The 50,751-nt window shown below is 62.4% G+C and carries 51 protein-coding genes and 1 pseudogene; 32 read left to right on the top strand and 20 right to left on the bottom strand.

What is annotated here, in order from left to right:
- Positions 1–249: cytochrome c biogenesis protein CcsA (gene ccsA, locus C7411_RS34910; protein ID WP_165822962.1), on the top strand; the 249-nt coding region annotated here is incomplete at its 5' end.
- Between the two features lie 135 nt (positions 250–384).
- Complete coding sequence (locus tag C7411_RS34905; RefSeq protein ID WP_110388733.1) at positions 385–894, top strand: DUF1269 domain-containing protein; 510 nt, start codon at positions 385–387, stop codon at positions 892–894.
- Positions 895–1,100: 206 nt separating this feature from the next.
- On the opposite strand, the gene C7411_RS37230 is transcribed toward C7411_RS34905, so the two are convergent.
- Together C7411_RS37230 and C7411_RS34900 are read right to left on the bottom strand one after the other, a co-directional pair.
- Positions 1,101–1,286 (bottom strand): hypothetical protein, encoded by a 186-nt coding sequence (locus C7411_RS37230; RefSeq protein ID WP_133253754.1) that lies wholly within the window; start codon positions 1,284–1,286, stop codon positions 1,101–1,103.
- A gap of 71 nt (positions 1,287–1,357) precedes the next feature.
- On the bottom strand, positions 1,358–1,990 hold the full coding sequence (locus C7411_RS34900) for a lytic transglycosylase domain-containing protein (protein ID WP_110388732.1): 633 nt from the start codon (positions 1,988–1,990) through the stop codon (positions 1,358–1,360).
- Between the two features lie 553 nt (positions 1,991–2,543).
- Here C7411_RS34900 and C7411_RS34895 point away from each other — a divergent pair.
- A complete protein-coding gene (locus tag C7411_RS34895; protein ID WP_243413450.1) occupies positions 2,544–3,323 on the top strand; it encodes a response regulator in 780 nt (259 codons plus the stop codon).
- A gap of 74 nt (positions 3,324–3,397) precedes the next feature.
- Here C7411_RS34895 and C7411_RS34890 read toward each other — a convergent pair whose 3' ends face one another.
- A complete protein-coding gene (locus tag C7411_RS34890; RefSeq protein WP_110388731.1) occupies positions 3,398–4,528 on the bottom strand; it encodes an ATP-binding protein in 1,131 nt (376 codons plus the stop codon).
- 290 nt (positions 4,529–4,818) lie between these two features.
- Here C7411_RS34890 and C7411_RS34885 point away from each other — a divergent pair, with 290 nt between their 5' ends.
- From C7411_RS34885 to C7411_RS34825, 13 genes are all read left to right on the top strand, one after another.
- The gene (locus tag C7411_RS34885) at positions 4,819–5,454 is read left to right on the top strand and encodes an SCO family protein (RefSeq protein ID WP_181431413.1); all 636 of its coding nucleotides are present in this window, start codon (positions 4,819–4,821) and stop codon (positions 5,452–5,454) included.
- 48 nt (positions 5,455–5,502) lie between these two features.
- A complete protein-coding gene (locus C7411_RS34880) occupies positions 5,503–6,153 on the top strand; it encodes a response regulator (protein ID WP_110388729.1) in 651 nt (216 codons plus the stop codon).
- 185 nt (positions 6,154–6,338) lie between these two features.
- Entirely contained in the window at positions 6,339–6,818 is a 480-nt protein-coding gene (gspG, locus tag C7411_RS34875) for a type II secretion system major pseudopilin GspG (protein ID WP_243413449.1), read from the top strand.
- Positions 6,819–6,872: 54 nt separating this feature from the next.
- A complete protein-coding gene (locus C7411_RS34870; RefSeq protein ID WP_110388728.1) occupies positions 6,873–8,075 on the top strand; it encodes a type II secretion system F family protein in 1,203 nt (400 codons plus the stop codon).
- 149 nt (positions 8,076–8,224) lie between these two features.
- Complete coding sequence (locus C7411_RS34865) at positions 8,225–9,835, top strand: GspE/PulE family protein (RefSeq protein WP_243413451.1); 1,611 nt, start codon at positions 8,225–8,227, stop codon at positions 9,833–9,835.
- Positions 9,816–10,733, top strand: a complete 918-nt coding sequence (locus tag C7411_RS34860) for a hypothetical protein (RefSeq protein WP_110388727.1) — start codon at positions 9,816–9,818, stop codon at positions 10,731–10,733. Before C7411_RS34865 ends, C7411_RS34860 begins: the two co-directional genes overlap by 20 nt.
- Positions 10,730–11,260: a hypothetical protein gene (locus C7411_RS34855; protein WP_110388726.1), complete on the top strand. Its 531-nt coding sequence runs from the start codon at positions 10,730–10,732 to the stop codon at positions 11,258–11,260. Before C7411_RS34860 ends, C7411_RS34855 begins: the two co-directional genes overlap by 4 nt.
- Positions 11,257–11,823 carry a hypothetical protein gene (locus C7411_RS34850; RefSeq protein ID WP_110388725.1) on the top strand — a complete coding sequence of 189 codons (567 nt, stop codon included), beginning with the start codon at positions 11,257–11,259 and terminating at the stop codon, positions 11,821–11,823. The genes C7411_RS34855 and C7411_RS34850 overlap by 4 nt, the downstream gene beginning before the upstream one ends.
- The gene (locus C7411_RS34845) at positions 11,820–12,422 is read left to right on the top strand and encodes a hypothetical protein (RefSeq protein WP_110388724.1); all 603 of its coding nucleotides are present in this window, start codon (positions 11,820–11,822) and stop codon (positions 12,420–12,422) included. Before C7411_RS34850 ends, C7411_RS34845 begins: the two co-directional genes overlap by 4 nt.
- Complete coding sequence (locus C7411_RS34840; protein WP_110388723.1) at positions 12,423–14,678, top strand: type IV pilus secretin PilQ; 2,256 nt, start codon at positions 12,423–12,425, stop codon at positions 14,676–14,678. It abuts the gene before it with no gap.
- 24 nt (positions 14,679–14,702) lie between these two features.
- Positions 14,703–15,239 carry a type II secretion system protein gene (locus C7411_RS34835; RefSeq protein WP_181431414.1) on the top strand — a complete coding sequence of 179 codons (537 nt, stop codon included), beginning with the start codon at positions 14,703–14,705 and terminating at the stop codon, positions 15,237–15,239.
- A gap of 9 nt (positions 15,240–15,248) precedes the next feature.
- Positions 15,249–15,638 (top strand): type II secretion system protein, encoded by a 390-nt coding sequence (locus C7411_RS34830; protein ID WP_110388721.1) that lies wholly within the window; start codon positions 15,249–15,251, stop codon positions 15,636–15,638.
- Positions 15,635–16,252, top strand: a complete 618-nt coding sequence (locus tag C7411_RS34825) for a type II secretion system protein (RefSeq protein ID WP_110388720.1) — start codon at positions 15,635–15,637, stop codon at positions 16,250–16,252. The genes C7411_RS34830 and C7411_RS34825 overlap by 4 nt, the downstream gene beginning before the upstream one ends.
- Before the next feature lie 105 nt (positions 16,253–16,357).
- Here the strand turns inward: C7411_RS34825 and groL are convergent, their stop codons facing one another.
- On the bottom strand, positions 16,358–17,998 hold the full coding sequence (gene groL, locus C7411_RS34820; protein WP_110388719.1) for a chaperonin GroEL: 1,641 nt from the start codon (positions 17,996–17,998) through the stop codon (positions 16,358–16,360).
- Between the two features lie 13 nt (positions 17,999–18,011).
- Positions 18,012–18,302 (bottom strand): co-chaperone GroES, encoded by a 291-nt coding sequence (groES, locus tag C7411_RS34815; RefSeq protein WP_110388718.1) that lies wholly within the window; start codon positions 18,300–18,302, stop codon positions 18,012–18,014.
- 281 nt (positions 18,303–18,583) lie between these two features.
- Between groES and C7411_RS34810 the strand changes: the two genes are divergently transcribed.
- A complete protein-coding gene (locus C7411_RS34810) occupies positions 18,584–19,867 on the top strand; it encodes an acyl-CoA dehydrogenase family protein (protein ID WP_110388717.1) in 1,284 nt (427 codons plus the stop codon).
- A 65-nt stretch (positions 19,868–19,932) separates the two neighbouring features.
- Here C7411_RS34810 and C7411_RS34805 read toward each other — a convergent pair whose 3' ends face one another.
- Positions 19,933–20,529, bottom strand: coding sequence for a nitroreductase family protein (locus C7411_RS34805; protein ID WP_110388735.1), 597 nt, complete (start codon positions 20,527–20,529; stop codon positions 19,933–19,935).
- Between the two features lie 241 nt (positions 20,530–20,770).
- Here C7411_RS34805 and C7411_RS34800 point away from each other — a divergent pair, with 241 nt between their 5' ends.
- Positions 20,771–20,998 carry a hypothetical protein gene (locus C7411_RS34800; protein WP_110388716.1) on the top strand — a complete coding sequence of 76 codons (228 nt, stop codon included), beginning with the start codon at positions 20,771–20,773 and terminating at the stop codon, positions 20,996–20,998.
- A 151-nt stretch (positions 20,999–21,149) separates the two neighbouring features.
- Here C7411_RS34800 and C7411_RS34795 read toward each other — a convergent pair whose 3' ends face one another.
- The 6 genes and pseudogenes from C7411_RS34795 to C7411_RS38515 form a co-directional block, all read right to left on the bottom strand.
- Positions 21,150–22,028, bottom strand: coding sequence for an ABC transporter permease (locus C7411_RS34795; protein WP_110388715.1), 879 nt, complete (start codon positions 22,026–22,028; stop codon positions 21,150–21,152).
- Positions 22,025–23,017 carry an ABC transporter permease gene (locus tag C7411_RS34790; protein ID WP_110388714.1) on the bottom strand — a complete coding sequence of 331 codons (993 nt, stop codon included), beginning with the start codon at positions 23,015–23,017 and terminating at the stop codon, positions 22,025–22,027. The genes C7411_RS34795 and C7411_RS34790 overlap by 4 nt, the downstream gene beginning before the upstream one ends.
- Positions 23,018–23,022: 5 nt before the next feature.
- Positions 23,023–24,738 carry an ABC transporter substrate-binding protein gene (locus C7411_RS34785; protein WP_110388713.1) on the bottom strand — a complete coding sequence of 572 codons (1,716 nt, stop codon included), beginning with the start codon at positions 24,736–24,738 and terminating at the stop codon, positions 23,023–23,025.
- Entirely contained in the window at positions 24,680–26,380 is a 1,701-nt protein-coding gene (locus C7411_RS34780; RefSeq protein ID WP_110388712.1) for an ABC transporter ATP-binding protein, read from the bottom strand. Before C7411_RS34780 ends, C7411_RS34785 begins: the two co-directional genes overlap by 59 nt.
- A complete protein-coding gene (locus C7411_RS34775; RefSeq protein ID WP_110388711.1) occupies positions 26,377–27,786 on the bottom strand; it encodes an LLM class flavin-dependent oxidoreductase in 1,410 nt (469 codons plus the stop codon). The genes C7411_RS34780 and C7411_RS34775 overlap by 4 nt, the downstream gene beginning before the upstream one ends.
- A gap of 275 nt (positions 27,787–28,061) precedes the next feature.
- A pseudogene (locus tag C7411_RS38515) lies at positions 28,062–28,193 on the bottom strand (GntR family transcriptional regulator); the annotation flags it as partial.
- A gap of 211 nt (positions 28,194–28,404) precedes the next feature.
- Between C7411_RS38515 and C7411_RS34770 the strand changes: the two are divergent.
- From C7411_RS34770 to dhaK, 9 genes are all read left to right on the top strand, one after another.
- Positions 28,405–29,424 (top strand): LacI family DNA-binding transcriptional regulator, encoded by a 1,020-nt coding sequence (locus tag C7411_RS34770; protein WP_181431412.1) that lies wholly within the window; start codon positions 28,405–28,407, stop codon positions 29,422–29,424.
- Between the two features lie 114 nt (positions 29,425–29,538).
- Positions 29,539–30,870, top strand: a complete 1,332-nt coding sequence (locus C7411_RS34765; RefSeq protein ID WP_110388709.1) for an ABC transporter substrate-binding protein — start codon at positions 29,539–29,541, stop codon at positions 30,868–30,870.
- Positions 30,871–30,940: 70 nt separating this feature from the next.
- Entirely contained in the window at positions 30,941–31,897 is a 957-nt protein-coding gene (locus C7411_RS34760; RefSeq protein WP_110388708.1) for a carbohydrate ABC transporter permease, read from the top strand.
- Complete coding sequence (locus C7411_RS34755) at positions 31,894–32,847, top strand: carbohydrate ABC transporter permease (protein ID WP_110388707.1); 954 nt, start codon at positions 31,894–31,896, stop codon at positions 32,845–32,847. The genes C7411_RS34760 and C7411_RS34755 overlap by 4 nt, the downstream gene beginning before the upstream one ends.
- Positions 32,844–33,038, top strand: coding sequence for a hypothetical protein (locus C7411_RS34750; protein ID WP_110388706.1), 195 nt, complete (start codon positions 32,844–32,846; stop codon positions 33,036–33,038). The genes C7411_RS34755 and C7411_RS34750 overlap by 4 nt, the downstream gene beginning before the upstream one ends.
- Positions 33,039–33,041: 3 nt before the next feature.
- Positions 33,042–34,157, top strand: a complete 1,116-nt coding sequence (locus C7411_RS34745; RefSeq protein ID WP_110388705.1) for an ABC transporter ATP-binding protein — start codon at positions 33,042–33,044, stop codon at positions 34,155–34,157.
- Positions 34,150–35,169 (top strand): ABC transporter ATP-binding protein, encoded by a 1,020-nt coding sequence (locus tag C7411_RS34740; RefSeq protein WP_110388704.1) that lies wholly within the window; start codon positions 34,150–34,152, stop codon positions 35,167–35,169. Before C7411_RS34745 ends, C7411_RS34740 begins: the two co-directional genes overlap by 8 nt.
- Positions 35,166–35,804: a dihydroxyacetone kinase subunit DhaL gene (gene dhaL, locus C7411_RS34735; RefSeq protein WP_110388703.1), complete on the top strand. Its 639-nt coding sequence runs from the start codon at positions 35,166–35,168 to the stop codon at positions 35,802–35,804. The genes C7411_RS34740 and dhaL overlap by 4 nt, the downstream gene beginning before the upstream one ends.
- Before the next feature lie 14 nt (positions 35,805–35,818).
- Positions 35,819–36,808, top strand: coding sequence for a dihydroxyacetone kinase subunit DhaK (dhaK, locus tag C7411_RS34730; RefSeq protein WP_110388702.1), 990 nt, complete (start codon positions 35,819–35,821; stop codon positions 36,806–36,808).
- Between the two features lie 610 nt (positions 36,809–37,418).
- On the opposite strand, the gene C7411_RS34725 is transcribed toward dhaK, so the two are convergent.
- The gene (locus tag C7411_RS34725; protein WP_110388701.1) at positions 37,419–37,760 is read right to left on the bottom strand and encodes a BON domain-containing protein; all 342 of its coding nucleotides are present in this window, start codon (positions 37,758–37,760) and stop codon (positions 37,419–37,421) included.
- Between the two features lie 492 nt (positions 37,761–38,252).
- Here C7411_RS34725 and C7411_RS34720 point away from each other — a divergent pair, with 492 nt between their 5' ends.
- Together C7411_RS34720 and C7411_RS34715 are read left to right on the top strand one after the other, a co-directional pair.
- Entirely contained in the window at positions 38,253–39,719 is a 1,467-nt protein-coding gene (locus tag C7411_RS34720) for a metal-dependent hydrolase family protein (protein ID WP_243413446.1), read from the top strand.
- 523 nt (positions 39,720–40,242) lie between these two features.
- The gene (locus C7411_RS34715) at positions 40,243–40,554 is read left to right on the top strand and encodes a hypothetical protein (RefSeq protein ID WP_110388700.1); all 312 of its coding nucleotides are present in this window, start codon (positions 40,243–40,245) and stop codon (positions 40,552–40,554) included.
- A 2-nt stretch (positions 40,555–40,556) separates the two neighbouring features.
- Here C7411_RS34715 and C7411_RS34710 read toward each other — a convergent pair whose 3' ends face one another.
- The 6 genes from C7411_RS34710 to hyfB are packed head-to-tail and all read right to left on the bottom strand — an operon-like array spanning position 40,557 to position 47,698.
- A complete protein-coding gene (locus tag C7411_RS34710; RefSeq protein WP_110388699.1) occupies positions 40,557–41,066 on the bottom strand; it encodes an NADH-quinone oxidoreductase subunit B family protein in 510 nt (169 codons plus the stop codon).
- Positions 41,066–42,628, bottom strand: coding sequence for a hydrogenase large subunit (locus C7411_RS34705; protein WP_110388698.1), 1,563 nt, complete (start codon positions 42,626–42,628; stop codon positions 41,066–41,068). The genes C7411_RS34710 and C7411_RS34705 overlap by 1 nt, the downstream gene beginning before the upstream one ends.
- A 3-nt stretch (positions 42,629–42,631) precedes the next feature.
- Positions 42,632–44,095 (bottom strand): hydrogenase 4 subunit F, encoded by a 1,464-nt coding sequence (locus tag C7411_RS34700; RefSeq protein WP_110388697.1) that lies wholly within the window; start codon positions 44,093–44,095, stop codon positions 42,632–42,634.
- The gene (locus C7411_RS34695) at positions 44,088–44,747 is read right to left on the bottom strand and encodes a formate hydrogenlyase (RefSeq protein WP_110388696.1); all 660 of its coding nucleotides are present in this window, start codon (positions 44,745–44,747) and stop codon (positions 44,088–44,090) included. The genes C7411_RS34700 and C7411_RS34695 overlap by 8 nt, the downstream gene beginning before the upstream one ends.
- Positions 44,748–45,698, bottom strand: a complete 951-nt coding sequence (locus tag C7411_RS34690) for a respiratory chain complex I subunit 1 family protein (RefSeq protein WP_110388695.1) — start codon at positions 45,696–45,698, stop codon at positions 44,748–44,750.
- Positions 45,692–47,698, bottom strand: a complete 2,007-nt coding sequence (gene hyfB, locus C7411_RS34685) for a hydrogenase 4 subunit B (RefSeq protein WP_110388694.1) — start codon at positions 47,696–47,698, stop codon at positions 45,692–45,694. Before hyfB ends, C7411_RS34690 begins: the two co-directional genes overlap by 7 nt.
- Before the next feature lie 319 nt (positions 47,699–48,017).
- On the opposite strand from hyfB, the gene C7411_RS34680 reads away from it, so the two are divergent.
- Entirely contained in the window at positions 48,018–48,215 is a 198-nt protein-coding gene (locus C7411_RS34680) for a ribbon-helix-helix protein, CopG family (RefSeq protein ID WP_042263483.1), read from the top strand.
- Positions 48,216–48,249: 34 nt separating this feature from the next.
- Here the strand turns inward: C7411_RS34680 and C7411_RS34675 are convergent, their stop codons facing one another.
- Positions 48,250–49,086 (bottom strand): spermine/spermidine synthase domain-containing protein, encoded by an 837-nt coding sequence (locus C7411_RS34675; protein WP_110388693.1) that lies wholly within the window; start codon positions 49,084–49,086, stop codon positions 48,250–48,252.
- Positions 49,087–49,407: 321 nt separating this feature from the next.
- Between C7411_RS34675 and C7411_RS34670 the strand changes: the two genes are divergently transcribed.
- Both C7411_RS34670 and C7411_RS34665 read left to right on the top strand, forming a co-directional pair.
- Positions 49,408–49,854, top strand: coding sequence for a hypothetical protein (locus tag C7411_RS34670; protein ID WP_110388692.1), 447 nt, complete (start codon positions 49,408–49,410; stop codon positions 49,852–49,854).
- A gap of 161 nt (positions 49,855–50,015) precedes the next feature.
- A complete protein-coding gene (locus tag C7411_RS34665) occupies positions 50,016–50,237 on the top strand; it encodes a hypothetical protein (RefSeq protein WP_110388691.1) in 222 nt (73 codons plus the stop codon).
- Positions 50,238–50,751: the final 514 nt, after the last annotated feature.

Raw genomic sequence — 50,751 nt, 5'->3', positions numbered from 1 at the left:
ATCGCGACCATTCTCGGCGCGCTGTGGGCGGCGCAGGCCTGGGGCGGCTACTGGAGCTGGGACCCGAAGGAAACCTGGGCGCTGATCGTGTGGCTGAACTACGCGGGCTGGCTGCACATGCGCCTGATGAAAGGCCTGCGTGGCGGCATGGCGGCGTGGTGGGCGCTTACGGGCCTGCTCGTCACGACATTTGCATTCCTTGGCGTAAACCTGTTTCTCTCGGGGCTGCACAGTTACGGCAGACTGTGAGGAAAACGAAAGCCTGACTGCGGGTCTCTACCCACGCATTTCGGCGAGGAATACTACTTAAATCCGGCTTCGACGCGGACAAGAATGTCACCAGGGGTTTCGGTGCGTGCCCGGCGTAAAGTTGGAGTGCCTGAAATGAGACGCGTGTACTTTCTGTTGCCCACCCCACAGTGTGCGCGGGCAATTGTTGGCGAGCTGCTTGTACGGCGAATCGAATGGCGGCACATGCACGTCATCGCCAACGCGAATGTGCCGATCGAAGGCTTGCCGCAGGCATCGGTCGTCCAACGCAGTGACCTGCTCGCTTCGCTCGCGCGAGGCATGGCAATAGGCTGTGCGACCGGATTGGCGGTGGCGTTGATAGTCTTTGTCGTTCCGCCCGAAGACCTCCGGATCGCCAGCGGCATAGTGGCGATCCTCGCGTTTGCAGGCGCGGGATATGGTGCGTGGGTAGCAGCGATGATCGGCGTCGACATGCCAAATTCGCGGTTGAAGCGTTTCGAAGGAGGGATCCTCAGGGGCGAGCTTCTGATAATGATTGATGTTCCGAAGGAGCGCGTGGCGGAGATCGAGCAGATGATCAAACTCCACAATGCGCAGGCGCGCATCGGGGGAGCCGGCCCGGGCATGCCCGCAATTCCGTAACGCGCGCCAGCACGCAGACAAGCAGACAAGCGGACGCAATGCTGTTGCACAGAGCCAGAGTGAGGCACCGAGACACCCGCACGGGTCGGCACAGAGACAGGCAGAACAGGAGGGAGAGCGTAGGGCGCGGCACCCCTGCGAATGCTCGCGTCGTACGTGGTAGAGGGCGTTCGGCCGACTGAACTGGTCCGCAGTCGGCCGGTTCGCTATTCAATCTTTTCACGCACGTTGCCGATCGCCGCGCCTTCATGACGACCGGCAAATCGGCTGCGCGCCCGGTATCCGCCGTACATCGCCACGCATCGCCGCAGATGTCCGAAGGCTGTTCCGCCGTACGGCCGTACGGACATGATTCGTGCGGTAACGACACCGCACAGCTTCATTGCCGCCATGTGTGCTGCGATTGCCGGGCGCGCACCCTGGCATCGCTCGACGCTGCAGGGAAGGGCGCGGTGTCAGGCGATCAACTGGCCGCGAGAAGCTGCTTGTAGCGCGCCAGCACGCGCGGAACATAGAGACGCGTTTCCGGCAGCGACGGTACGCGATAGCCCGCGCGAATCACGGCATTCTCTCCGGCGTTGTACGCGGCCAGCGTGAGCTCTACGTCGTCCTTGAAGAGATCGAGAAGAAATCGCAGGTAGTGCGCGCCGGCCAGCACGTTGTCGCGTGGATTGAACATGTCGCCTTCCGAGAATCGCTTCGCGGTTTCCGGCATCAACTGCATGAGTCCAAGCGCGCCTTTATCAGAAACTGCCCTCGGGTTGTATCCCGACTCGACGTCGATCACTGCGCGCAGCAGTTCGGGTTTAACGCGAAATGAACGACTGGCTTCGTCGATCACATCTGCGTACAAGGGGAAATCGGCTCTGCCGGTTGACTTGCGGGACCGGCCGCTCGCACTTCGCTCGCCAGGCGGCTCCGCTGCCACGATCACCTTCAATCCTGGCTTGCCCGGCACGTTCGTGAGAACGACCGCTCCATTGCCATCGACCGTGCCGAATATCTGGGCGTATGCAAATTCCGGCAACACCACGCCGAGTATCTCGAAGGCGAGAATGATTGCGTTTCGCAAACTGGATAACGGGTGGCAATGCATCGTTGTTTTCTCCTGCAACTGAATTTTGGTCGCAGAAAAAACGGAACAACAATGGGTCACCTCCCTACACTTCGAGACGTGATTTGGACGCCGCAAAGCACAGTGCAAAAACTTAACATTTGAAACAAATGGTAAGAGACGGTAATCGGCGAAAACAAATCAGACGTGATGCAGGGCGCCTATATTCTTCTCATTCGGCGCAACTGTCATGGGGTAATTTGCACCCGGTGGCAACACTGAACGGGTTTGCCGCCATCCCTCTAGAAAGCGAATCCTCTGCGGAATGCAAAAGGGTTCGAATTTGAAACATTTTTGATGTCCGCCACGCTCCCGGCGATTCCCGAAAAGTGGAGATGCGCGCCGTTGCTCGCTCGCCGGGAAGTGGCGTGAACCTTGCAAATGGCACGCGCGTGAAAGGTGTGTGAGAAAGAAGTGTAAAGCAAATACTTAGGAATTCGAATGTAAGTGGTGAAAGCTTAACGGAAGGTGGCGGCATAGTCAACTCGTTAAGCAGATCACGACGACCGAGGGCGTTGGAACCGGGAGACAAGACGTGAATACCAAATGTCGCGTTGTAATCGCAGAGGATCACGATCTGCTGAGAAATGGCCTACGTTCGATGCTGTGCGCGCAAGGCGACTACGACGTTGTCGGCGAAGCGAGGGACGGCAAGGAAGCGTGCCAGCAGGCGATGACGCTCGCCCCGCATTTGATCCTGATGGATCTGTCGATGCGGGGGATGAACGGCATCGACGCCAGCGCGACGATCAAACGGCGATCGCCGGAGGTGCGGATCATTGCGCTCACCGTGCATCAGAGCGAGGAGTACGTGCGGGAGGCGCTGCGTGCCGGCGTTGACGGTTACGTGCTGAAGGACGTGTCGTTCGACGAGTTGCTGGTCGCGATGCGCTCGGTCATGCAGGGAAAGAAACATCTGAGCGCCGACGTGTACGGGTACATGGTCGAGTCGTTCGTGAGCGGTCGCGAAGCGCCCGCACCAAAGCATGCCTGGGACGTGCTGACGGCGCGCGAGCGCAGCGTGCTGAAGCTGATCGCGGAAGGGCGCACCAACCGGCAGGTAGGGCAATATCTGAACCTGAGTCCGAAGACGATCGAAAAGTATCGCGCGAGCATGATGCACAAACTTCACATCGTCAATCTGACCGAACTGGTTCTCGTTGCGATGAGCATGGGTTTGCTGACCTCGCTCGCGGCCAAGTGCGCCGAGCCGAACGTGGACGACGAGCACTTGCCGGAACGCTCCGAGCCCTCGGCGGGTTCGGGCCCTGGGGGCGCGCTGCCCGAATACAGGCTTGGCGAAACGGGTACGTAGTAGGGGCAACCGACGGGCAACCGACGGGCAACCGAGGGGCAACCGAGGGGCAACTGCGCGCGACGAAGACCGCGCTAGCGCATCCAGGTTGCGCAGACGCGGGTACCCGCCGCGGCGGAAGATTCGATAGAGAACGCGCCGCCGTGCATCTCGACACGGTGCTGCATGCCGACCAGGCCCAATCCGCTCGAATAGGCATCTTCCGTGGCGAGAGGATGGCTCTCATAGCCATTGCCGTTGTCCTGAATCGTCATGAGCCAGCCAAGTGCGTCGCCCCGCAGGCTGAGGGAGATTCGCGTCGCCTCGGCATGCTTGACGGCATTGTTCAGCGCCTCCTGAGCGACTCTGAACATGTCCGCTTTCAGATGCTCAGGCAGTTCCTGATCCGCGACGTCGCAGTCGAATGAGACCGACAGTGCCGGTGTGCCGTGTTCGATGCGCCGGCACAGCGAACCCAAAGCCGCGGGCAACCCCAGCTTGTCCAGCATGAGCGGCCTCAGCTCACCGCATATCTGCCGCACGTCGCCGATCGTTTCGCGAACCCTGAACACGGTCGAATCCAGCAGGTCCGTCGCGTCGTCGATCTGCCCGCGGCGGATGCGCATCAGTGCGTCCTCCGTCATCAGCTTGATGAGAGTTAATGCCTGGCCGAGGCCATCGTGCAACTCGGCGGCAAGACGCTGGCGTTCTTTTTGCTGGCCCAGCATCAGATACATCTGGCACAACCGCTCGCTCGCGTCGAACAGTCCGGCCGGGGCGGCGGGACCGGGCTCGAAGCTCAGCGGCTCTTCGAACAGCGTCAGCAAGACGGCCGATCCCGGCTGTCTTGTGGGCAACAGTTGTTGATGCAGCGCGAGCCGCGTTGGATGACCTGTCCGGCTGCAGAGCACGGCACTGAACGAATGAAACTCGCGAGCCGCGCTCGCCGATAGTTCGTTTGCCAGTTCGGCGTGAAAGTCGTCGGGCGAGAGGTCGGCCAGGCCCTTGCCGGCAAGCTCGGCGCTCGAATAGCCGAGCAGCGCGGCGGCGCTGCGGTTTGCCGAGACGAAGGTGCCATCGGGCGTGAGAATCGCGAGCGCGGCTCCACGTGCATCGGTCACGACGCCGGCGTCGGGTTGGCTGGTGGCCGTACTACGAAGCTTACGCATGGCTTCGATCAGGTCGAGCAATCTTACCTGCGGTCCCCCTGGCTGGCTTTCATCCATTGGAGCTCCCCGATGCGTCGGTGTCGGTATAAGCAAATCGTAAGATTACCCGGATTGTAGGCCGTGATCGATTCAGCCCGCAACGGGGAATTTGTGGGGTCGTAGTGTGGGGACACCCCCACTGCTATGTGCGGGTTTTCCATCAAGCGGGCATACCCTACCGCCGTTTGGGGTCTCTCATCCAATGACGCTCATGGGCAAATTCACGACACTGAACTTGCGAGGGAGTGAGAGCGCCGCGGCCCGCGCGTCGCGAGAAGCGACCCTTCTCCTCATTTTAGGAGGCCGATATGAGCAGGACTGCGAAGTTATCGACAAGGGCATGCGTTCTGACGGGCATGGCGCTCGCGGCAACGGCGGTGTGGTGCGCCCCTGGCGGGGACAGCGAAGCCGTTGCCGATCCTCACATGCATCATCACATGATGGCGGGCATGACGACTCGCACGACGGCACAGTACACGCTGCCTCCGGTCGATCTCGTGCGCGATGACGGCAAGACCGTTTCGCTCGCCGGCGAGCTGAACGACGGCAGGCCCGTGATCCTGACGTTCATCTACACCACCTGCACGACGATCTGCCCGATGACCAGCCAGACGCTCGAAACCCTGCAAAGCGATCTGGGCGCCGAGCGCGACAAGGTCCACATCGTGTCGATCTCGATCGATCCTGAAGAGGACACCCCTGCGCGGCTCAGGGCCTACGCGGCCAGGTTCGATGCGGGCCCCGAGTGGCAGCACTATACCGGCACGGTCGAGGCGAGCGTTGCGACGCAGCGCGCGTTCAACGTCTATCGCGGCGACAAGATGAACCACACGCCGGTTGCATTCCTGCGCGCTGCGCCCGGCAAGCCCTGGCTTCGCATCGACGGCTTTGCTACACCGTCGGAACTGCTCGCCGCGTATCACGACGTGGTCGCTTCGAACTAGGCGCGCAGCGTCCAGCAAGGAGCGACGAAATTGGAAAAACGACATCGTGTGCTGATTGCCGAAGACCAGCATTTACTGCGCAGCGGCCTTTGCCGCATGGTTTGCGAACTGGACGACTACTGCATCGTCGGCGAGGCAAGCGGCGGGATCGAAGCCCATCGCCTCGCGAGGGAGACGCTGCCCGACCTGATCCTCATGGATCTGACGATGCCCGGCGGCAGCGGCTTCGAAGCAATCACGGCCATCAAGCGCGAGTGCCCGCGCATCCGGATCATCGTCCTGACCGTTCACTGGAGTGAAGACCATGTGCGGGAGGCGTTCGCCGCCGGCGCGGACGGCTACGTGGTCAAGGACGCATCGTTCGATCAACTGGTCCGGGAGATGCGCTTCGTCATGCAGGGCCATTCCACGGCCGGCGCCGGCCGGATCAGTGGCGGCACGCACGGATCGCAGGAGGACATCGCTTACCGCGCGCAACTCTGGAACGCGTTGACCGGCCGCGAACGCACCGTGTTGCGGCTGGTGGTCGAGGGGCGCACCAACCGCCAGGTTGGCGAGTGCCTGAGCCTCAGCCCCAAGACCATAGAAAAGCATCGCGCGAACCTGATGCGCAAGCTCGGCATCAGGAACCTGAACGGCCTCGTGCGCCTCGCGATCGACATGGGCGTGCTGACGCTGCCCGGCGACGAGCGTGTGTGAAATCCCTCCAGACAAGGGCAATGCAACTGGAGGGTCTTTACCCATGTCTTTGGACGGCACTCCCTACTTCTTGGCCGTATCGACCTGAACAAGAATGCATTCAACGGCTTTGGCGACGCTGAAGCGGTGAGTCGATACAGGGGAGGTGAGCCGTGCATAGCGAATCGACCTCTATCCAATGCGGCATGCGGGAGCCAGCGGCGCCACGGCATTGCGCGGGTCTTGCGGCATGCGCACGGCAAAGCGCACGGGCAGGCGCGCGTGCGAGCCGCGGCTTCACGCTGCTGGAACTGCTCGTCGTGATGGTCATCATTGGATTGCTGGCGGGACTCGTCGCCCCCCGGTATTTCGAACAGGTCGGCAAATCGAACGTCAAGATCGCGCGCGCGCAGATCGTGTCGCTCGGTCAGGCGCTCGATCAATACCGGCTGGACGTCGGCGTCTATCCAACGACCGAAGAGGGCCTGGATGCCCTCGTGGTCAAGCCGCAGAACGCGACCCGCTGGAGCGGCCCCTATTTGCAGAAGGCGGTGCCGGTGGATCCGTGGGATCGCCCGTATCAGTATCGCTCGCCGGGCGACCACGGCGACTACGACCTGTTTTCGCTAGGCAAGAACGGACGCGGTGACGGCACGGGCGAGAACGTCACGATCTCGTCGTGGTAGCGATGCGCGGCGGGACTGTCGCGCCGGTAATGGATTGTTGAAAGGAGAGGCGACGTGAAGTACGTGCTGCGTGTCTTCGATACGAACGGCTCGGTGCAGACGCTTCGCATCGACAGCGATTCGTCGACGGCAGCCACGGCGCTTGCGCGTTCTCGCGGCCTGCGCGTCGTGTCGGTTCGCGCCGACGGCGGCCGGCGGCGCCAGCGCGCGAACCGCCTGGGGATACCCGGTGCCCGCTTCAATGTCGAACTCTTTGCCCGCGAGCTTGCCGCACTGCTCGACGCGGGCGTGGGCGTCGTCGATGCATTGCGCACGCTTGGCGGCAATGAACGCCGGGAGGCGTCGGCGCAAGTGTATCGGGACCTCCTGCGACAGCTCGAAGAGGGCCAATCGCTGTCCGCGGCGCTCGAGCACGCAAGTCATATCTTCCCGCTCGTCCTGGTCGCGTGCGTGAAGGCGAGCGAGCAGACCGGCGGTCTCGCCGATAGCCTCACACGTTACTCGCGCAACAGCGCGACGCTCCATGAGCTACGCGCGCGCGTGGTGTCGGCGGCGATCTATCCGACGGTCCTGCTGTTCGTCGGCGCGGCGGTCGTGCTGTTCCTGCTCGGTTTCGTGGTGCCGCGCTTCGCGAGCCTGCTTGAACACAGCGGACGCGAGCTGCCGTTGCTGTCGCGCATGCTGATGGCCTGGGGCGGCATGGTGCACGCGCACGGGTCCGGGCTGTCTGTGGGCGTTGCCGCGCTGGCGGTGGCGACAGGCTTCGCCTTGCGCCGCCCGTTCGTGCGCAACTGGATCGCCGACCGCATGTTGGCGCTGCCGGGCATCGGGCAACACTTTCGCGTATTTCGCCAGTCGCAGTTCTATCGCACGACTGCCATGCTGGTTGACGGCGGCATTCCCGCCGTGAAGGCCTTCGACCTTGCACAAGGTCTGGTGGGACGCGCGGACCAGGCTGCGCTCGCCAGCGCGCTGCAGCGCGTGCGCAACGGCGCGAAGGTCTCGGATGCGTTTCAGGAGGCCGGGCTCGCGAACGCGATCGCGTACCGCCTGCTGACGGTCGCGGAGAAGACGGGCGGCCTCGGCCCCGTGCTCGACCGCATTGCAGCGTTCCAGGAAGCCCAGGTGTCGCGCACGATCGATCTGATTTCGCGACTGATCGAACCGGCGATGATGATCTTCATTGGCGTGGTGATCGGCGGCATCGTCGTGCTGATGTACATGCCGATCTTCGAGATCGCGTCGAGTATTCAGTAGATAGTCGGCAGTCCGTATTGGGGAAGCGCGTGGATACCGTCATCGCCTTGCAGGAAGGCCCACAAGCCGAAGCGCGCGCCGATCTGCGCGACGCGCTGAGAGCGCTCGGCGAGCGGCATGGTTCCGGCATCCGCGCGCTCGAGGAGCTGATGACGCAGACCTCGCTCAGCGCGGACGAGCTGCGCGTGCAGCTGGCAGCGCAATTCCGCATGAAGTCGATCGGTATGCGCGAGCTGAATCAGCTCGAACCGGATTTCGAAGTCGTTTCGTTCGTCGATGCGGCGACGCGCCTCTGCGTGTGCTTCCGCGATCCGCACGATGGCCGCGGTCACGGGCTGCTGTTCGTGATCGTCGATCCGCTCGATGCCCGCACGCGCGGCTGGGTCGAGCACCGGATGCGCTCGCAGCCGGGCGTCCCGTACAGCTGGGCGCTCGCCAGCGCAGGAGACGTCAATGCGTATCTGACCGTGCGCGAAAAGGACGTTCGCGCGATGGACACCCTCGCGTTCGACGATCCGATCCAGAACACGGTCGATCCAGCCTCGCTGGCGTTGACGCTGCAGGGCATCAGCAGCGACGACAGTCCGGTCGTCAGGCTGCTCAATTCGACGATCTACGACGCGCTCAAGATGATGGCGAGCGACATTCACCTCGAATGCCGCGCGAACGGGCTGATGATCAAGTGCCGGGTGGACGGTGTGCTCACCGTGGTCGGCCGCGCGGAGGGCCGTGACGTCGCGGACCAGGTGCTTTCGCGCGTGAAGGTGATCTCCGAACTCGATATCGCGGAGCGGCGCGTGCCCCAGGACGGCCGTTTCAAGGCGCAGTACGCGGGGCGTGAAATCGACTTTCGCGTGTCGATCATGCCGAACCAGTTTGGCGAGGATGCGGTGCTGCGCATTCTGGACCGCTACCAGCTTTCGCAATCCGCAGGCGGTCTGACGCTCGAGGCGCTCGGTTTTCAGGGGGGCGACACGCGCTTCATGCGCACGATCGCGTCGATGCCGTACGGGATGTTGCTCGTCACCGGGCCGACCGGCAGCGGCAAGACCACGACGCTCTACGCGATTCTCACGGAAATCAACAACGGCCTCGAGAAGATCGTGACGATCGAGGACCCGGTCGAATACCAGCTCGGCGAGATCCTGCAGATCCCCGTCAACGAAGCCAAGGGACTCACGTTCGCACGCGGGCTGCGCTCGATTCTCCGGCACGACCCGGACAAGATCATGGTCGGCGAAATCCGCGATCCGGAAACGGCGCAGATCGCCGTGCAGGCCGCGCTGACCGGGCACCAGGTGTTCACGACCGTTCACGCGAACAATGTGTTCGACGTGATCGGCCGCTTCACCAACATGGAGGTCGATCCGTACTCCTTCGTTTCCGCCCTCAATGGCGTGATCGCGCAGCGCCTGCTGCGGCAGTGCTGTCCGGACTGCGTGACCGAAGACACGGTTGACAAGGAGACGCTTGTCCGCTCTGGCATCGACCCGGACGCAGCGGGCAGCTACCTGTTTCGCCGCGGCGCAGGCTGTGCCGCATGCCGTGGCAGCGGGTATCGCGGACGGCGTGCGATCGCCGAGGCGCTGCGCATGAACGACGAACTCAGGCAACTGTTATCGGAGCGCGCGCCGCTTGGACACATCAAGGCCGCGGCGATGCGCTATGGCATGCAGACGCTGCGCGTCGCCGCGATCGAGATCGTGAAGCGCGGCGAAACGACACTCGAGGAGATCAACCGTGTCACGATGGTTGAATAGTCCGGTTGCGATCGGAATCGGCACACGCGAGATCGTCGTCGGGGTCCGCGCGCCCGGACTGTGGCACCCGCGCAAACACCTGCCGCCCGCGGAGCCCGCCAGCTTCACGATTCCGGATGACGGGTACGGTACCGAGTCGGGACTGCTCGATGCGCTGCGCGCGGCGCTCGTCGCCCCGCCCGCCGCCGATGCGGCCGATGCTGTTGACGCGGTTGATGCCGCGGATGCAGCCGAGAGCGCGCCGCGTCAGGCGAAATCGCCGACGCGCAACGCACACGTGGTGCTGGACGACTTCTGGGGCAACCACGCGATATTGCGCGGCGACTTCCGCACGCTGAGCGCGCGCGAACTCGAAGAAGTCGCGCTAGCCCATTTCACCGACACCTATGGCATTGACGGCGCATCGCTGCTGGTGCGCTTTTGCGTGCAGCAAGGCGGCCGTGCACTGTTTGCGAGCGCGATGTCCCGCGCGCTTCATGACGGCATTCATGAAGTGGGCGCTGCCGGAAATGTGCGGATTTCCCGCATGAAACTCGGTCTTCCGGAAATGCTCAACTGCACCGATGTCGTGGCGGGCGGCGATGCGCTGCTGATCTTCGTCTCCGAAGAGTTGATGCAGGCCGTGATGATCGAGCGGCGCGGCTGGGCCGCCTACGATGCGCAGCGCCTCTTTCCCGGCGATGCGGGCAACGCGTCGAGGCTTGCCGAACTGGCCGAGCAACTGTTCGAACGCTCGGCCACGCGAGCGGGCTTCAGGCGGGAAGACTGCACCGTCTATCTGTTCGGGAACGACACCGACCCGGCGCCATTCGAAGCGCGTTTTGCGGCTGCGATCCGGCCCGCGCAGCCCGCGTCGGACAGCACGCCCGCACGCCGGCTGATGGAGCACGCGCAATGATCCAGATCCTCGACATCGACTTCGCCAGGCGGCGCGTGCGCATCGGGACGAGCGGCTCGATCCTGCTGTGCGTCGCCGTTGTGCTGCTGCTCGCGTGCGGTGCGCGTCTTTGGCATGCCTACGCCGAGAACGATCGCGTGCAGGCGGATCTCGACGCCGTGCGGCATCGGACGTTCGCGCAACAGCACGCGGTGAAGCCGCCGCCGACCCCGGCCGCGAAGCTCGCGGAGAAGCAGAGCCTGTCGGTACTGCGCGAACTGACCGTGCCGTGGCAGGACCTTTTTTCGATCGTCGAAGATTATCCGGACCATGATGTCGCGCTGATCGGCATCGATCAGAACCCTGCACAGAGCCAGATTCGCATCACGGCGGAAGCGAAGAATTTCGACGCGATGATCGCGTACCTGAAGTATCTGCAAACGAGCGTGCTGCTGCGCGAAGCGGTGCTCAACGATCATCTGGTCGAGACCAATGTGCCGGGCAAGCCGGTTCGTTTCCAGATCACCGCCGTCTGGAGGAAGTCATGAACGCGGAGCGACTGAGGGACATGCTGCTGACACTGCGCTTCGAGTTGCGGCGCTCGTACGGCCTGCCTGGACTCGTCGGCATGCTGATGATTGGTGCAGCGGCCCTCATGTGCGCCGAAATCGCCAGCGTGGATGCCGATACGAAGGACATGCAGGATTCTGGCCGGCTCACGCGGGCAGCCAAGGCGCACCGCCCAGGCGACACGCACAGCGCCGGGACGGACGCGGTGGCGCTCGACGCCTTGCCGGATCTGTTCCCGCGCTTTTCGCAAAGCGCGGACGATATCGCGTCGATATTCGAGCAGGCGCGTGGCAGCAATCTGACGCTCGGGTCCGCCGAGTACCAGGTCAACACGGATGCGGGCGCGCGTTTCACGCGCTATCAGGTGATGTTGCCGGTCAAGGATCAGTACAGCGCTATCCGGCATTTTCTTGCGCTCGTGCTCAACAACGTGCCGAATGCTGCGCTACGCGAAATCCATGTCGAGCGTCCCGCAGTGGACGGCAATATGCTCGACGCGCGGGTGCGCTTCGAGTTGATTTACCGGAGCGCGCAGCCATGAAATCCGCTCTGCCCATGCGTGTGCTGCTGGTGATTTGCGCAATCGCGGCTGCGGGGGCAGGGTATCGCGTGCTGGTCGCGGCGCGCCAGATGCCGGCGCAAGTCGTCGTGTCCGACAGCCAGCATCGCAACGACATACACATACGGCCGGATGCCAGGCATCGCAAGCACCCCTCGGAGGCAGCCGGGAAGGCTGCGGCATCCGCTGCGCCGGACGCGCTCGCCAGCGATGCGGCAGCGGCGGCCCACGCGAAGCTCCTCTCGCTGCGCGCGCCGCTTTCCCTCGAATCGAACCACGATCCATTCACGGTCTCTTCGTGGCTTCCGCCGCCGCCTCCCGTCGAAGTGCCCGCCGCGCCGGTGCGGCCCGCTCCCCCCACCGCACCCCCCGTGCCTTTCATGTATGTGGGGCAACTCGATGCAAAAGCAGCGAAGCCGCAAATCTTTCTCAGCAATGGAGATCAGTTGTTGATCGTGTCGCCGGGCGACGTGATCGACAACCAGTACCGCATCGAGTCGGTGTCGGAGTCGGACGTCGTGCTGACCTATTTGCCGCTGCACGAAAGGCAGGTGGTCGCTATTCCACGAGAGGACAAGTAAATGAACTCCTCATGCACACGGGGTGCGAGCCGCAATGGGGACAGCGGCCCGTCAACACGCCTCTCGCCAGTCGTTGGGTTTCCTGTCGGGTTCCCAGGCGCGATGCGGGCCGCGAGAATGCGAGCGCTTGCGATTGCCGTGTCCATGCTCGCCTTTGGCGGCTGCATGCACGTGCCGAACATTCATGACGATCCGACCGACGCCCAGGCGAAAGTCGATTATCAGAACCAGCGCAACGCTCAGGTCAACACGCTGCTCGATCAGGCCGACCAGTTCCGCAAGAACTACCAGTTCGACGACGCGATCCGCAACCTCTTCCAGGCGTATGCCATCGACCCGACCAATGAGCGCATCCGCAAGATCGGCATGCAGATCGATCAGGACCGCAAGGATCTGGCCATCCTGCAGGAGGCCGAGCGCATGATGAAGCGCGGCGCCTACGCGCAGGCGGCTGAACGGGTGCACCGCGTGCTGGTGGCGAACCCGACCAATACCCTCGCGCAGCAAATGCAGACGGAACTCAACGCGAAGCTCAGCCAGCAACGCGCGGATCGCGACGACCAGCTTGCCGCGTCGTCGATCATGAAGAAGCCGGTGACGCTGCAGTTTCGCGAAGCGAACGTGCGCATGGTGTTCGAAGCGCTATCCCGCACCACGGGGCTGAACGTGATCTTCGACCGCGACGTCCGCGCCGATCTGAAGACGACGATCTTCGTGACGAACGCCTCGGTACAGGACACGGTGGACATGATCCTGATGCAGAACCAGCTCGACAAGAAGCAACTCAACGCGAATACGCTTTTCATTTATCCCGCCACGCCCGCCAAGCAACTCGAGTATCAGGAACTCAAGGTGCGCACGTTCCAGTTGTCGAACGTCGAGGCCAAGCAGATCCAGCAGTTGCTCAAGAGCATTCTCAAGATCAAGGAGGTCGTGATCGACGAGCGTGCCAATACCGTGACGGTTCGCGGCACGCCGGACACGATCAAGGTCGCCGAGGAGATGGTCGCCGCGCAGGATCTGCCGGACCCCGAGGTGATGATGGAAGTCGAGGTGCTGGAAGTCTCGCACGAGCGGCTCACGGATCTTGGCATCGACTGGCCGAACTCGTTCACGATGTCCACCCCGAGCACCGCGACGACGTGGGGCATCCTGCATCATCTGACGATCAATGAGCTGAATGTCAGCAGCCTCTCCGCCACGGCGAACTTCAAGCTCACCGACACCGATGCGGATCTGCTTGCGAGCCCGCGCATCAGGACGCGCAACAATGAGAAGGCCCGCATCATGATTGGCGACAAGGTGCCGGTGATTTCGAGTTCGAGCACGCCGAGCACGAGCGGCCCGTCTTATACGCAGATGATTCAGTACCTCGATGTCGGCATCAAGCTCGAAGTGCAGCCAAAGGTCTATCGCGACGGCGACGTCGGCATCCAGTTGAATCTCGAAGTCAGCAACATCACGAACACGATTTCGAGCAGCAATTCGAATGGCCTGAATTCGCTCGCCTATCAGATCGGCACGCGCAGCGCATCGACGAGTCTGCGCCTGCGCGATGGCGAAACCCAGATTCTGGGCGGCCTCATTTCGGATGAAGACCGCAGGAACGCCAACAAGGTGCCCGGTCTTGGCCAGTTGCCGGTACTGGGCAGGCTGTTCTCCAACCACCAGGGCGACCACGTCAAGACCGAGATCGTGTTGCAGATCACCCCGCACATCGTCCGGCCGATGGTTGCCCCCGATGCGGACACGCAGGAACTGTGGTCGGGCACCGACGTCAATGTGCACGCCGATCAGCTTCGGCTGGATCCGGTCGTGGCGAACGCGGCAACGCCCGTGGAACCGGCGGGGAAGCCGATGCCCGGCATGGTCGGCGGCGGCTCGGTTGGCGGCGCGTCGTCGCGAGGGGGCGCCGAGGCGTATCCCGCACTACCGTCGCCTGCGAACGGCGCGTTCGGGCAAATGGCGCCCGCGCCGCGCACGACGCCCCCGCCTGAACCGTACGGTGGACGCTTCTCGCGAACGCCTGCGCCGCAAACGGCGCCTGCCGGGCAGTCTGCCCAGAGCGCAGCGCCGGCGCCGTCCGCGCCGGCGGCAGCGGATCAGGCGGCCGCCGAACCCGAGGCCCCCGCGGCCGCGCCGCCGCCGCCACCGCCGCAGCCCGCAGCGCCCCCGTCGCCGCCACCGATGCTGCAGATGCCGCCTGGCACCATGCCGAGCGATAACCCTCTGCGCCCGGTCGAGGGCGGGTACTGAACCGTGGCTACCGGAATGCGCGCGATGCGCTTGCGCGGCAAGCGCCCGCTCGATCAGCTCGATCAGCGCGGATTTACGCTGATCGAGCTGGTGATCACGCTCGCGCTCGTGGGCATTCTCGCGCTGGCGATCATGCCGTTTTCGGAACTGTTGGCGCAGCGTCAAAAGGAGCAGCAGCTCAGCGAGGCACTGCGCGAGATCCGTACCGCGCTCGACGCCTACAAGGAGGCGAGCGATACCGGCCTGATCGACAAGGACGCGGAAGCGTCTGGCTATCCGCCGACGCTGACCGTGCTCGTGACCGGCGTGAAGAACGCCCGCGATCCGAAAGGCGGCCTGCTGATGTTCCTGCGTCACGTGCCGCGCGATCCCTTCTTTACCGGCGACCCGGACACGCTTGCCGAGGACACGTGGAACGTGCGGTCTTATGGGGTGCCGCCGGATCAGGCGGCGGGCGGCGACCCAGCGATGATGAACGAACAGGCTGGCAAGGATGTGTTCGACGTGGCGTCGAAATCCGATCGCGTCGGCATTAACGGTATTCCGTACAAACAATGGTGACGGCGCATCATGAAACCCGCTCACACGCACAAGACCCGCGGCTTCACGCTGATCGAACTCGTTGTCGTGATGGCCATCATCGGCCTGCTGCTGACGATAGCGGTGCCGCGCTATATGCACAGCATCGAAGTCGGCAAGGAGCAGGTCCGGCGGCAGAACGTGGCGGTCATGCGCAATGCGATCGATCAGTTCTACGGGGACAACGGGCAGTATCCCGAGACGCTCGACGAACTGGTGGCGAAGCATTACTTGCGCGCCGTTCCCGTCGATCCAGTCAATGGCGATGACAAGTGGGCGGTGATCGCGTCGCCGGACGAAACCAAACCGGGCGTCTATGACGTGGCGCCGGCCAGCAGTCCGCAGGGGGCGCCGCCGCGCGCGGAAGGGAGCGCGAAATGAACCCCGCCCGGCCTGCGAAAGCGCGGGCCAGGCGGCGCTTGCGGCCGCGTACCGCACGTGAGGGCGGGCTGGTGCTGCTAGCGCTTTTGATCGCGTTGATGCTGATGTCGATCGCATTGGCGGGCGCGCTCGACGTGTGGTCGCTGCAACGCCGCCGAGAGGAGGAAAAGCAATTGCTGTTCGCTGGCAACCAGTACCGGTTGGCCATTCTGCGGTACTACCGCGTCGGCCGGGCTTACCCCGCAACGGTCGATGAACTGCTCGACGACACACGCTTTCCCAAGCCTTTGCATCATCTGCGTTTTGCCTATCCGGATCCGCTCACCGGCAAGAACGACTGGGTGCCGATGTTGCAGGGCGACCGTTTCTACGGTGTCTTCAGCAGATCGACGGAGACCACGATCAAACGCACGGGATTTCCCCGGCAATACGAGGACTTCGAGGGCGCCGAGACCTATGACGGGTGGAAGTTTCTTTTTCTGGCGCCGGGCCTGCGAACCACGCAAAGCAACGCCGGAGGCCTTGCCGCGCCTGGCAAATCAACCAGCTTTCCTGCGCTGTCTGGCTTCGATGGCGGGTTCCTGCCGGGGCAGCGGATGCCCGGGTCGCGGTAACGCGTGACGCGCGTTCAGTCGAAGAACCGAGGGTTCACCCTGGTGCCCCGCAAATCATCTGTGAGAGTCCGGAGTACCTGACCAGCGGACCCTCCCAAACGTGCCTTAGAAATCGAACCCAGGACCACCCGCGCCCGGGCCACCCGGCACTGCAGCGGGCGCTGCATCCTTGGGCGCTTCATGCACGGTGGCGTCCGTCGTCAGCAGCAGGCTGGCCACGGATGCCGCGTTTTGCAGCGCAGTACGCGTGACCTTGGTCGGATCGACGACACCTGTTTCGACGAGATCGCCGTACTGACCCGTGGCGGCGTTGTAGCCATAGTTGCCCGAACCCTCGGCAACCTTGGCGACGATCACGCTCGCTTCCTCGCCCGCATTCGCGACGATCTGGCGCAACGGTTCTTCGAGCGCACGGCGCACGATGTTGATGCCGGCATCCTGATCGGCGTTCGCGCCCTTCAGTTCGGCGATCGCCTGCCTGACGCGGATCAGCGCCACGCCGCCGCCCGGCACGATGCCTTCTTCGACAGCCGCGCGCGTCGCGTGCAGCGCATCGTCGACGCGATCCTTCTTCTCTTTCACTTCGATCTCGGTCGCACCGCCCACCTTGATGACGGCCACGCCGCCCGCGAGCTTCGCCACGCGTTCCTGCAGCTTCTCGCGATCGTAGTCCGACGTTGCCTCGGCGATCTGCGCGCGAATCTGCTTCACACGCGCCTCGATGTTGACCTTCTCGCCCGCGCCGTCGATGACCGTGGTGTTCTCCTTGCCGACCTCGATGCGCTTGGCCTGGCCGAGTTCCGCGAGCGTCGCCTTTTCGAGCGTCAGGCCGGTCTCCTCGGCGATCACCTGGCCGCCCGTCAGAATCGCGATGTCTTCGAGCAATGCCTTGCGACGGTCGCCAAAACCCGGTGCCTTCACGGCCACTGTCTTCAGGATGCCGCGAATGTTGTTCACGACCAGCGTCGCGAGCGCTTCGCCTTCCACGTCTTCCGCGATGATCAATAGCGGCCGGCCGGACTTCGCAACCTGTTCGAGCACGGGCAGCAGATCGCGGATGTTTGAGACCTTCTTGTCGTGCAGCAGGATGAACGGCTCTTCGAGCACGGCGAGCTGGCGGTCCTGATTGTTGATGAAGTACGGCGAAAGATAGCCGCGGTCGAATTGCAGACCTTCGACCACGTCGAGTTCATCGGCCAGCGACTTGCCGTCTTCGACGGTGATCACACCTTCCTTGCCGACGCGGTCGATCGCTTCCGCAATGCGCTGACCGATCGATTCTTCACCGTTGGCCGAGATGGTCGCAACCTGTGCAATCTCTTTGCTGGTGGTGGTCGGCTTGCTGATCTTTTTCAGTTCTTCGACGGCGGCGATCACTGCCTTGTCGATGCCACGCTTCAGATCGAGCGGATTGAGTCCTGCCGCCACGTACTTTTGCCCTTCGCGAACAATGGCCTGCGCGAGCACCGTGGCTGTAGTCGTGCCGTCACCCGCGGCATCGCTGGTTTTAGACGCGACTTCCTTCACGAGTTGCGCGCCGATGTTCTGCAACTTGTCCGCGAGTTCGATTTCTTTCGCGACCGACACACCGTCCTTCGTGACGATGGGACTGCCGAAACTCCGTTCGAGCACGACGTTGCGGCCTTTCGGGCCGAGCGTGACCTTCACCGCATTGGCGAGCAGGTTGACGCCTTCCACCAGTTTCGAGCGCGCGTGATCGCTGAAAGCGACTTCTTTGGCTGCCATGATTGCATTCTCCTCAGGATTGAACGACCGCGACGATATCTTCTTCGCGCAGCACGAGCAGTTCGTTGCCGTCGACCTTCACCGACTGGCCCGCATATTTGCCGAACAGCACGCGCTCACCGACCTTCAGGTCGAGTTCGATACGCTTGCCGTCGTCACCGCGACGGCCCGGACCGACGGCGACGATTTCGCCCTGATCTGGCTTTTCGGCGGCGCTATCGGGAATCACGATGCCCGATGCAGTACGGGTTTCCTGATCGAGACGCTTCACGATCACGCGATCATGTAACGGACGCAAACTCATCTGTTTCTTCCTTCAAGGCATATGGAAATGGGAATCTCGCTGGCACTCTCATGCGGCGAGTGCTGACTGAGAGCCGAGTATAAAAAGCGCCCTGTGCACGCTCCAATAATTGTTTTGCAGAAACTTAACCGGCCGCGCGAGATTAGCAATGCACGCAGCGGCCTAAAGACAGCAAGGTGCGCTACACGATCTGGCGCATATCGTTATCGGCTTTTGTTGGTTGCAGCGGCGTACTGGCGGCGCTTAGTCTGGAGGGCTGTGAACCTGTCCGGAGACTGTCGATGAGTACGATTCCCGCCACCCCTCACGACGCCGCCAGCGGCGCCGACGACGCGGAACTCGACGCGCGCTTTGCGGCCGTATTCGAGCGGATTGCTGCCGGTAGTATCGAGCGCGAGCAGAATCGGGAACTCGCCTACGATGCCGTGCGCTGGCTGAAGGAAACCGGATTTACTGCGTTGCGCGTGCCGAAGCGTTACGGCGGCAGCGGCGTGAGCCTGCCGCAGTTCTTTCGTCTGTTGACGCGCCTGGGTGAGGCCGATTCGAATCTGCCGCAGATCTTGCGGCTGAATTCGGGCTTTATCGAAAGCCGGCTCGAAAGCGACGACGAAGCATTGCGCGAGCGCTGGCTGCCGAAGATCGCCGCGGGCGAAACTGTCGGTGCGGCGATCTCCGAGCGTACGGGCAGCACGCACAACACCGTCACGCTGGTGGCCGACACAGGCGGCAACGGCTGGTGGCTGAACGGCGAGAAGTACTACAGCACGGGCACGCTCTACGCGGACTGGATCGACGTAGCCGCACACGACGGCACCGACGACGTACGCGTGATGGTGCGCGCGGACGCACCGGGTGTCGCGCGCATCGACGACTGGGACGGCTTTGGCCAGCGTCTGACGGCGAGCGGTACGACGCGCTTCCAGTCGGTGCATGTGCAAGACGATCAACTGCTGGTGCGCTACAAGGCGTCGGAGCCGCGCCGCAATACTTCATTGACGGCGTTCTATCAGACTGTCCATCTCGCGACGCTGACAGGCATTGCGCGCGCCGTGCTGCGTGACGGCGTGGCCTTTGCGCAGGCGCACACACGCACGTTCGGCGTGCCTGGCCGTTCCAGTCCGCGTGACAATCCGCTTGTGCATCGTGTAGTCGGGCGTCTCGCGAGTCTCGCGTATTCGGCGGAGAGCATTACCGCATCGGTGGCACGTTCGCTGGAAAACGCGTATCAGGCGCGACTCGCAGGACGCGCGACGAAGGAAACCTATATCGCGCTCGATATCGAAGCGTACCAGGCACAACAGATCGTGATCGAGCAGGTGCTGGAGGCGGCAACGCTGGTGTTCGAAGTGGGCGGCGCGTCAGCAACCAGCGAGACGCGAAGATTGGACCGTCACTGGCGCAATGCGCGCGTGCTGGCTTCGCACAATCCTGCGATCCAGCGTGAAGCGGCCGTGGGCAACTATCACCTGAACGGCACGCCGTCCAATGAACGCTTCAGTCTCGCGCATTCGCGCAGTGAACTGGAGCGCGTGGCAACTGATAGCGCGGTTGCCGTCAACGGATAACGGCGGATTGAACCGTGAGAAGGCGCATCTCGTCGAGATGCGCCTTGCCGCAGAGATGACGGCAATCAGAACGTGAACTGTCCTTCGGCAGCAAACGCAGCCAGCGGATTACGCGGACTCGGCGATTCGCGCTTCTGCAACCCTTCAGGCAGGGACGACTTGTCGCCCGCACGGCCAATGGCGATAGCGGCTTCGACGGCGTAATCATCGGGGATGGCCAGTTCCGCGCGGATGCGCTCGCGTTCGATACCGGCAAGGCCGTGCGCTTTCCAGCCGGACAAGCTCGCCTGCAGCGCGAAATAGCCCCATGCCGCGCCCGTATCGAACGAATGCGTGGCCAGTGCGACCGGGTCGGTTGCACCCGGCGGCGTGAACGAGCGCTTGGACAGCACGATCAGAATCGCGGCTGCATGTTGCGCCCAACCGCGATTGAATTCGTTCAGAAAGCCCAGAAAGCGGTCCCAGTGTGCCGTGCCGCGACGCGCATAGACAAAGCGCCACGGCTGCGAGTTGTACGAAGAGGGCGCCCAGCGCGCTGCTTCGAGGAAGGTCAGCAGCGAGGTTTCCGGAATCTCGTCCGGCGCGAAAGCGCGCGGAGACCAGCGCTCCAGAAATTGCCGGTCGATGGGATGTTCGGCTGTGCGTGAATTCGATGTGGTCATGGTCGTGAGCATGAAGGGTAGTCCGACCCACGACGTTAAGTGGCGACAGGCACGAATCCAAACAATGTTTGCGCATATCGTAAGCAGTGTCGCGCATATTTGCGCAGCTGGGCCACACAGCTTCGAACGGCCAGCTTATACATCGTCCGCACACTGCAAAGCAATGCACAAATGCTTGTTTGTGCATTGCCAATTTACTGACTAGGTTCAATTGATATTGCCGTGAGCAGGAGGGCGCGTCATGTCGATGAGCCTCGCATCGTTTTACCGTCTGGCCGTGCTTCATCCGTTCGAATTCGTGCGTCGGCGCGTGCAGGCGCGGCCCGTGCCGTCTGTACCGGAGCATACGTGCAAGGAAGATCCGGAGGAGCGCCTCGAACGCATCGCCCGCTACGCGCGCGCCGGCTATTTCAACATCACAGTCACATCGGATTCGTGTCAGATCATCGGCGAAATAGCGCCGGACTGAATTCGTTCACGCACAGGCATGGAGCGGAAGCAATGAGCGATGTCGTCATTGAACGCGTACAGATCGGCAGAGTTCAAGCGTGTGACCGATGAACGGGTTGCAGGCTTCTCGAAGCCGTCCGAATAAGGTGAACGGGTGAGGCGCTGCGCCTTCACGGCCGCAACGCCTCGACCGCCTCCTGACGTGACGCCGCGTCGACGCGGCGGTTTCTCGACAGGCGCGGATTGAAGGTGGCGTGCAGCGCATCGCTCAACAGGTTGAGCGCGAGAACCGTTAGCGCGATCGCGGAACCGGGCACCGCGATCATGTACCACGCGGTGCGCAGTGCTTCGCGTCCCGTACCGACCATCGAACCCCAGCTCACCACGTTCGGATCGCCAAGCCCGAGAAACGAGAGCGCCGCTTCCGACAGGATCGCATTCGCAACGAGCAGCGCGGTGGAAACGAGGATCGGCGTGAGCGCGTTGGGCAGGATCTCGATGAAGATCAGATGCGCATCGCTTGCGCCGAGCGCCACGCTGGCGCTAACGAACTCGCGCTCGCGCAACACGATGAACTCGCCGCGCGTGAGCCGCGCAATGCTCGGCCACGCGGTAATGCCGAGCGCGAACACGATGGTCGACAGCGAAGGTGTGAGGATCGCGACGAGAATGATGGCGAGCAGAAACGGCGGCACAGTCTGAAAGAACTCGGTGATCGCCATCAGCGCCTGATCGATGAGGCCGCCGAAATAACCCGCCACGCCGCCGATCAGCACGCCCAGCACGAGCGCGATCAGCGCAACGGTGATTCCCACATACAACGAGACGCGCGCGCCATGGAACAGCCCGGCGAGCAGGTCGCGGCCCATCAGGTCGGTGCCGAGCGGATAGGCATGATCGGCGCCGGGCCATTGATACGGCGCGGCGACCATGTCGAGCGGATCGCCGGGAAAGAGCCAGTTAGCGGATAGCGCGGCAAACAGCGCGAGTGCGAGCAGGATTACGCCAGCCAGCGCGGACGGCTGGCGCAGGAAGTGGAGCAGTTTCATCGACGCGACCTCGTGCGCGGATCGATCAGCCCGTAGAGCAGATCGACGACCAGATTGAGCAACACCACCAGAAACGCAGAGAGCAGCAGCACGCCAACCAGCAGATTGACGTCGCGGCTCTTGATGGCCTCGAACGACAACTGCCCGAGCCCAGGCCAGCCGAACACCGTCTCGACCACCACCGACCCGCCGATCAGCGCGCTGCCCTGCAGGCCGAGCATTGTCAGCACGGGCAGCACGGCGTGACGCAGCGCGTGATGCGTCGTCACGTACCACGGCCGTCCGCCTTTTGCGCGCGCGGTGCGGATGAAGTCTTCCTGCAAGGTCTCGATCATCGAGGCCCGCGTGAGGCGCGCAAAGATGGCCACGTAGTACAGCACGAGCGTCGCCGCGGGCAGCACGAGATGGCGCAGATGATCGAGCAGCAGCGCGAAGCCGTGATGCGCGACGTTGGTATCGGCCACGCCGCCGATCGGCAGCCATTCGAGATGCACGCCGAACACCACGATCAGCATCAGCGCGGTCCAGAACATCGGTGCCGAATAGCCGAGCGTCGCCATCGTGGACACGAGCGTATCGACGAACCCATGCGGACGGCGTGCGGCCAGCACGCCAAGCAGCAGCCCAAGGCTCACGGAAACCAGCAGGGCCGTGCCGATCAGCGCGAGCGTGGCGGGCAGGCGGCCGAAGATCAGCGTCGCCACGGGTTCGCCGAAGCGGAACGAGAAGCCCAGATCGAGCCGCAGCGCATGTTCGACATAGTGCAGCAGCTGCCACGCCATGCCCTGATTCAGGCCATAGGCTTCGCGCAGCTGCGCCACGTATTGCGGCGACACGTTGCCGCTCTCGCTGGCGATGACGTCGACGAGATCGCCGGGCATCAGCTTGAGCAGCGCGAAGTTGAGCACCGTGGTGCCGAACAGGACCAGCACGAGCTGAATCAGCCTGCGCCCTATCTTGCGCGAAGCTGGCGTGGAAGTGAGCTGCATGATGCTCAAGCCTTGTCGAACCAGACGCGCGCGAAGTTGGCGCGCGAATGGCTGGCCGTATCCGTGACGTTGCGCAGGTTCTTCGCCCACACGCCGAACCAGCGGAACTCGAACAGATTGATCAGCGACAGGTCGCGCTGCGCGATCTTCTGCAACTGCACGTACAGATCGCGCCGTTTGGCGGGATCGGTTTCCGTCTGCGCGGCTTCGATCACGCGGTCCATTTCGGGGCTCGCGTAGCCCGACGCATTGAACCACGGCGTGCCGTTGGACGCCGCCTTCGACCAGTAATGCTGCTCGATGCCGATCTGCGGATCGAGGCCGTCAGTGCCCCAGCTGCTGATCAGCTGGAAGTTGTAGTCGGTGAAGACGTTCTTGATCCAGGTCGGCAGATCCTGACCGCGCAGATTGACGTCGATGCCGACCCGCCGCAGCGACTGACGCACGAATTCGCCCGTGCGGCGATAGTCGTCGCCATACGGGATGAAATCGTGATCGAGCTTGAAGCGCCAGCCATCCGCTTTCTTCGGGAAACCGGCCTTGTCGAGCAGTTCTTCCGCGCGCTTCGGATCGTACGGATATTGCTGCGTAGCGGGCGTATAGAACGCCTTCACCAGCGACGACTCCGGCCCCGTCGCGGGTACCGCATAGCCGCCCCAGACGGTCTTGACCAGCACGTCGCGATTGATCGCGTGCGAAATGGCCTGACGCACTTCGAGCTTGCCGAGGATGGGGTCGCGCAGATTGGGTTCGAGCCACAGCCATGCCGCGTAGCCGTTATAGCCTTCGCGCGAGACCACGAGATTGGGCAGCTTCGCGAGGCGGTCGGCATCGGCGAACGTCACGGGGTTGCGCTCGCCATATTGTGCGGCGCCCGTTTCGAGAGCGGTTGCGCGGCCCGAGACGTCCGGCGTGATCTTCCACGTAATCCGGTCCAGATAAGGCTGACCGGGTGACCAGTACTTCTCGTTCCGGTCGAGCACGATGCGGTCGCCGCGCGCCCATTCCGTGAACTTGAACGGACCCGTGCCGACAGGCTTGTTGTTGTACGGATTGTTGCGGATGTCGGTGTTTTCGTAGAGATGCTTCGGCAGGATCGGCGTGCCCAGCGAATCGAGAATGCCGAAGGTCGCAGGTGTCGATTTCGACAGATGCAGCACCACGGTATGCGTATCCGGCGTGTCGATTTTCGTCAGGTATTGCAGCACGCGCCGCGAGGCCGGGCTGATCTTGAGCCACACTTCCTCGGCGGAGAACTTCACGTCGGCGGCGGTGAAGGGCTGGCCGTCGTGCCACTGCACGTTCTGACGCAGCTTGAAGGTCCACGTCAAACCGTCCGGCGAGACGTTCCAGCTTTCGGCAAGCTGCGCGCGCGGCTTCAGGTCGGGACCGTACTCGATCAGGCCGTCGAAAATCTTGCTCGCCACCGCGCCGATCATGGTCGCGGAGTTGACGAAGAAGGCGAGCGTCGGCGGCTCCGGGTGGAGCACCGCGGTGAGCGTGCCGCCGCGTTTCGCGCCGTTCAGCGTGATGGGTGTGGTCTCTGTCGTGGCCCAGGCTGCGCCTGTGAACGTGAAGGGCGTTGCCGCGCCCGCGAGCAAAGCGCCGGCGCCTTTGAGCAGTTTGCGCCGCTTCAGGTCGGCAACCGCGGCGCCCAGCGGATCATCGCGGAACAGGAGCGTCGAAGTGGAAGGGGGCTGCCGCTTGCTCTTGAAGGTCACGATCAATTTTCCTTGTGTCGGTTGAATATGAAGCCTGCGATGAGGGCACGGCGTCGATCAGCGTGCGCGTGTACGCATGTTGGGGGGAGGTCCAGATGGACGCCTGATCCCCACGTTCGACGATGCGCCCCGCCTGCATCACGAGGACGCGGTCGGCGATGTAGCGGACCACCGAAAGGTCATGCGAGATGAACAGCAGGGCGAGGCCGAGTTCATGCTTGAGATCGACGAGCAGGTCGAGCACCTGCGCCTGGATGGAAACGTCGAGCGCGGAGACGGGTTCGTCGCAGATGACGAGTTCAGGCTCCAGCACGAGCGCGCGCGCAATGCCGATGCGTTGCCGCTGCCCGCCGGAGAATTCGTGCGGATAACGCTTCAGCGCCGACGCGGGTAGACCGACTGCATCGACAATGCGGCGAATCTCCGCATCGCGTTCGCGCCGGCTGGCCACGCCGTGTATGGAGAGCGCATAGCCGAGCGTGCGTTCGACGGTATGACGCGGATTCAGCGAGCCATACGGGTCCTGGAAGATCATCTGCACGCGCCGTCGATAGGGCCGCAACGCGCGGCGCCTGCGATGCGTGACGTCCTCGCCGTCGAATACGATGCTGCCGCCCGACGGTTCGACCAGCCGTGTCAGCGCGCGCGACAGCGAAGATTTTCCGCAACCCGATTCGCCTACCAGACCCACGGTCTCGCCCGCCCGGATGTCGAGGCTCACGCCATCGACAGCGCGCAGGCCGTGATAGTCGACGCGGATATCGCGCGCTTCCAGCAACGCGCGCGCAGGCGTGCCTTCCGCGCGCTGCGGCGCCGCGCGTGGGGCGTCCGTGAGCCGCACGTCGCGATAATGCAGCCCTGCGCCGAAATGCAGCGAAGCGCCGAGCAGCGCGCGCGTGTAAGGTTGCGAAGGCTGCGCGAAAAGCTTTGCGCTCGCGGCTTCTTCGACCTTCGCGCCGTCCTTCATCACGACCACGCGATCCGCCCAGCGCCCGACCACGCCGAGATCGTGCGTGATGAGCAGCACGGCCATCGACAGTTCACGGCGCAAGCGGTCGATCAGTTCCAGAATCTGCGCCTGAATCGTGACGTCGAGCGCGGTGGTCGGTTCGTCGGCGATCAGCAGGCCGGGACGGCAGGCGACGGCAATCGCGATCATCACGCGCTGCCGCTGGCCGCCCGACAGTTGATGCGGATAATGCCCGAAGCGCCGCTGCGGCTCGGGCAGGCGCACCAGTTCGAGCAGCCCGAGCGCTTCCTTGCGCGCGGCCTGGGCCGACATCGGCCGATGCAGCGTCAAGGCTTCCGCCACCTGCTTGCCGATCGGCTGGAGCGGATTCAGCGAAGTCATCGGCTCCTGGAAGATCATGCCGATGCGATTGCCGCGCACCGCGCTCCATTCGCGCTCGCTCTGCCCGAACAGCGATTTGCCTTCGAAGCGCAGCGCGCCTTGCACATGCGCCTGGCGGGGCAGCAGACCCATCGTCGCGAGAGCGACGGTGGATTTGCCGCTGCCCGATTCGCCGACTAGCGCGACGATCTCGCCGTGTGCGATCGTCAGATCTAAAGGACGGACGGCGGCATGCGCACCGAACGACACGCCGAGCTGGTCGATCTGGAGCAGGGGCGGCGCGGCGCTCATGCCGGTTGCGACGCGGTGGAGTCCGCCTTGACGTCCGGCAGATCACGAAAGCTCGCGCCCGTATGCTGTGGCCCGAGCCGTGCGCCGTTGCCGAACAGCTTGTCGCGCAAGGTTCCCTCTGCATACGCGGTCTTGTAGAGGCCGCGCGATTGCAGCTCGGGAATCACGAGGTCGATAAAGTCTTCGTAGCTCTCCGGTGTCACCGTGCGCGTGAGATTGAAGCCATCGATATCGGCTTCGTCCACCCACGCCTGCAGGGCGTCGGCCACCTGCACGGGGTCGCCGACGATAGTCGTGTAACGGCCGCCCAGCTGCATCTGTTCGAGCAGATGGCGCACGGTCACGCCGCGCCTGCCGTCCGTCACGCGCTGCACCGACGATTCGATGCCGCGCCCTTTGTGCCCGCCGGGCGGCGCAAGCTCGTCATCGGGCGCGTAGGTCGAATAGTCGATGCCGCTGCCGGCCGAAAAGTGCGCCAGCCCGGCCTCGGGGCTCGCATACCGTGCGTATTCGGCGAATTTCTCTTCGGCTTCTTTCTGCGTGCGTCCGACCACGACGGTGATGCCCATGATGATCTTCAGATCGCGTGGATCGCGTCCGGCTTCGGCGGCTTGCGCGCGCAGCGCGTCGACCAGTTTGCGCGTGCCCGCCTTGCTCTGGCTCGATACGAACACGCATTCGGCGTGGCGCACGGCGAACGCCTGGCCGCGCCCCGACGAGCCTGCCTGAAAGAGCACCGGCGTGCGTTGCGGCGAGGGTTCGCTCAGGTGATAGCCCTCGACGTCGTAGTAGCGTCCGTGGTGTTGCACCTTGCGCACTTTCGCGGGATCGGCGAAGACGCGTTTTTCGCGGTCGCGCAGCACGGCGTCGTCCCGCCAGCTTCCTTCCCAGAGCTTGTACAGCACGTCGAGATACTCGTCGGCGCGGTCGTAGCGCTCGTCGTGCGCGATCATTTCGGTGCGGCCCATCGCGCGTGCGGCGCTGTCGAGATAGCCCGTCACGATGTTCCAGCCGATCCGGCCGTCCGTCAGATGATCGAGCGTGGAGAAGCGCCGCGCGAGCAGATAGGGCGCCTCATACGTGAGATTCACCGTGATGCCGAAGCCGAGGTGCTGCGTGGCGGCCGCCATCGCGGAGACCAGCATCATCGGATCGTTGACGGGCAACTGCACCGATTCCTTCAACGTGACGTCGGCCGATTGCCGATAGATGTCGTAGACGCCGACGATATCCGCAATGAACAGGCCGTCGAACAGGCCGCGTTCGAGCAGCTTTGCGAGATCGGTCCAGTATGAGAGCTTCCGGTAATCGGTGGAACGGTCGCGCGGATGCGTCCACAGGCCATGATTGATATGGCCGACGCAGTTCATGTTGAACGCGTTCAGAATGATTTGCTTCTTGCTCATGGGAAGGTGTTAGGCAGACGCGATGCCTGTCATGCGAGCGTGACCGGGCAGGCGCCTTCGCATCATGCGTTCAAACGTTGAAACGCATAGCGTCCCACAGTTAGAGCCGCCGGCTAACCATCAAATGCGCATTTGCATTTCAGGTGCGCCGCTGCCCGTAGATGGTGCGTGCCTGCCACTGCGCCGATGCGCGCCGTGCCGGCATCAGAAGAATATCGATGTTACGAACGTGCCGCCGCCGACCACGACGACGTCGTATTCGAGCACCTCGGTTTTCATCGTGCTTTCCTTCGGGATTTCTGGCGATCGATGCGCAGCCGGTACTGGAACGCATCACCGCGAAAGTACAGGTATTCGTAATCGATCGGTGTGCCGGACGCGTCGGCATGGCCGAGCGGCACGCCGCAGCGAAAGCCGCGCTCGAAACCAGATTGATTGAATTGCTACCTTAAATGATCCGCTGAACCTGTTTGCACCGGAATCCATACCGGAACTTATTCGATGCAACGCCTTCCTCAAGAATGACGCATTTAAGGAAACAAAAAAGCTTGCATTTCGCAAGCGGAAAACTATCTTGAGTTAACAAAATGGTTCTTGGCTCGGCACCGGAGGAGACCCATGCCGGCTACACGTATGATGATTGCGCGTCGCGCCGGCGTCAGCGTTGCCACGGTAGACCGCGTGCTGCGCGACGACCAGGGGGTTCGCCCCGAAACAGCCGAACGCGTCCATCTTGCGCTTGCGACGCTGCGTGACGAGCGCGCAAGCCGCGGCCGGCCCGCGAAAACCACTTCGTTCCGGGTCGCTTTCGTTTTGCCGCAAATCAACTCCCGCTTTCTTGATCAGGTCGAGCGCGATATCGCGCTGTCGGCCAGCTTCTTTCGCGAGCACCGAATCGTCCCGTCGTTTTATCGTTGCGACCTGTCCAGCCAGCGAGACGCTACGTTATTCGCCCAGCAGCTGATCGACTACGATGCGCTTGTGCTCGTGCCGCTCGATTATCCGTGGGTCGAGCGGATGATTCAGGACATGACGGATGCGAACGTGCCCGTCGTCACGGCGTTTTCCGACTTGCCGTCGAGTGCTCGCGCTGCGTACGTCGGCGTCGATAACCGCATCGCGGGACGAACTGCCGGCCTGCTCATGGGGCGCTTTGTCGGATCGCGCATCGGCACCGTTGCGGTGTTGTCCGCGTCGTCGCGGCTGCACGATCAGCTCGAGCGTCGCACCGGTTTCTCTCAGGTTCTTGAAGAAGACTTCCGCAACCTGCGTTGGGTCACTGAACCCGATTTCACCGAAGACGACGATAGCGCGGGCCTCGCAGTGCAAGGGCTGATTGCCGGACACCGCGATCTGGTCGGCGTGTATGTGACGGGTGGCGGCATTTCCGGCATAGCGTCCGCGTTGCAGGAGTCGGGCGACAAGGCGCGCGTCGTCCTGATCGGCCACGAATGCACCACCGACACGCGCTTGCAATTGTCCGAGCGCGCGATCGATGTGATCCTCGATCAGGACGTGCGTGGGATCGTCCATTGGGCGGGGCTCGCAGCCATCAATTTCCTGAACGACGTGCGTGGTGTGCTAACCATCCCGACACTCGAAACCCGAATCTATCTTCGTGAGAATGCGCATGCCTGACGCTCGCGACACGCGGACCGCGTTCTGAATCCGCCAGAGCCCAAATACAGCACCTGGCGCATAGGTGCTGTCCGTCATCAGGTTGGAGACCCGAAAAAGACAAGGAGAAGACAAATGTTACGTCTTACGTCAGCAAGGGTAATCACGGCGATTCTAGCGTCGATGGGGCTTTGCATCGGATCGGCGGTGCACGCGCAAGGCAAGCAATTGACACTGTGTTGGGCTGCGTGGGATCCGGCCAACGCACTCGTCGAATTGTCTAAAGACTTCACAGCCAAGACCGGCATTGCGATGAAGTTCGAATTCGTGCCATGGACGAGCTACGCGGACCGCTTCATAAACGAGCTCAATTCGCATGGCAAGTTGTGCGACCTGATCATCGGCGATAGCCAGTGGATCGGTGGTGCGGCCGTCAATGGGCACTACGTGAAGCTCAACGACTTCTTCGCGAAGAACAAGATATCGATGGACGACTTCGTGCCGGCAACGGTTGTCGGCTATGCGGAATGGCCGAAGAACACGCCGAACTACTGGGCGTTGCCAGCAATGGCGGACGCGGTGGGATGGACATATCGGAAAGACTGGTTTTCAAGACCTGAACTGCGCGCCGAGTTCAAGCAGAAATACAAACGCGAACTCGAACCGCCGACCACGATGGACGAACTCAAGCAAACCGCCGAATTCTTCCAGGGGCGCAAGATCGACGGAAAGACGGTATACGGTGTGTATATCTTCACGGAGCGCGGCTCGGAAGGTATCACGATGGGTGTGACCAACATGCTCTATAACTTTGGCTTTGAATATGAGGATCCCAAGAAGCCATATCATCTCGATGGGTTCGTGAATTCGCCGGGTGCAATCAAGGGGCTCGAGTTCTATAAGGCGCTTTACAAGTGCTGCACCGCGCCGGGCATGACGAACGCCTACATGCAGGAAGGACTCGATGCGTTCAAGTCCGGTCAGGTCGCGATGCAGATGAACTGGTTCGCTTTCTTCCCCGGACTCTACAAGGATCCGAATGTCGGCGGCGACAAGATCGGATTCTTCGTCAATCCAAAGGAGGTCCGGCAGTTCACGCAGCTTGGCGGACAAGGCATATCAGTCGTTTCCTATTCGGATCACAAAGCGGACGCGCTCGAATACATCAAGTGGTTTGCTCAAGGCGATGTGCAGAAGAAGTGGTGGCAACTCGGCGGTTATTCGGCGGCAAAGTCGGTTGTGGACGCACCGGACTTTCCAAAGAGTGCACCGTTCGCGCCCGCCTTCCTGACGTCGATGTCGATCGTGAAGGACTTCTGGGCAGAGCCAGCCTACGCCGAGTTGCTGCTCGACATGCAAAAACGCGTGCACGACTATGTGGTAGCCGACAAAGGTACCTCGAAAGAGGCGCTTGATTTGCTGGTCAAGGACTGGAACAAGGTCTTCAAGGCGGAAGGGAAGAACTGAGGTTCAAGGGACCTCAACCCGGAGAGCTCCGGGCTGCCTGCCATGGGCGGTCCGCGCAAAGGAGTCACTCATGTTGGCAAACAAGCCTTTTCCTCCGGAAAGGTTGCAGGCTAAAGCGCCGCCGCGCGCGGCGGCGCGCCTGCACGGGCTGTCCGATCGGGCGATCGCGTGGCTGTTCATCCTGCCGACCATCGTCCTGCTGCTTGCGATCAACATCTTTCCGTTGATCTGGGCATTGCGGCTATCGTTCACGAACTTCAAGTCGAACATGCCGAGCGTACCTGCGCGTTTTGTCGGCATCTCCAACTACACGGACATCCTTACCGACGAAGACATCTGGTACGCAATGCAGGTTACCGCGCGCTTTGTGTTCTGGTCGGTCGGACTCGAAGTATTGCTCGGGTTCGGGCTCGCGCTTCTGATCAACCGGCAGTTTCGCGGCCATAGTTTCTGGACGACGCTGATCCTGCTGCCGATGATGTTGTCGCCCGCCGTGGTCGGCAACTTCTGGACTTTCCTGCTGCAACCCCAGACGGGCCTGTTCAACGATATCGTCAGCTTCTTCACAGGCATTCCGCCCAACTCGTTTCAGATGATCGGCGACGTGCCGCTAGCTCCGTGGACCATCGTCATGGTCGATACATGGATGTGGACGCCCTACGTGATGCTGATCTGTCTTGCCGGACTGCGTTCGATTCCCGACTATATCTACGAAGCGGCCGAAGTGGACCGTGCTTCGCCGTGGCGCCAATTCTGGTCGATCACGCTGCCGATGACGCTGCCGTTCCTGATGCTGGCCATTCTGTTTCGCGGCATCGAGAACTTCAAGATGTTCGACATGGTGAATCTGCTGACGTCGGGCGGTCCGGGTTCCGTGACGGAAACCGTGTCGATCACACTCAAGCGCGCGGCGTTCGAGAAGTGGCAAACGGGCTATTCGTCTGCGCTGGCGATCATTCTGTTCGTCGTCGTGTTCGGTGCTGCGAATATCTATGTGAAGGCACTCAACCGGGTGAAACAGCGATGACAGACCTTGCCCTTCAACAATCGGTCGTAGCCGCCTCACCGCGCAGCAGGACGTTTGCGGCCATCGTCGTGGTCGCCTATGCACTCGTTGCCACGTTGCCCATCGTGTGGATTATCCTGACGAGCTTCAAGACACAGGAGGACGCGATTGCGTATCCGCCGGTCGTGATGTTTCAGCCATCGATGGAAGGCTACGTGAATCTTTTCACGATCCGTTCACGGCAGACGCCGGAGTTCATCGCGAGCCTGCCTCCGGCGCAGACATGGTATGACCGGGACGTCCGCAAGCGAAATATGGTGATTGCGGGGCCGTCGAAGGTCTTGCCGCGTTTCGTCAATTCGCTCGTGATCGGTTTCGGTTCGACGTTTCTCGCGGTGTTCCTTGGCACGCTTGCCGCGTATGCGTTCTCGCGTTTCAGGGTGCCGCTGGCCGACGATCTGCTGTTTTTCATTCTGTCGACACGGATGATGCCACCCATTGCCGTCGCGATTCCTGTCTATCTGATGTACCGCGCGCTTGGGCTGGCCGATAGCTACGTGGGCATGATCATGCTGTACACGGCCGTGAATGTGTCGCTGGCGGTGTGGTTGCTGAAGGGTTTCATCGACGAGATTCCGCGCGAATATGAAGAAGCCGCGCTCGTCGACGGTTACACCCGGCTGCAGGCTTTTATCAAGGTCGTGTTGCCGCAGGCGATCACGGGCATTGCCGCAACCGCGATTTTCTGTCTGATCTTCGCCTGGAACGAGTACGCGTTCGCATTGCTGCTCACAAGCGGCGATGCGCAGACGATGCCGCCGTTCATTCCGTTCATCATCGGCGAGGGCGGCCAGGACTGGCCAGCCGTCGCGGCCGCGACGACACTGTTCGTGCTGCCGATCCTGATCTTCACCGTCGTGCTGCGCAAGCATCTGTTGCGCGGCATCACTTTCGGAGCGGTGCGCAAATGAAAGTGCAAACAACCCTGCCGCGCCGGCGCTTTTTCCGCCGGCGCTACTGTGAAGGCGCGTCGACGGTGCTCATCGGATTGGGCATTGCGATGCTCGTTCAACCGTTCACTGTCGATCTCTATACGTGGTCATTTCCCGTGATTCTGGCGGGCGCGCTGGCTTTCGTCGTGACCAGTCACTTTCCGGACTGAGCCATGTCGACAATCGTACTTTCGAATCTTCACAAACGTTTCGGCGATTTTACGGCCGTGCGCGATACGAATCTGACGGTAAGCGCCGGCCGCTTCGTTGTGCTGCTCGGACCTTCCGGCTGCGGCAAGACGACGACATTGCGCATGATCGCCGGACTCGAGTTGCCGACGTCGGGGCAGATTCATATCGACGGAGAAGATGTCACGGCGCTGCGCGCGAGGCAGCGCGACATTGCGTTCGTGTTCCAGATGTTCGCGCTTTATCCGCACATGAGCGTGCGCAACAACATCGCATTTCCGCTGAAAAACGAGGGCATTTCGCGGCGGGAAATCGCAACGCGCGTCGAATCCGCCGCCCAGATGCTGCGCATCGAAAACATACTCGACCGCAAGACGGGCGGACTCTCGGGCGGCGACCGACAACGCGTCGCATTGGGGCGTGCGATCGTGCGGCATCCGAAGGCCTTCCTGATGGACGAGCCGCTGGGCACGCTCGATGCCGATTTCCGCGAGCTGATGTGTCTTGAGTTGCGCAAGCTGCATAACACGCTTAAAGCCACCACGATCTACGTCACGCACGATCAAAGTGAGGCGATGGCGATGGCCGACGACGTCGTAGTGATGAATCAGGGCGAAGTCCTTCAGTCCGCGTCGCCGCATGAGGTCTATCATTTTCCTGCCACCGTTTTTGTCGGCAATTTCATCGGCAGTCCGCCGATGAACTTTCTTGCTGTAGACGCCGGCGTCGAAGCGGGTGCGGAACGGGTGTCGCTCGGCGGTGCGCCGGTGGCGGTGCCACGCGTTGATGCCTCCGCCGCGAAAGCGCTGCTGGGCATCCGGCCCGAGCACGTCCTGATCGACCCGCGCGGTGCCTTGCGTGGCCGCGTGATTGCCGACGAGTATCTCGGCTCGCATCAGATCCTCGTCGTCGATACATCGCTTGGCATTGTGCGCGTGAGGGTCGGCAAGGACGAAGGGCGGGCCGCCGGGGAACAGGTCGGCCTGTCGTTTCGCAAGGAGCGCACGCTGCTGTACGACGCAGCGAGCGGCAAGATGCTCCCGGGCGCGGCGCGGCAGATGGCTGTCAATGGAAACGGCAATGGGGACGCTTATGTCTGAGATCCGCTTGCTCCACGTGACGAAACGCTTCGGCGATATCGTCGCGGTAGACGACGTATCGATCGACGTGAAGGAGGGCGAATTCGTCGTGTTGCTCGGGCCGAGCGGCGCAGGCAAGACGACGACGCTGCGCCTGATCGCCGGGCTCGAAAAGCCCGACGAAGGGGAAATCTTCATCGATGGCGAACCGGCGACGGATTCGCATCCGGCGGATCGCGACGTTGCGTTCATCTTTCAACAGTATTCGCTGTATCCCCATCTGAGCGTGTTCGACAATCTTGCTTTTCCATTGCGTTCGCCGCGGCGGCGCGTGAGCGAGGCGCAAGTCGCCGCGCGCGTGCAGGCGGTGGCCCACATGTTGCACATGGAGTCGAAGCTCGGCAACACGGCGACGCGCCTGTCGGGCGGCGAAATGCAGCGCGTTGCGATTGGGCGCGCGCTTGTGCGCGAGCCTAAAGTCTTCCTGATGGACGAGCCGCTGTCGTCGCTCGACGCAAAGCTGCGCGAGGAACTGCGGATCGAACTGAAGCGACTGCATCGCACGATCGGCGCGACGATCATCTACGTGACGCACGATCAGGTCGAAGCGACGACGCTCGCCGATCGCATCGGCATACTCGAGCATGGCCGCATTGTGCAGATGGGCGCGCCGCGCGAAGTGTATGGCAATCCGGCCTCCCTCAGCGCGGCTCGCCGCCTTGGCTCGCCGCCCATCAACTTGCTGCCTGCCGCGCTGTTCGATGCCGCCGCGATGCCGGCGGGTACGTCGACGGTCGCGATCCGTCCTGAAGACATCGTGCTGCACGCCACCGATGCGCGAGACGTGCTCAATCTTCGCGTGCTCGAATATTCCCCGCTTCGGCATCTGCTGATTCTGGACCGCGGTGGCACCGCAATTGTCGCCACGACAATGACCGAACGCAATTTTGCGCCTGGGCAAACGGTCGGCGTGTCGCTGCCGCCGCGCAGCCTTCTTTATTTCCGCTCCGATGGCAGGAGGATTCCGGCATGAACGGCAAAACGGTCATGGCGTGCATCGAGGCTGCGCATGCCACGCTGAAGGAACATACGGACGAGATCGCGGCGCTCGATCAGCAGATCGGCGACGGCGATCATATCTTCAACCTGTTGCGCGGCATCGATGCGCTGCTCGCGATGCGCGCCGAGATTGAGGCCGAAGCGTTCGCGTCCGCGCTGGACCTTGCAGCGTCGAAACTGCTGTCGACGGTCGGCGGCTCGTCCGGGCCGTTGTTCTTTTCGTTGCTGCACGGAATGGCGAAGGCCTCGGCCGCAAGTGCGCACGCGATGAGCCTCGCGGACGCGGCGCGGATTTTCGCCGCAGGTGTCGATGCCGTCGCTCAGCGCGGCAAGGCGGGCATCGGCAGCAAGACGATGATGGACGTGCTCATTCCCGTAGCGTCGCGTTTTGCGGAACTGGCTGACACCAACGCGGCGCCGGAAGCCGTGTTCGATGCGTTGCCGCAGGTCGCCCAAGCGAACATGCTCGCCACGCGCGACATGCTCGCGACGAAGGGGCGCGCGTCCTTTCTCGGGGAACGGTCGCGAGGTCACATCGATCCAGGCGCGCGCTCGAGCCAGTTGATGATCGAGGCGGTATGTGCGCGGCTCGCGCAAGACAGAGAGTGAAAGGAGCGTAGGCCATGAAGAAATTCATCAATCACGTCGACGACTTTTTGCCTGAGAGCCTCGCCGGATTTGCCGCCGCGCATAGCGATCTTGTCGTGCTGAATCAGGAACCGGTATTCGTGCGGCGCAAGACACTGAAGCCGGGCAAGGTTGCGCTGGTGTCGGGCGGCGGCTCGGGACACGAGCCTTTGCATAGTGGCTTTGTCGGCTACGGCATGCTCGATGCGGCGTGCCCTGGCCAGGTTTTCACGTCGCCAACGCCCGACCAGATGATGGCTGCCGCGAAGGCCGTCGATACGGGCGCGGGGACGCTCTTCATCGTGAAGAACTATTCCGGCGATCTGATGAACTTCGAGATGGCGTCGGAGATGTCGGAAGTGCCGAATGCAATGGTGTTGATCAACGACGACGTCGCCGTCGAAAACTCCAGTTACACGACGGGCCGACGCGGCGTGGCGGGTGCGGTGATCGTCGAGAAACTGGTGGGCAGCCTTGCCGAAAGCGGCGCGGACCTCGAACAATGCAAGGCGTTCGGCGACCGCATCAACAAGAATACGGCGTCGATGGGCGTTGCGTTCTCGAGTTGCACGGTGCCCGCAGCGGGCACATTGACGTTCAAGATCGGCGACGATGAAATCGAAGTCGGCGTCGGAATTCATGGCGAGCCGGGGCGGCGGCGCGCGCGCTTTGCCGCGGCCGACGCGATCGCGGGAGAACTGCTGACGGCGATCGTCGCCGATCTGAAACCACAGAGTGGCGCGGAATTGCTGGTCCTGATCAATGGGCTAGGTGGGACGCCGCTCGGCGAACTGTATCTGTTGTTCAATTCCACGCGCTTATGGCTGCAACAGCGCGACCTGAAGATCGCGCGCGTGCAGGTCGGTTCGCTGACGACCTCGCTGGAAATGGCCGGTGCGTCGATCACCTTGTGTGTGATGAACGACGATATGATGCGGCATTGGGATAGTCCGGTGCATACGCCGTCGCTGAGGTGGGGTGTATAGCGGGTATTGAACGCGGCGCCCTCGAAAAGACTCCGTGCACGGCATGAACGTTCTATTGCCGGAGCAAGCGCGTGGATTGCCGGCACGGCGTCCTGCCGACCGCATGCAGAACGATGCGATGGTTGCGCCGTCCTCTGCCGAACCCGCGGTCCTTGCAGTGGTTCCCGGCAATTTTGTCTTCAACGACCGGTACGGTTCGAGATTCGACGCTAGTCTCCGGGCTCCTCTGGCGACAGTCGCGGCGAGGCAGCCTCGCTGCGCCTGCAGACGTGACCAGGGCAACGGACTGCAGAAGTCGAGACCAGGCATGCCAGTCCGCGGAGGATGACGGCTATCCCTGCACGAAACCCGGCGTCGGGCCGTATCCCGCGAGCGGTGCGCGCGGTTGCCGACAATAGCGGTAATCTGCTGCGGGATTCGCCGGCGAAACGCCGTCGAAGCGGAGCGAGCAGGGCAGGCCGTGCGCTCTGTGGAAGTATGGGTACGATTATGGGTATGTAACGGTTCGTCGAGGTGGGAGTCAAACCTGGCGGCGCTTTCCGGAATGTCAGGGGAACGGCGAAGCCGCATCCTCGTGCAAACGAAGGGGCGGCCCCGCCAAAGGCCAGGCTTACTGACCCGGTTCTTTGATGGTCAGTGCGTTCTTGACCGAGGTCACGCCGGCAACGCCCTGAGCGACTTGAGTGGCCTTGTCGACCTGAGAGGAATCCGGAACGGTGCCTTCCAGCGTCACCGCGCCACCGCGAGCGCGAATCACAATGTTTTCCGCTTTGATGTCCTTCGCGTGGTCCAGCGCGGCACGCACCTTCTTCTCCAATGCGTGGTTGGCCTGCTTCGATGATTGCGAAGTGGCCGGCGCCGTGCTCGTTTCATTCCCCTGTGCCCATGCGCTGACCGAAACGGCGACGATCAATGCGCCGCCGATTAGTTTGATTGCCTGAATAGCCTTCATACACTTTCTCCTTTTTCAGCGTTGCGACGAATCCGAACAGTGGTCTCACAGGGACACAAACGGAACACAAGCGCCGCCTACGGGTTGGCGATGTGTTTCAATTTTATGTTGTCGCCGCTCAAACGCAGAGTGGGGTAAACGCAATTCTGGCGCTTACCGGCGCATCCATTGACAGATTCAACGGAAAAATTCCGCGACGAGTGTCTGAGCCTCGAGTGATTTTGCACTCTTGCCGAAGGAAAGGCCGTGACCGAACAGTGGCGGCGACACGAGGTCGTGCACCAACTTCGACCTCATCGCGATTGAGCAGTCCGAACTTCGCGAGAGAGAAATGAAAATGTAAGCTTTTGTTGGCGCTGTGCGAGCATCCGCGCGGAAAATCAGCCACACTTCCAAACAAGTCTCGTTGCGGGCCACTGGCTGTTTCAGTTGCTTGTTCAAATGCCGCAAGCAACGCTTCTGTGCATGCTGTTCGACTCGAATGGGGGAGACATGGCTTCCGGAAAATACCGTGGCGTTGGCAGAACAAGCCAATTGTATTCGTGCTTCTGCAACAAGGCGCTTGCCCAGTATGCGAATCGCCGCATCGGCGTCGACCTCGCGCGACGAGGATTTCTGATCGGCATGGGGGCGACCATGCTGAGTACCGTGCTGCCGGAACTCGTTCAGGCACAGAGCGCGAGTCCCGCCGCCGCTGCGCCGCAGCCCGTCACGTTTACAAATTTCCGGCTGTTCGACGGCAAGTCGGCCGCCCTGCGTGACGGAATGTATCTCGTCGTCGAAGCAGGCCGCATCTCGCAGCTGGGGCAAGGCCAGTCACCGGCGGCCGGCACGAGCCGAACAGTCGACTGCGGCGGCAAGGTGATCATGCCGGGGCTGATCGAGATGCATTGGCATGCCATGCTCGCCGCACTGCCGATTCAGACGATCCTGCAGGCCGACCTGGGTCTGGTCTATCTGGCCGCAAGTGCGGAAGCCCACCGTACGCTGCTACGCGGCTTCACGACGATACGCGATGTGGGCGGACCGACATTCGCACTGAAGCAGGCTATCGATGCGGGGATGATCCCTGGCCCACGCATTTACCCTTCCGGCGCGTTGATCACGACGACAGGCGGTCATGGCGATTTTCGCCCGCTCACGGCCATCCCTCGTACCACGGGCGAAGTCAGTGAGCAGGAGCGGACCGGTGCGAATGCAATCGCCGATTCGGCCGACGAAGTGCGGTTGCGCGTGCGCGAGCAATTCCTGCAGGGCGCAACGCAGATCAAGCTCGTGGGAGCCGGTGGCGTATCCACGCCGCGCAGTCCACTCGACATGCTGACCTTCACCGAGCCCCAACTGCGCGCAGCCGTCGAAACGGCAGGCGACTGGGGAACCTATGTGGCCGTCCATGCGTATACGCCGGAAGCCGTGAAGCGGGCCGTGGCGGCGGGCGCACAATGCATCGAACATGGCCACCTGATGGACGATCGTGCGGCCGAGATCATGGCGAAGAACGGAACATGGTTGAGTACACAACCATTCGTGAACGAAGACGACGTCGGGCCGCTAACGGGACCGGTCCTCGACAAGTTCCGGGAAGTCATCGTGGGCACCGATAACATGTACAAGCTCGCGCGCAAGCACGCGCTGAAGGTGGCGTTCGGGACCGACCTGATCTTTTCGCCGGCCGTGACGGCCCGCCAGGGTTTGATGATCGGCAATATGACGCGCTGGTACAACGGCGCCGAAATTTTGCGGATGGTGACGGGACGCAACGGGGAGCTGCTTGCGCTCTCCGGCGAGCGCAACCCCTATCCCGCCAAACTGGGTGTGCTGGAGCGGGGCGCGTGGGCCGATTTGCTGGTCGTCGACGGTAACCCGCTCGACAATGTCGCGCTGCTCGCCGATCCCGACAAGAACCTGAAACTGATCATGAAGGATGGGCGCATCTATAAGGATGCCATGCAGACCTAGAAACCTGGCATCCGATACCCTCGTGATTCAAGTTCTGCCGTAGCGCTTCGTCGCAATCCTTGCGCTCGGCCCATGAATTCGAGTAACCAGAAAGGTTTTCTACCCGGAAAGGCGCGGTACCGTCGGATTACGGATAAGCGAGCAAACGATGAAATTGCCTGCTTATTCCACGACCATCCGATCGACTTGCCACGCCTGTATCCCGAAAGCCCTGAAAGCGACGCCGCTCCTGAGACCGGCTTCCGTTATCGTATGAACTATCGCGCAGCAAGCGTAGCGGAGAACGCCTCGACGCGTTCAAGCCGCGATTTTTGTGATGTCCATAGGCGGTAGCGTACATAATTTCCCGTCCTTTTCTTATAGCCTTTGGGTTCGAACGCATGCTCGATGGAGCCGGTGCTTCCGGCACAAAAGCCCTTGCGACAATCGAGCGTGCGCCTTCCGACGGGCTTGCGGCGAGCAAAAGGCGACTTGTTCGCTGTACGACCAGCGCCTGGTAGCCAACAAAGACGGGAGTGAGGAAATGGAAAGCGCAATCCGGTATCAGGTTTTTGGCGTCTCCCGACCATCGGAGTCGAGGCTGTTTATCGATTATGTCGCCGGGAGCATCGAGCAACGCCGCGCGACCATTTTAGGTCTTATATCGCATGGAACAGACGCGGCGTTGAAGGGATGGTGCATGTTTGGACACCTTTCGGACTCCGACGTCTTTGAGATCGAGTCTCTTCCAGATCAGGCGTCTGCGGAAGACGCAGTGCAATTCTGGCGAGCCTACTTCGCATCTCTGGGCGAAGAAATCGTTTCTGCGAAGCACATAGGTGACGACGCCCGCTGACCCTAACGCGCCCGGCAGGCCGTCAGGATGCCGCGCAGCAGATCGACGGGGGGCGGCGGACATCCAGGGATTGCCACATCGACCGGCAGGATCGATGAAACGGGCCCACACACCGCATAGCTGCCGGAAAAAATGCCGCCCGTGCACGCGCATTCACCCGCCGCAACAACGAGCTTCGGGGCTGGCGTCGCGTCGTATGCTGCGAGCACGGCCGCCTTCATGTTCAGCGTCACCGGCCCGGTCACGAGCAGCAGGTCGGCATGCCGCGGGCTCGCGACGAACCTGATACCCAGACCTTCGATGTTGTAGTAAGGATTGTTCAGCGCGTGGATCTCCAGTTCGCAGCCGTTACAGGAGCCCGCATCAATTTGCCGGATGCACAGCGCGCGCCCGAGGAGATCGAGTATTTCGCGACGAACCTTTTGCTCCTCGTTTCGCCATGCATCTTCTGCTGTCGGCGCCGGTTCGTCCGAATGGCCGGTGCGCGCGAATTGCCGGATAAGCTGCCACATCAGAGATCGTGCCCCGCGTAATTCAGGTTGAACGACTTGTTGATCAGCGGGAAATCAGCAACGATGTTACCGATGATCGCGTGCTCGAGTGCCGGCCAGGCCTGCCACGACGGATCGCGGCAGTGGCAGCGCGAAACCGCATCGCCCGCGTCGACCTCGAGTGCCACGAACACGTCGCCGCGCCATCCTTCCACCCAGCCTGTCCCGCGCGAAGGTGCGGTTGCCGGCTGCATGTCGACCGCAAGCGGTCCGGCCGGAAGATTGACCATCAGCGCACGGATCAGGCGCAGGGACTCGTCTATTTCGGTGAAACGCACGGCAACGCGCGCGGCGACGTCGCCCCGCGAATCGCTTGCCGCCTTGACAGTCACTTCGTCGTAGGGAGCCGGCTGCAAGGCCGCGCGCACATCAAATGTGTGGCCGCTGGCGCGGGCCGCCATGCCGCGCACGCCGAAATGCCCGGCAACATCGGCAGTCAGGCGGCCCGCGCCGGCAAACCGGTCCTGCAATCCCGACTGGTCCTCGTAGATCTTGCGCATGACGTCGACTTCATGCTCGATATGGTCGCACTGCCTGACCAATGCCGTTACAGTCTCGGGGCGAACATCGACTGTCACGCCCCCCGGCACGATCCGGTCCATCAGATATCGATGCCCGAAGGCGTGGGCGTTCATGCGTATCCAGTCTTCCTTGAGTCGTGAGAACTGGGCGATTCCGAAGGCGAAACCCGCATCGTTGCCGAGCGCGCCAAGGTCGCCCAGATGATTGGCAACGCGCTCCCGTTCCAGCAGGAGGGCGCGTATGTACAGCGCGCGGTTCGATACTGCGACACCGCATGCCTGCTCGAGTGCCATGCAGTAGGCCCATGAAAATGCAACGGTCGAGTCGCCCGCAATCCGGCCTGCGACCCGATGGCCACCCGACGCCGGGGTTCGTTCGAACAGCCGCTCGACACCCCGATGCACATAGCCGAGACGCTCCTCGAGACGCAGCACCTTTTCTCCGACCACCGAGAACCGGAAATGCCCCGGCTCGATGATGCCGGCGTGGATCGGCCCGACCGCGATTTCGTGAACGCCGTCCCCCGCGACCTGCACGAAGGGATAATCCGCTTCCCTGGACTCAAATGCTTCGGTACCGGTGGCCTGTTTTTGCAACGGGAAATAATCGGCCGGCCAGTTGCCGTGATTGAGCCACGGGCGCGTGTCTGACGCGCCGCGGGCCTGCAAGCCGGTGAGATCGAAGATCGCGCGCTGCATGCGCGCCGCATACGGAAAAATGGCGGCAAGATCGGGGTAGCACCCGCCGGGATGCGGGCCACGCTGCGTCGCAAGACGCGCCCACAGTATCCCGTCTTCACATTCGTACGCGGCATTTGCCGAATCATTCCCTTCGAGCGCTTCGCTGCCCCACATCGCAATGAGCCGGCTGCTTTGCGAGCGCGCCATGTGTGCGATTTCGAGCCAGCGCGCTTCGTTGACGTCGGCGACGACAGCGGGAATCTGTCCAATGGCGTGGGACAGCCCGATTGCGCCTTCGATCTGTGCCGTGTCAAGTCGCATGCTTCAGCCCCCCAGCATCGTCGCGGCCTGGCGATACCACGTTGCCAGGTAAGGCGGTACATAAAGACCGAGCATCAGCCCGAGGCCCAGATGCACGAATACCGGCAGCAGCGCCGGGCGATGCTCGAGCGGTTTTGCCGTCGTCGTTCCACCGAACACCATTCGCTGCACGCGCGCGAAGATTGCCGCAAATGCGACAGCGAGCCCGAGCAGCAGCAAGGGCGCCGTCCAGGGTATCGTATTCATGGCGGTCGTCAGGATCAGGAACTCGCTTGCAAACACGCCGAACGGAGGCAGACCGAGAATCGCGAGCGCGCCGAGCATCATTCCCCAGCCGACTGTCGGGCTGACCTGCAACAGCCCGCGAATACCGTCGATCGCCTGGGTGCCTGCCTTCTGCGCCGCGTGGCCGACCGTAAAGAAGATCGCCGACTTGACCAGGGAATGGACTGTCATGTGGAGCAGCCCGGCGAACGTCGCGATCGGGCCGCCCAGTCCGAACGCGAAGGTCACCAGTCCCATGTGCTCGATCGAGGACCAGGAGAACAGCCGCTTGACGTCTTTCTGGCGGAACAGCGAGAACGCGGCAATCAGTACCGACACGAGCCCGAATCCGACCAGCAACTGTCCCGGCAGGCCATTGCCCAGTGCGCCGTCGGCGAGCACCTTGCAGCGCAGCACCGCGTACAGCGCGACGTTCAGCAGCAACCCCGAAAGCACTGCCGATATTGGTGTCGGGCCTTCGGCATGGGCGTCCGGCAACCAGCTATGCATAGGCACAAGACCGACTTTGGTGCCGTAGCCTACGAGCAGGAACACGAAGGCAATCGATACGATGCCGGGGTCAAGATGCGTCCTCGCGGCGGCCAGGCTCGTCCAGAGCAGCGCATCATCGCCGCTCAACTGCCGGCTCGCAGCGAGGTAAAGCAGGATCGTACCGAACAATGCCTGCGCGATGCCGACGCCGCACAGGATGAAGTACTTCCATGCGGCTTCGAGGCTCGCGGCTGTCCGGTAGACGCTGACGAGCAGCACGGTCGCGAGCGTGGCGGCTTCCATCGCGACCCACAGCACGCCGAGATTGTTGGTCAGCAGCGCAAGCAGCATCGCGAACATGAAGAGCTGGTACATGCTGTGATAGAGCCGCGTGCGCTTTGGCGTCATGCGGCCGCGCGCCTCTTCGACCTGCATGTATGGCCGCGAAAACAGCGACGTCGTCCAGCCGACGAACGCGGTCAGCGCGACGAGGTACACGTTGAGCGGGTCGACAAAAAATGTTCGTCCGAACGCAAACGACGGCCCTCGTTCGACGGTGCGCGCGGCGAGCACGAGTGTCGCCGCGAACGTCGCGAAGCTGAAGGCGACGTTCAGATGACGCGCGACATGGCTGGGTCGCGTGCCTGCCAGGCAGGCGGCGGCCACGAGCGGAATGCCGAGTACGGCGAGCACGACGTGGGCGTCACTCATCCTTGAGTTTCTCGATGTGATGGATGTCGAGGCTGTCGAACTGCTCCCGGATCTGGAACATGAACACGCCCAGAATCAGCAACCCAACCAGCACGTCCAGCCCGATGCCGAGTTCCACGATCATCGGCATGCCGTTGGTCGCGGCCGTTGCCGCGAAGAACAGCCCGTTCTCCATCGACAGGAAGCCGATCACCTGGGGAATCGCCTTCGCGCGCGTGATCATCGCCATGAACGACAGCAACACGCACGCGAGCGCGATCCCGAGTGTTCCGTGCGCAACCGAGGTCGCGAGCTGGCTGATTGGCGAGGCGACATTAAACGCAATGATCACCAGCACGATGCCGATGAGCATCGTCGTCGGAATGTTGATGAGCGGCTCGACATCGGTCTGGACGTCGAGCCTGCGCACGAGCCGGTACAGGATCCACGGAATCACGCCGACCTTCAGCACGAGCGTCAGTCCGGCGGACACGTACAGGTGCGCATCTCCCGTCACAAAACCGAGGATCAGGTTTGCCAGCACGAGCGCGACACCCTGCAGCGTATACAGGTGAATCAGCGAAAGAATGCGGCGCTGGCTCAGCATCGCGAACGACAACGCAAGCAGCACGGCCGCGAGGAAGTTGATGAATTGCGTTGCGTAACCGTGCATTCATGCCCCCAGCAGAATATGCACGAGCATGCCGATTACCGCAAGCAGGAAAGCGGTGGCGAGAAACTCCGGAACCCTGAAGATCCGCATCTTCGCGTTGGCGGTTTCGACTGCGGCAAGCGTCGCACCGCCCACCATCAGCTTGACGAAGAGCACGGGCAGCGCGAGCAGCAGCGCAAGCGGGTTGCCTGCGCCGGCGATGCCCCACGGTACGAACAGAGCCAGACCAATGCACGAGTACGCGAACAGCTTGAGGCTCGCCGCCCATTCCATCAGCGCGAGGTGCCGCCCTGAATATTCGAGGATCAGCGCCTCGTGGATCATCGTCAGCTCGAGGTGGGTGGCCGGATTGTCGACGGGCAGGCGCGCATTCTCGGCGAGTGATACCAGCGTGAACGCAATACCCGCGAAGGCCAGGCTCGGATAGATCGTGAGCTCGCCTCGACCGAGTGTCGCGACGATGCTCGTGAGCAGTGTCGACTGCGTGATCAGCGAAGTCGAGAACAGTACCATCAGCAGCGCTGGCTCTGCGAGGAACCCGATCAGCATCTCGCGGCGGGCGCCGAGCGTGCCGAACGCGGTGCCGATGTCCATCGCGGCGAGCGACAACGCGACCCGCGCGAGCGCGAACAGGCCGACGAGCGCGATCGCGTCTGCGGCGGGCGACAGCGGCAGTTCGGTCGACAGCGTCGGCACGATCGCGCACGCAAGCGTCATTGCCGCCCAGACGACGTAGGGTGCGCCACGGAACACCGGACTTGCAGTATGCGCGACGACCGACTCCTTGTTGAACAGCTTGTGGAGCATCCGGTACGGCTGCCAGATGGACGGCGCACGCCGGTTCTGCAGCCACGCGCGGCACTGGTTGATCCAGCCCGTGAGCAGGGGGGCGCCGGCAAGCGCCACAACGATCTCGAGGGCCTGCGAGATTACGCCGGACAGGCTCACCATCGTTTCACCAGCATCAGGAGCAGGATCAGTACCGCGAAGCTGTAGGTCAGGTACACGGCAATCTTGCCTGTCTGCAGCCGCCCGGCCCATTGCGCCAAGCGTAGCGTGAGCGCCGCGATACGGTCGTAGACAATGGACCACGTGCGGTCGGTGACCGACACGCGGTAGACCGGTTGTGCATCGAACGGCGACGGCAATTGCCGCTCGACGCGCAGCAGCGGCGCGAAGATCTCGCGGATCGGCTGCCCGAACCCTTCGGCTGTGTCCTGCATTCTTGCTGTCGTGAACGGAAAGCCGCAGCTCCAGGCCGCCACGCGCCGCATCCGGCCGTGATAGAAGCGCCGCACCAGGACCCAGGCGAGCGCGCAGCAGGCAACGAAAAAAAGCATGAACACGGCGGGCATGTAGCTTGCCCGCGCAGTCGACACCGGCGCGAACAGCAGCCAGCCGTGATGGTTGCCGGCGACGCCGCTCCCAACAAGCGCACGCGTGACCGGGTCCAGTACCTTGACGAACTGCACGGGCATCAGCCCGAGCAGCACGCCGGCCACGGCGAACCAGTAGAACGCGAGCCGCTCCCACGCATTCGCGTCGCGTGCGCGAGCCAGTTTCGCTTCCCTCGGCTGCCCGAGGAACACGATGCCAAAGAACTTGACCATGGTGTATCCGGCGAGCGCTGCCGACATCGCAACCAGCGCGGCCACGATCGGCACCGTCATGGCGAGGACGGAATTCGGCAAGCCCGGCGCGAACAGGAAACTCTGCAGCAGGAGCCACTCAGCGACGAAGCCGCTCAGTGGCGGCAAGCCGGCGCTGGCGGCGACGCCGGCAAGCACGGCCCACGCGGTCCACGGCATGAAGCGGATCAGGCCGCCCAGCTTTCCAAGATTGCGCTCCCCGGTGGCATGCAGTACCGCGCCCGTACCCAGGAACAGCAGACTCTTGAACGACGCATGCGCAGCGATCTGGTAGAGCATTGCAGTCAGCGCCAGAGCCGAGAGGTACGGCATGCCACATGCGCGAAACAGCACCGCGAGCCCGAGCGCAGTGATCATCAGGCCAATGTTGTCGATCGACGAATACGCGAGCAGGCGCTTCATGTCCACCTGGATCGTGCTGAACACCACGCCTGGCAGCGTCGTCCCCACGCCGAGCACGAGCAGCAGCACGCCCCACCACGCGATCTGCACGTGCAACAGGTCGAACACGGTGCGCAGCATGCCGTACAGGCCGACTTTCAGCACGAATCCGCTCAGGAGTGCCGACACGGGCGACGGCGCCGCCGGATGGGCATCAGGCAGCCAGACATGCAGCGGGAACACGCCCGCCTTGGCGCCGAACCCGGTCAGCGCAAGCAGGAAGGCGAGCGATGCCCAGAAGGCGTCGAGCGACTGCACGCGCATGTTGGCGAATGTGTAGTCTCCGGTGCGAGCCTGCAGAATGCCAAAGCACAGGAGCAGCGCGAGCGCACCGACGTGAGAAATCAGGAAATACTGGTAGGCGGCGCGACGGATCTCGCTGATGCGGTGGTTGGTCATCACGAGGAACGTTGCGGACAGCGTCAACGTTTCCCAGCCAACCATAAACACGTAGGCGTCGTCCGCGACCAGTACAAGCGCGATGCTTGCGACGCACACGTGATATTCAAAACAGATGAGCCCAGGCGCGGTTCCTTCGCCCTTGCGGAAATAGCCGGCGGAAAAGGCACCGATTCCCGCGCTGACGACGCCGAGCACGAAGAGGAAATAGCCCGATAGCCGGTCGAGGCGCAGATGGAAGGGAAGACCGGGCAGGCCCACCGGCAGCACCAGGGTGGACGGTTCGGCGAAGACACCGGCAAGACCGGCCGCAGCCAGCAGCAATCCAGCCAGCGCGCCCAGCGGAAACAGACCGTGTGCGACAAGCCGCGTGCGCTGCAGAACCCCAAGGCCCAGCGCGCCGACCGCGAGCCAGACAGCTACGACCAGCAGGACGAAATGCACGCCAGGCACGCTTGCCATCCGGAATGTCTCCAGTGCGCTCGGATTGGACGGGGGCATGGACCGAGCCCGGCACACCGGGTCGGTCTTGCGCATAATATTACATCGAAAGTTTAATGTGACTGGCAGGATATGATAATGACGTTATCATGCAAACCACATGAGGCAAGAGAAGTGGGGATTTCCAGTGGGAGGTTGACAGGCGCCGCCGGGTTCAGGAGCGTGGGTTACGTGTCGACCGCGCCGGTCGCCATGCCTGCGTGAATCGCTGGCGCTGCCATTGGATTTGAGGGCGGGTGTATTATAATTCGATTATCATACTTGCCATTTCCTGCTCCCAATGGAAACGAAAACCGCGCGCTTGACTATCCTGATTGATCCCGCCAAGAAGGAGGCATTGGAGAAGCTCTGTGCCGCGCAGGATCTGACGCCATCGCAGGTTGTCCGGCAGTTGATCCGTGAATATCTCGAACGTCATGGCGTGACCTACAAGACGAAGAGCGCGCTCGGAAAGCGGGTCGGGCGCAGTGCCGACTGAAGCTGACTGAGGCTGACTGCGCCTGCGGGCAAGATCAGGTGCCTTGCTCCCAATGCGCGTGACCGTTTTCGCGCCAGATTAACCGCTTCGGGTCGAGGCTCATACCGCTTTTCAGGCGTCTGGCAGTTGAGGGCAGCCTCAGGTCGTCCGCCCACGCATACGAGAAGGCGCGATCCAGCAGGACGCGCGAAGACGGCAGGCGGCCTCTGCCTTTCCAGGCGAAAGCGACGAAATTGCTGTCGTCCGCACATCGGACCACCGTGTACGAGGAACCGAACACGGCGTTCAGCCGTTCCACGTAAAGGTCCAGTGCCGGCTCGTCGTCGGTAAAGTTGATCGCAAGCACTCCCGTCTTCGTCAACCGTTCGCGGCACGCAGAGAAAAATGCAATATCCGTGCACTGGCGTGCGATCCCGTCCGGCGCGTAGGCGTCAACCAGGATGACGTCTGCTGCGACGCTCTCATTGCAGATGTAGTCTGCACCATCGGCGCACAGCACCCTGAAGCGTGCGTCGTCCGCAGGAATCCTGAACACATCGCGCAGGGCAATGACTTCGGGATCGATCTCGACCGCGGTGATCTCCACTTCAGGAAGGTGCCGATAGCAGTACTTTGCCAGTGAGCCCCCGCCTAGCCCGATCATGCAGATGTGCTGGGGAGCCGGCTGCAGCAGCAGGAATCCCATCATCGTGCGCGTATAGCCGAGCGCGAGCCTGTCCGGCGCACGAAGCGACATGCAACTCTGGGTGGCAAAGTGATCGAAGTGCAGGGACACCGCGTGCTGCGTTTCCAGCACAAATGGCCGCCCGTCATTTAATGGCGTAGAGAGGAACTCGACGAATGCGTCACAGGATGTCTGGTCACCGTCCATTCTCGATATATCCAGGTAGTCAAACGAGTGCGTGAAACGCTGCCGCGTTTCGCGTGGGTGCTGTGCTACAGGTCACGCCTTCTTCAGAAAACAGGCCTTGAGCATGAAGCTGCCGGCGTCCTGCGGAGGCGGCGTTCATTGCAGATGCCATTGAAACAGTGTCGGGTCAATCGGAAAAAATGGGGCATACCTCGCCGGGGGGGCGATCATCTGAAGATGTACATGGCATTATAATGTAAGACACATTAAATTACTTCCGTATTATAATGATGTTCGCCGCCCTTCAGCGAACTTGCGGGCGGATTCGCTGAGGATGTCGTCATGTTCGATCTGGATGGAGCGTTGCTGCTGCCCGACAGGCGCCTGGTGCGCCTGCGGGAAATAGCTGGGAGCCGGGGGCTGGTCCTGGTGGGAGTCGGGCGCGGCGGCGAACGGGGGTTCCAGATGATTCACCGGTTCCATGACGTCGGCGAGCAACTCGCGGCGACCGGTATCCACCTGGCCTTCGTCTATCCAAGGGAATCGGCCCGGCACGTGCTGGATGCAATCTCGGTCGCCAGCGCGCGGTTCCGGCGCCATCCGTGGCTCGTCCTGGACATGGACCACCGGTTTTTTGCGCAAGCGGTATGGCCCCGATCGCTCGAAGCGGTGTACCTGAACCTCGAAATGAAGCGACTCGCTGGCGCCAGCATCGACCTGCAGGACCCGATGTGGGAAGGCGAACTCAGGTCATTTCTCACGGATTGCCAGATCGATACTTCGTCCTGAATCCAGTGACCTGCCTGGGGTTTTGGAATCTCGTGGAAGCTGCCGTGTGCATCGAGATCGGTGCGAGCTCCGACTGGACACGACAGGGCGCGTCGAACTCCGCCTGATGGTGGGGCGCCTTGCAATCCGCAGCGACTACGAGTTAATTTTTTGGAGGTGCGATGATCGACAACGATACGCCAAATGAGCAAACCATTTCCACCTCTGCAATCTGGGCGCTGGAACGCCTCGCAGAAGTTCGCTACGGGAGAGACGCGCCGGCACTCGGCTGGTCGGTCACACGGGAATTGATCAGTGCCGGGTACGTTGGCTATCCATCCGGCGCGCGCTCCAATATTACGATTACGGCTTCCGGACGGGCATTCCTGAAAAGCCGGAAATAGCGGCAAACGTGCGACAGCTCGACGCCGAAGATATCGTAGAGGAAATCCCTTTTCGGCGAGCCGGTCGAGCCGAAGGGTTTCGTGCACTTCGGCTGTTGCATGCGACAGTCCCTTGAAGCGCCGGTGATCAGGACCTGTCCGATGCATTGCGATTCACCCGCACACCATTCTTATGCAAAGTTTGCATATATCCATGCCGACACAGCATTAGACGATTACGTCAGGCCCCTTCATCATCGCGTCTCCGCAGCAATTGCGGTTGCTTCTGCATCCCAGCAGTAAACAGGGCATTACAACAAGGACATGCGTTTGAGGGCCGGCCACCCGCGTGGAAAGGTCCGGTACGGTACATTGATGCCGTACTCCGGTATGGCTCGCTCGCGCTGTCCATAATTGGAGACAATGTGACGCAATCGATACAACGGAACATCGGCCCGTTCGCGCTGATGTTCACCGGCCTCGGGTCGATCATCGGTTCGGGCTGGCTGTTCGGCGCGTGGAAGGCGGCGAAAAT

The sequence above is a fragment of the Paraburkholderia silvatlantica genome, assembly GCF_003096715.1.
Classification (GTDB): Bacteria; Pseudomonadota; Gammaproteobacteria; order Burkholderiales; family Burkholderiaceae; genus Paraburkholderia; species Paraburkholderia silvatlantica.
Note: the sequence above shows the minus strand (reverse complement) of the source record. Positions and strands in the feature narration are given on the sequence as shown.

Coding starts and splice junctions, on each gene's coding strand:
- C7411_RS34905 (WP_110388733.1), top strand. CDS start 385: ATGAGACGCGTGTACTTTCTGTTGCCCACCCCACAGTGTGCGCGGGCA.
- C7411_RS37230 (WP_133253754.1), bottom strand. CDS start 1,286: ATGGCGGCAATGAAGCTGTGCGGTGTCGTTACCGCACGAATCATGTCC.
- C7411_RS34900 (WP_110388732.1), bottom strand. CDS start 1,990: ATGCATTGCCACCCGTTATCCAGTTTGCGAAACGCAATCATTCTCGCC.
- C7411_RS34890 (WP_110388731.1), bottom strand. CDS start 4,528: ATGGATGAAAGCCAGCCAGGGGGACCGCAGGTAAGATTGCTCGACCTG.
- C7411_RS34885 (WP_181431413.1), top strand. CDS start 4,819: ATGAGCAGGACTGCGAAGTTATCGACAAGGGCATGCGTTCTGACGGGC.
- gspG (WP_243413449.1), top strand. CDS start 6,339: ATGCGGGAGCCAGCGGCGCCACGGCATTGCGCGGGTCTTGCGGCATGC.
- C7411_RS34865 (WP_243413451.1), top strand. CDS start 8,225: ATGACGCAGACCTCGCTCAGCGCGGACGAGCTGCGCGTGCAGCTGGCA.
- C7411_RS34855 (WP_110388726.1), top strand. CDS start 10,730: ATGATCCAGATCCTCGACATCGACTTCGCCAGGCGGCGCGTGCGCATC.
- C7411_RS34850 (WP_110388725.1), top strand. CDS start 11,257: ATGAACGCGGAGCGACTGAGGGACATGCTGCTGACACTGCGCTTCGAG.
- C7411_RS34845 (WP_110388724.1), top strand. CDS start 11,820: ATGAAATCCGCTCTGCCCATGCGTGTGCTGCTGGTGATTTGCGCAATC.
- C7411_RS34840 (WP_110388723.1), top strand. CDS start 12,423: ATGAACTCCTCATGCACACGGGGTGCGAGCCGCAATGGGGACAGCGGC.
- C7411_RS34835 (WP_181431414.1), top strand. CDS start 14,703: ATGCGCTTGCGCGGCAAGCGCCCGCTCGATCAGCTCGATCAGCGCGGA.
- C7411_RS34830 (WP_110388721.1), top strand. CDS start 15,249: ATGAAACCCGCTCACACGCACAAGACCCGCGGCTTCACGCTGATCGAA.
- C7411_RS34825 (WP_110388720.1), top strand. CDS start 15,635: ATGAACCCCGCCCGGCCTGCGAAAGCGCGGGCCAGGCGGCGCTTGCGG.
- groL (WP_110388719.1), bottom strand. CDS start 17,998: ATGGCAGCCAAAGAAGTCGCTTTCAGCGATCACGCGCGCTCGAAACTG.
- groES (WP_110388718.1), bottom strand. CDS start 18,302: ATGAGTTTGCGTCCGTTACATGATCGCGTGATCGTGAAGCGTCTCGAT.
- C7411_RS34810 (WP_110388717.1), top strand. CDS start 18,584: ATGAGTACGATTCCCGCCACCCCTCACGACGCCGCCAGCGGCGCCGAC.
- C7411_RS34805 (WP_110388735.1), bottom strand. CDS start 20,529: ATGACCACATCGAATTCACGCACAGCCGAACATCCCATCGACCGGCAA.
- C7411_RS34800 (WP_110388716.1), top strand. CDS start 20,771: ATGTCGATGAGCCTCGCATCGTTTTACCGTCTGGCCGTGCTTCATCCG.
- C7411_RS34795 (WP_110388715.1), bottom strand. CDS start 22,028: ATGAAACTGCTCCACTTCCTGCGCCAGCCGTCCGCGCTGGCTGGCGTA.
- C7411_RS34790 (WP_110388714.1), bottom strand. CDS start 23,017: ATGCAGCTCACTTCCACGCCAGCTTCGCGCAAGATAGGGCGCAGGCTG.
- C7411_RS34780 (WP_110388712.1), bottom strand. CDS start 26,380: ATGAGCGCCGCGCCGCCCCTGCTCCAGATCGACCAGCTCGGCGTGTCG.
- C7411_RS34775 (WP_110388711.1), bottom strand. CDS start 27,786: ATGAGCAAGAAGCAAATCATTCTGAACGCGTTCAACATGAACTGCGTC.
- C7411_RS34770 (WP_181431412.1), top strand. CDS start 28,405: ATGCCGGCTACACGTATGATGATTGCGCGTCGCGCCGGCGTCAGCGTT.
- C7411_RS34765 (WP_110388709.1), top strand. CDS start 29,539: ATGTTACGTCTTACGTCAGCAAGGGTAATCACGGCGATTCTAGCGTCG.
- C7411_RS34760 (WP_110388708.1), top strand. CDS start 30,941: ATGTTGGCAAACAAGCCTTTTCCTCCGGAAAGGTTGCAGGCTAAAGCG.
- C7411_RS34755 (WP_110388707.1), top strand. CDS start 31,894: ATGACAGACCTTGCCCTTCAACAATCGGTCGTAGCCGCCTCACCGCGC.
- C7411_RS34750 (WP_110388706.1), top strand. CDS start 32,844: ATGAAAGTGCAAACAACCCTGCCGCGCCGGCGCTTTTTCCGCCGGCGC.
- C7411_RS34745 (WP_110388705.1), top strand. CDS start 33,042: ATGTCGACAATCGTACTTTCGAATCTTCACAAACGTTTCGGCGATTTT.
- C7411_RS34740 (WP_110388704.1), top strand. CDS start 34,150: ATGTCTGAGATCCGCTTGCTCCACGTGACGAAACGCTTCGGCGATATC.
- dhaL (WP_110388703.1), top strand. CDS start 35,166: ATGAACGGCAAAACGGTCATGGCGTGCATCGAGGCTGCGCATGCCACG.
- dhaK (WP_110388702.1), top strand. CDS start 35,819: ATGAAGAAATTCATCAATCACGTCGACGACTTTTTGCCTGAGAGCCTC.
- C7411_RS34725 (WP_110388701.1), bottom strand. CDS start 37,760: ATGAAGGCTATTCAGGCAATCAAACTAATCGGCGGCGCATTGATCGTC.
- C7411_RS34720 (WP_243413446.1), top strand. CDS start 38,253: ATGGCTTCCGGAAAATACCGTGGCGTTGGCAGAACAAGCCAATTGTAT.
- C7411_RS34715 (WP_110388700.1), top strand. CDS start 40,243: ATGGAAAGCGCAATCCGGTATCAGGTTTTTGGCGTCTCCCGACCATCG.
- C7411_RS34710 (WP_110388699.1), bottom strand. CDS start 41,066: ATGTGGCAGCTTATCCGGCAATTCGCGCGCACCGGCCATTCGGACGAA.
- C7411_RS34705 (WP_110388698.1), bottom strand. CDS start 42,628: ATGCGACTTGACACGGCACAGATCGAAGGCGCAATCGGGCTGTCCCAC.
- C7411_RS34700 (WP_110388697.1), bottom strand. CDS start 44,095: ATGAGTGACGCCCACGTCGTGCTCGCCGTACTCGGCATTCCGCTCGTG.
- C7411_RS34695 (WP_110388696.1), bottom strand. CDS start 44,747: ATGCACGGTTACGCAACGCAATTCATCAACTTCCTCGCGGCCGTGCTG.
- C7411_RS34690 (WP_110388695.1), bottom strand. CDS start 45,698: ATGGTGAGCCTGTCCGGCGTAATCTCGCAGGCCCTCGAGATCGTTGTG.
- hyfB (WP_110388694.1), bottom strand. CDS start 47,698: ATGGCAAGCGTGCCTGGCGTGCATTTCGTCCTGCTGGTCGTAGCTGTC.
- C7411_RS34680 (WP_042263483.1), top strand. CDS start 48,018: ATGGAAACGAAAACCGCGCGCTTGACTATCCTGATTGATCCCGCCAAG.
- C7411_RS34675 (WP_110388693.1), bottom strand. CDS start 49,086: ATGGACGGTGACCAGACATCCTGTGACGCATTCGTCGAGTTCCTCTCT.
- C7411_RS34670 (WP_110388692.1), top strand. CDS start 49,408: ATGTTCGATCTGGATGGAGCGTTGCTGCTGCCCGACAGGCGCCTGGTG.
- C7411_RS34665 (WP_110388691.1), top strand. CDS start 50,016: ATGATCGACAACGATACGCCAAATGAGCAAACCATTTCCACCTCTGCA.